This is a genomic window from Azospirillum doebereinerae (genome assembly GCF_003989665.1).
Classification (GTDB): domain Bacteria; phylum Pseudomonadota; class Alphaproteobacteria; order Azospirillales; family Azospirillaceae; genus Azospirillum; species Azospirillum doebereinerae.
In genome coordinates this window covers 337,930-395,600 of sequence record NZ_RZIJ01000002.1, presented here as the reverse complement: position 1 = coordinate 395,600, position 57,671 = coordinate 337,930, and the positions used below count along the sequence as shown (strand labels likewise).

Below are 57,671 nucleotides of genomic sequence, written 5' to 3'. Positions count from 1 at the left end.
CATCGGGGCTTAATTCGCGAACCAGATTGCCCAGACTTGTGCCACCGGTTTTCGGTATATGTGATATGATAAGAGGCGGCAGCATGCAAAATCCTAAGTATTCACGCTCAATAAATAATAACAGTACGATTTGGGGGATGTCAATCACCATAGCCGGCTCTGGGTATTCGTTTCTCCCGTAGCTTGCGTAGATAAGGCCGTTAGGAGGACAAGATAGGGCGGCAGGTCGAAGTTGGCGCTTTCATATATCTGACGTTCGATCGGCTTCAACGTGTTGATCTGCCCCTCCGCCTGCCCACTACTCCAGGGCATGGAGTGTCACTTTGAGCGCCGCCTCGTCCTACCTTACGGTAAGCGTCTGCTGCAGGCACGTCCGATGGCCGGATCACCAATTCCGATTGCCTCCAACTGTACGTTATGCCGCCAGTCGTGGACATAGGAAAGCTGCGGCGTGTTGTACCGAACAGGTCGCGCAGCGTCACCTTGCGTGCCGATAGCGGATTGGAGCCCGGAAAATCCCATTCGGGGCCCGGCTCACCCCATGCCACCTTGCCGGCCCGGAACTCGTAGAAAGGCAACCCTCAGATGACGCTTACCCCTCACCAAATTTGCCCGACTTCCCGCACCTTCCGGATGAGTCAATGCATTGGATTGCATGCCCCCGCAGCAGTGCCGCCAGCCGCCACCGCGTGACCGCGTCGAAAGTTTGCAACAGATCCGAAAACTGTTTAATTATCTGAAGTGAAAGGAGATTACAGATGGCTAACCGATTTGTCATTGTGTCTGCAGCTCGCACCGGAAGTACTGTGTTGCGGCATATGCTCAATAATCATCCGAATATGTGCTGTCACGGAGAGTTGCTAACACGTGACGCAAATGCGGCAATTTCCAGACATGCAGGGTATGGCGGAAAAAAATCAAATATACTTGATTTTTCTGTTGAGCAATTAAAGGCGGATCCTGCCCGATATATTCGGGAATTTGTGCTCAATCCCGGAAATTTTAAGGCTGTAGGCATCAAAATAATATATCAAGATTTGCTTGGCACTCATGCCCGTGGCGTTCTTGATTGGATCCGTGATAATAAAGATATAAAGATCATTCATCTGCGGCGGCAGAACCGCCTGCGGCGCCTAATTTCACACAGGCTTGCGATACAAAGTGGGGTTTTTCTCGTGCATATTGGCGGAAATACTCCAATTTACGATAAAATAAAACTTGGACTCGAGGAGTGCATTGTTGATTTTCAAGAAACAATTCGCCTTGAACTAATGGTTGATGGAATTTTTTCAGAGCATTCCGTCAAATCCGTTACTTACGAACACATTATGAATTCATTCTCTGATGAAATCGACGGTGTTCTTGATTTTATTGAAGTACCAAAAGTTCCATTGACATCAACGCTTGTCAAATTAGGCGCTAAAAACCTTAATGATGTGGTGGATGACTATGCCGAGTTGCGCCGGTCCGCTGCGGGAACTCCATACGAATCCTACTTTGACTAGGAATGAAACCAAAAAATGGGCTGCCGCCCTCTGGGCTAGCCCATTGGGTAAGTGGACCGTGGATGCGACGTGAAAAACTATAGAATAATATGTGTAGTGGATTTCTTAGGATCTCATACTCGACAATTATCCTCCTGGATTGCGTCGCTGCTAAGCTTGGGTATTCCAGCCTCTTGCATGGAGGTATGCTTGGTCGAAGGAGGGACGCCTGAACTGGTGGAAAGGCTTGCCCGGCTGGGCATCGCCACTCGGGCGACCCCCCGCTTGGTGGATGGGAAATACTGCAATAAAATCGGTGCTTTCCAGCCCTCCGTCGCGTCTGGTACCCCGGTCTTGCTGACCGATGTGGATATCGTGTTTGCCGAGCTGCCTGATATCCCCGTCCAGCCTGATGATGGTCGGATTTGGGCTCGGATCGTTGATTGTCCCAATCCGCCCTTGTCCATACTTCGTGACATTTACTATGCGGCGGGCTTGACCAAGCTCCCTCTGGTTACGCGCTGCGGATATCGCGATGCACAGACCTTTGCGATCAATTGCAATGGCGGTTTCTATGCTCTTTCAAATGCGACCTCAGTCGCCATCGGCGCATCATGGCTGGCCTGGGCCGAGTGGCTGTGGAAGCGCAGGAATCTGCTGGAGGGGTATCTGATCCATTTGGATCAGATCGCCTTCGGCTTGGCGGCCCATAGCGATGGGCTGGCGATCCAATTGTTACCGGCAGAAGATAACTTTCCGACCCACCTGGGGCCGGCGGCCGGAAATGCGCTCATCTGTCCCCCGCGGATTATCCACCATCATGATCGGCTGGCTCCCGATCGAACCGTCTTGCCGCTCGGTCATAAAGACGTGGATGCGCAAATCGAAGCTGTCAACCGGCGTATGGCCTCGACCATAGCGGAAGTCCGTGCTATTCTTGAACCTGATCCTATGTAAGCTAGAGATGGTAGGACGATGAGTTGGCAGCATCCGTTCCCGGTCTAGCAGTAGGTACAATTCATTATAAACAATCTCCGGCTGTTCATACTATGCTAAAAAATATTTCCTATGTTTACAAAAATGCCCATGGAGAGAGCTATAGAACGGAAGATGTTAAATTCTCTCCATCTGGGCGCCGCATGGCAGTTATATCTGTTGATAATTGCATATTTATTTACGATGTTAATATAACAGCTCGACCAATTCAAGTAATATTGAAAATTGAAATTCGTTCAGCAAGTTTGATATACCCGCACGGCGTGGATTTTTTGAGCGAGGATGTCATTGTCGTTGCTAATCGTGGTTCGGATATTCAATTTTATGAAATCCCTTTTGTGACGGAAGGAGTGCTCTCGTCTTTCGTCGATCCGATCTATCAGGCGCCATCGCCATGGTTTGGCAAGAAAGGCATAATGAAACAGCTGCCCGAACGGAAAATTTATACCGGGCCAGGCGGCGTTCGTTTTCTCAATGGCATCCTGTTCGTTAGTTGCAACAATATACCCTCAATAACAACACATGTTTGCACGCTGACGCCGGATGGCATGCAGCTTCAAGATGATGCCATCATTACCCAAGACGGTTTCCAAGTTCTTGACGGCGTTGCCGTGAGCCAGGACGGGAGCAGGTTGGCGGTGAGCGATCTTTCTCACAATCGGATCGTCTTGTATGATCGGCTTGGGAGTGGGGCTGGCCACACATCGCCACAGTCCAGTTTCACGCAGACCGTTACCTTGCAGGATGAGGATTTACGCTTCCCGCATGGCCTCTGCTTCGACCCGAGTGGGAAGATTTTGTACGTTACGGATGCCGGCTCTCCCAATGTGTATGTTTTTGCGACCCAAGACGACTGGGCCTCTTCGTTTTTAACTAGCTCTTTTAAATTGAAAGCAGTAAGGGATGCGGCATTTGCCAAGACCAGAACAGGACTTGGTGAACCATTCCGAAGCCTGGAAGGGGGCGCAAAAGGCATCGACATTGACCCAACGGGCACCGTAGTCGTTGTCACGTGCAAGAACCAACCCCTTCGCTTCTTTGAGACACAGCCTGGAATGTTCAGTGGCTCATGATGGGTGCCGGGGGGGAGCGCACATAACCAGAGCGGCGACGAGAGTGCCGAGTAGAGCTTTATCGGGCCAGCGCTTTGAAACAGGCTCTCAGCGCCAATCATTTTCAAACGCTCTCCAAACCACTCCATAGGATCTATGTCTTAGAGCGCCTAACAAAACCTAGCGGGGGGCTGGGACGCTGCCCATATAGTGGGCATGGCGAAACCTCTTGTGAGCGACGAACTGTGGGCGGTGATCGCGCCGTTGCTTCCTGCGCGGCCGACGCGGCCGAAGGGCGGGCGCCCTCCGGTTGAGGACCGGGCGGCGCTGACGGGCATCATCTTCGTGCTGAAGAGCGGCATCCCCTGGGAGATGCTGCCCCGGGAGATGGGCTGCGGCTCGGGCATGACGTGCTGGCGCCGGCTGCGCGACTGGCACAAGGCCGGGGTGTGGCAGGCGATCCACCGGGCCTTGCTGGACCGCTTGGGTCAGGTCAACGCCATCGATTGGAGCCGGGCGGCGCTGGACAGCGCCAGCGTCCCGGCAAAAAGGGGGGTCCGGACACCGGCCCGAACCCGACGGACCGCGGCAAGCCAGGGTCCAAGCGCCATATCGTCATCGACGCCAACGGCATCCCGCTGGCCGTGACCATTTCGGCGGCCAACGTCCATGACAGCCAGAAGCTCGAAGCCACCGTCGACGCCATCCCGGCCATCCGGCAGTGCGCCGGCCGGCCGCGACGCCGACCGGCCAAACTGCACGCCGACAAGGGCTACGATTATCCACGCTGCCGCCGGGCCTTGCGCAAGCGGGCCATCATCCCGCGCATCGCCCGCCGCGGCATCGAGACCAGCGAGCGCCTCGGCCGCCACCGCTGGAAGGTCGAGCGTACCCTGGCATGGTTTGCCCGTTTCCGCCGCATCGTCGTCCGCTACGAGCGCCGCAGCGACATCTTCGCCGCTTTCCATCAACTCGCTGCCGCCCTCATCACCTTCCGCTTCGTCCAGCGATACCGATGCTGTTGAAAACGGTTTTGTTAGGCGCTCTTAATCCCCAACCGTTTTAAATGAAATTCGACGATGATGAGTGGGTTATCATTTAAAAGAAATGTCTATTTATAATATTATCTATAATATCTAAATATTTTGGCAAAATAACTGTTTTGAGATCATAATTACTCAGGACCGTAGCGCGTGCAGCGCTACGCAGAGGATATTGTTCATCACGCCGCTCAAGAGCCTTCACAATTGTCTCGACGAGCGCTTCAATATCGAAAAAATCGAAGAGAAGCCCGTTTTCACCATGCCGTACGACCTCCTGCACCGGCGGCGTCGCGGAGCCGATCACCAGGCACCCGGCCGACATGGCCTCCAGCATCGACCAGGACAGGACGAAGGGGTAGGTCAGATAGACGTGGGCGGCCGATATCTGCAAAACCTTGATGAAGTCGCCGTGCGCGATCTTGCCGAGGAAATGTATGCGACGCAGGTCCAGACGGTCGCCGACCTCTTCCAGCATGATCTGGCGGAAGCTTTTTCCCGGTGGCGGCGGTGCGCCGTAGCCGACCCCGTCGCCGCCGACGATCAGCACCTGTGCGTTGGGACGCAGCCGCAGGACTTCCGGCAGGGCGCGCATGAAGACGGGGAAGCCTCGGTAGGGTTCCAGATTGCGAGCCACAAAAGTGATGACCTCGTCGCCGGGGGTCAGCGTCGGGCCGTCGCTCAGGCGCAGTCGGGCGCCGGCGTCGGGACGGGCGATCGCGGTGTCGATCCCCTCATGGATGACCACCGTCTTCTGCCGCACGAAGTCGGGATAGAGCGACCATTGCCAGCGGGTCGGCGTCTGTCCCCAATCGGCAGCCTCGGCGCCGAGCAGGTTGATCAGATTCTTCGTACGGACCCGTGGTGGGTCGTTCGGGCCGGTCGGGAAGGCGGGATCGAACCCGACATCCACGCCGGTCGCCCGGTAGTAGAACTCGAAATAGGAGAGCAGCGGGACATCCGGCCAGACGTCCTTCAGGTACAGGGTTTCTCCCCAGCCATTGTGGCCGATCATAATGTCGGGAGTCAGCCCATCCCGCTTCAGTCGCAGCGCCGCCTCATAGACCGACTGGCCGGCAATGACCGCGGCTTCGGCCTCGCGCAGGTAGTGATGCGTCTGCGATCCCGCGTTCCGGAACGGTTCGTAGCAGACACGCTCGACTCCGGGGATGCGGTTGTCGTTGTCCCGGGTCAGGAAGACCACCCGGTTGCCCGGCTGCCCGGCCAGATGGCGGACCACGTGCTGATACTGGCTGGGGAAATTCTGATGCAGGAAAAGAACGTTCATGCGACTGCCGCCGTGGCTGCCGCGCCAACGGCCGGCCGGCTGGCGATGGCGAAGAGTTCATGGTTGGCCAGCCGGTACACGACCGGCGCTGCGAAACCGGCCTTCTCCAGAAAGCGCTTCAGCCGGGTGCCGGTGAATCCCGTCCGGTGCGCCATCAGCGTGTTTCCCGCCGCGATCAGCGGAGCGAAACCATAGACGACGTCAAGCGCGCGCACCGGACCGAGCGGCGACTGGTAGAGAATTTCGTCGGCCCGATCCTCGACCAGAATCCGGGCGACGCTCTGCAAATCCGGAACGGCGATCATCGCGACGCCGCCCGGTCGGAGCACCCGCAGGAATTCTTCCAGCGCGATGCGGGCGGCGTCTTCCTCCAGATGCTCCAGGCTGTGCGAAGCCCACACGGCATCGACGCTGGCGTCGGCCACCGGGGAAAGCCGGGGAAGCTGCGCCAGGATGTCGGGCTCCACCTCCGGATCGGCATCCAATCGCACCTCCCGCCAGTCCCGCGGCGGAAAATGCTGATGGAGCCGGGTAATGGAACGCGGCCCGCAGCCCACGTTCAGCACCGTCCGGAAAGGCGCGGATCCCACCGACGCCATCGACCGGTCTCCGGTCATGCGCCCCGCTCCGCCATCGGCTTGGTGAAAAAGCGGATCAACATGCCGTCGAGCGGATCGTCGGTCATATCGGACCGGCACAAGGCGCCGTTCTGCATCGGACCGGCGCGGTATCCGCTGAGGAAGCTTCCTTCATACACGCATTCCAGCCGTTCGGCCGCCGGCCCGCAAAGACGCAACGCAAAGCCGATCAGTGGGAGCGTATTGCCGCGCTGTCCGCAGACCGAACCACCTTCGACCCAGGGCGTTTCCCAACCCTGGGCGGTTATCGCCTTGTATTCGATGTCCTGGGGGCCGAGAGGAGCCAGCGGCATGACCGCGAAGGCTTCGATCCACTGGCGCTGGCCCGGGCGCCCCGCCCAATCGAAATTGCCGGAGCAAAGATCACCGAGATTTTGCACATGGACCATCACCTCCGCCTGTGCAACGCGCGGCGCGGCGGCTTGCGGATGCGCATCCTGGCGATGTTGGGCCGCGGGCGCCAGCCGCTGTACCTCGATCGCCAGATTGCGGTCCGTCCGGCCCCCCGGCTTGTAGGACGTCAGAATCATCCGGGCCGGCGCACCCTCGATCTTCAGGACCAGCGTGTCGCCGTCCCGGGACAGGCAGCGGTCCGCGGCGTTACCCATGACCTCGACCCTGGTCTGGGGCGGGTTGCCCGGCGCTTCGGTGACCTGCACGAAGGGGTAGGCCAGCGGATCCTGCGCCGGCGGGAGCCCGCCACCTTTTACCGCCACGGCGTAAAGGCCCGGCGGCAGAAGCATCGTCTGTGCCATTGCGTGGATATCCGGAAACTGGAACATGTCGGCGGGCGGTGGTGTGGAATTCATTGCGGGTCCTGCAAGGCGCTGTGGAAAATCGAGGCAACCGGGTTCGGACTGACGGGGATAGGCGTCGGTGCGGATTCCAGGCAATCCAGGAGCGCATCGTTGATCGCCGCTACGCCGAGAGTGGGAGGCAGCAGATGGCCGCGTCCGCGTTCCCGGATCCGTTCGGCGATGGTGCCGAGATCGAAGGCCACGGCTTCCAGGCCAGCGCGCCAGACATCGGACAGGGCGTAGCACCAGGTCTCGGGCCAGACCGACGGCAGGAAGACGAGATCGATGGCGTTCTCACGAAGCAGTCCCTCCGCTTCACCTTCGGCGAAGCGCCCGGTGACGAACACCCGGCCGGTGGCGAACAGGGGAGCGTCGTCCTGGCTGTAGCCGACGACCACGAACTCGAGCGGTAGATCGCGCGACGCAGCGTCGGCCGCGCAGCCGAGCAGAATGTCGTAGCCCTTGTGCCGGCCGATCGCGCCGACGAGTCCGACCCGCCACCGTCCGGCCGCGCGGCGGTACAGGGGCGGATCGGGAATGGGCAGCGGCGGCTCCCACGGTTCGATCGTCAGCGATGCCGCCGGGACATGGCGTGCGATCCGGGCGGCGGCGTCGCGGCTGGCGACCACCACTCGCCGCGCACTGCCGAGCAGCCCCGCCGCGCGCTGGCGGAACTTCTCGACCGGAACCGCCTGCCGGTAGCGGGAACCGTTCTCCTCGACGCAGGAATCGCAGACCGCGGCGTCCGGTTCCCCGCAATAGCGTCCGCTGCCGTCGATGAGGGTGATGCGCGGGCAGATCCAGCTGTAGTCATGGACGACGACCTCATGCGGCACCCCCAGCCTGTCCGGCAGCGTGAGCAGAATGGGATCGTGGTTCAGGAGATGGTGGAACTCCACGGCCTCGACACCCGCCAGCCGCAGGACCGCGACCAGCCGGTCCAGTTCCGCAGCGGTGGAAAAAACGAGATCCTGCAGATCCTCGTGCTGCGGATCGACGATCCGGCAGCGCTCCGGCGTTCCGTCGGCTGCGGCGACCGGTTCGAGCAGCAAAGCCCGTCGCCCGGCCGCCCGCAGCGTGGCGCAACGTCCGCGGACATGGCGCTCGACCCCGCCGCCGAGATCGAGCGTGACGAGGAGCGTTGCTGGCCCGTATCCCTGTGAGTCCTCCCGTGGCCAGCGGGCAAGGTCGAGCCGCCGCCGGGCTTCGATCAGCGGGTCCCGCTTCAGGAAATCCCGGATCAGGGTGTCGTAGCCGGGATGCAGCTGGTTGAGAATCCTCAGGTTGCGGGCCAGGAGCAGAGCCTTGCGGGACCCGAAGGAGCGCCCCCCGACATGGGCCACCAGCGTGTCGGTTGCCGCGAGATGGCGCCATCCCAGTCGCCGCGCCCGCATGCAGAAGTCGTTCTCCTCACCGTAGCCGGTCGAGAAGCGGTCCTCGGAAAAGCCCCCGGCCTCGTCCAGGCAATCGCGCCGGACATACATGCAGAAGCCGACGGCGGTCGGGATCTCGATCCACAACCCGGTGTTGGTCTCCGAAGCCAGGCAGTCCAGGGCCGCGGCCTGATCGGCGGTCAACGGTGGCGGCTCATCATTCCCGGTCCGGGCGCCGGCCGGGACCGAGGACGGATAACTGAGGATCGTGGCGTTGTTGGACAGCGGAGTCACGGTCCCGACGTCGTGCGCAGCGTAGGCGGCGCGGCGAAGCCGCCCGGCCCAGTCGCCGCTGACCACCGTGTCGGCGTTCAGAACGATGACGTCGCGGTCCGGATGCAGATCGAATCCCCGGTTGACGGTCGCCGGAAAGCCGAGGTTCCGTTCGTTCCTCAGCAGCGTGATCCGGCCGGCCGCCGCCAGCGCCCGGAGGTCGCGGACCAAGGCAGGTTCGGGGCTGGCGTCGTCGATCACGACGAGTTCGCAGCCTGCCGGCACGGCGCCGCTCGCCAGAACGCTGTCCAGGCAGGCCAGGGTCTCGGCGTGGCCCTTGTAGACGGGAATGACGATGTCGGTCCGCCGGTCGGTCCGGAACGGACGCGGCGGCATCACCGGACGGGTCGGCTGAACCGGCGACGGTGCGCGCTCGAGCGCCGCTACGACCGCTTCGACGGTCGCGGCATCGAGTTGGCAGGGGATATCCGGCCGGCGGACCGATCGCGACAGCCGGGTGAGGCCGCGCAAGGCTGCGCGGGTGTCGATCCAACGCAGGCGGCTGCCGGCGAGCGGCGTGCGGTCCGGTCCGGCGCCGACTTCGAGCCAGCCCGGCGCGAGCCCGGTCGTTTCCAGGTCGATGGAGAAATCAGGGGGGGAGCCGTCGTCCGGGATCTCCGCCGATCCCGACGTCCGATCGGCCGGGATTGTGAAGGCGCGGCCGGCCTCGTCGCGGACGACGACCGCGACCGGCCGCTCCGGATGCTGGACGAGGCGCGCCCATCCCCGAAGCTGCGCGCCCTCGATGTCGACCACCCCTTCGACCTCGGCGGGGCGGGGGCGCAGACGGGTGGGCGCCCCGAGGAAAGGGCTCTCGCCGCGCAACAGCGCGATGTCCGCACCATGCAGACCCGCTTCGAAGGATAACGCGAAACCGGCCAAGGCGCCGTTCGGAGTGCCGTCCGCTGGTATATGTCCGAACCGGTCCACGAAGGCGCTGGCTTCCATCCGCAGAAGTTCCCGACCATCGGCCAGAAGCCGGATGGGATCGTCCGGCGCGAACCACGACAGGGGCAGGGTCCCTTCCAGGCGGTCGCCGGCCTCGCAGGACACCCAGCCCGGAGCGGCGCCGTCAAGGATCATACGGTCGGCGACCTGCCGGAGAAGCGGCGTCCGCGAGACCGGGAAGCGGTCGAGCAGAATGGACAGATGTCGCACCGCGTCGGGATTCAGACCGCTCGCCGTCAGCGCCTGGGTAAGTGCTGCGCCGGTTTCTGCGGACTGCCCCTTGCGGAACGCTTCGGCCAAGACCGGGACGGCGCGGGACGGCTGGCCGTCGGCGATCAGCAGCGCTCCGTAGAACGTCCCCACGCTGCTGTCTGCCGGAGAGCCACGGTGCGCCCGTCCGGCCCAGCGCAGGGCTTCGCCGAACCGTGATTGCCCGGCGGCGCATCGCGCCAGGAGAATGACGGCCTTCATATGACAGGCAGGATCGCCGAGCAGCGCGCGGGCCGGTTCGATGCATTCGTCGAAACGTCCAGCCGCCGCCATCCGTTCGAGCGCCGTCAGCTTTGCCCAAGGCTTATGCTTCTGCACCATCACCCCAATGCCCGTGCGCCCGCTCTGGAAAGCGGACACCGCCGATCAACGGATTAGCCGAGTCGCACGGCCATGGCGCGTGATCTTTCCGGGGGACGTCAAACGGCGAAGTGGCTGCTGTTGAGTCCGGTGAAGCCGACCAGGGTGATCTGGGTGCCGTCCGGCAAGGTCAAGGACGTGTTGCCGCCGGAGACGGTCGCGCGCTGGGCGAGATCGGCCGCGCTCAGCCCATAGCCTTGGACGGCGATGCGGTTGCCGGCCGACGCACCGAAATCACCGACGACGGCACGGCCGCCGCCGAACACGGTGCTGAACACGAAGATGTTGGAGCCGCCGCCCCCGTACATGGTGCTTTGGCCGGTACCGCCGATCAGGGTGTCGGCCGCGGCGGCGCCGGACATCGTCGACTTTCCCGAACCGCCGACGAACAGGGACGCAGTGTCGTTCTGCGCGAACATGTTGGTGGAGCCCGAACCGCCGAACATCGTGGAGTGGCCGGTGCCGCTGAAGATCGCCGTGTCGCCCGAACCGCCGATCAGCGTGTTGGAACCCGTCCCGCCGATCACGGTCGAATTGCCGGCCCCGACGCCGATGATGTTGTCGCCCTGTCCACCCCAGACCGTACCGCTGTTGACGTTGACGTAATAATCGTTGTTCGCCCCCCGCAGATCGGCAAACGCACTTCCGCTTCCCCCCGCGATCGTGGTCCTTGCGGTGGCGGAGGGGTCTTGGGTGCCGGCTCCGATCACGGTGCTGTTGCCGCTGCCCAGCACGACGTTGAGGTTCTTGCCGTCCGGCGCGGCCGACCCTGAGGATACGGAGGAACGGTCATTGATGACCACGGTGCCGTTGCCGTCGCCGCCGACCACGGTGCCGCTGCCGGCCCCGGTCACCACCAGCGAGCCGTTCGCGCCGTTGCCGATGAGAAGCTGGTTCGACCCGGTTCCGCCGACCAGGGTCACCGGCCGGGAATTGTCGGTGATGATCGTGGCGGTTCCGTCCTGGTTCCCGGCTTGGACGGTGCTTTCGCCGGTCGCGGTGACGATCTGCGTGATTCCCGTCGCGTTGACCACGGAGGGGTTCGTCAGCACCGACGTGGCGGTCGATGTGGGGACGGAAGGATTCGTCGGAGAGGTGGAGGAGGTAAGCACCTGCTGGATGGTCGTGCCGGGCGAAGTGCCGCCGGCGATCGTCTCAATTGCCATTCCCCAACCTCATTCTCAGACGCGCCGGGCGTCGCGATATCAAAGACACTGAGAAAGGTCCTAACCTCAAAATCATGAAGCAGGCAAGCAGCTAATTGAATCTATCGTCCAGATTGTGCCAAATGCCGCCTTTCGTAACGCCATTCGATGGTTAACCAAAAATTGAGGCCGGCCGGAGAAGAGCGGAGGGCCCCGAGCCACACGGTATTTCGATTGCAAGCTTATGAAAGATAGGTAAATTTTTCCGAGACAATCCGTTTCGCAACTTCAATCTTCATGGTTTCCAGACGTTCGATTTCCGGTGGGAAAAAGAATAAGGAATCAGCCTCAGGGCGAAACGGCCTTGCTGTAAAGATAGCTGTAAATCTTTCGCTGCCGCATATATCGTGCTCCCTTCGTCTGTGGTGAAGAGACTGATTTCCTGATGGTTGCCATGCTGGTCGATTGGGCGCCAGGCCCCGGTCTGTCAAGAGTTTGCCCGATTTGCCGTATGCAAGGCGACAAGCCGCGGCGGTTGGTGGTGCGGGACCGGCCGGACGGCGGAACGCCCTACCATCTGTATGGCTGCCCGTCCTGCGGCGGCGCCTTCTTCGATCCGCCGCACGAGGCGCGTTACGAGGAACCGGCGAACGCCGACGGCGCGGTCAAGTTCTATGTCGAGCAGGGTGCGGGAATCGACGTCATGCTGGCGCCGACGGCGGTCCTCGACCACAGGCCGGTCCGGCGCTACCTGGAGATCGGCTGCGGATTCGGCTTCTCCCTGGACTACGCGCAACGTGCCCGCGGCTGGATCGGCCGCGGCTACGACCCCGGCCTGCTCGCACAGACCGGGCGCGAAGCGCTGGGCCTCGACATTCGCCCGGCCTATTTCACCGCGGACACGCCGCTCGACGAGGGGGCCTGGGACGCGGTGTTCTGTTCCGAGGTGATCGAGCATGTCCCGGAGCCTTCCGCCTTCCTGGCGACGGCGCGGCGCGCCCTGGCTTCCGATGGAATCCTGGTGCTGACGACGCCGAACGCGGCCGGCATCGTGCCGGAAACCGATCTCGGAGCCTTGCTGCCGCTGCTCAGCGCCGGCTTCCACACGATGCTCTTCTCAGCCGAAGCCCTGCGGAAGGCGTTGCTGGAGTCCGGCTTCGTCCATGTCCGTGTCGAGGAGTCGCCGCACCAGCTTCAGGCCATGGCCTCCGACCGCCCGCTGGGCGACGGGCCGCCTTTCGACCGGCTGGCCTATCGCGATTATCTGACGGGGCGGGTCGGTCTGCACGAGGCTGATTCTCCGCTCGGCGCCGGCTTCCGCTGCCGTCTGCTCAAGGAGTTCGTCAACGCCGGGGAGTATGAGGCGGCGAAGACTCCGCTGGCCGAGCTGCGGCAGGCCTGGGTCGGACTCTACGGCATCGATCTCGACGATCCGGCGGCGATCCGGTTTTCCCAGCCCGGCACCCTCGATTTCGACACGCTGGCCGCGCGCTTTCCGTTCAACTTGTGCAGCGTGCTCTACATGCAGGGCATGCTGCGGATCAACGCGGCCGGCGATCCGGCCGGCGCGGCTCTCTCCTTCGGCGCGGCGGCCGCCTTCGCCGCCCTTCTGCGTTCGGCGCTCCAGGGGATCGGCACCGACGACGGCGAGACCGCCGATCTCGGGGCGCAGGCTCCGTGCGAACAGATCCTCGCCCTTGCCCGGTTCGATCCGGCCGCCGCGGCGGCCCGCTACGCCGGCTTGACGGCTCTGCCGGCTGCGCTGCGGGAACGGACCCGCCGCCGGCTGATCGTGGCCCTGGTCAATGCCGGCGCCTATGCGTCGGCGGAAAGCCTGGTCGAAGCGGGGGATGAGGGGCTTGCGGAGCCCGGCACGGACGTCGCCGACCGCCTCTCGCTCGCCTTCGTCGTCGGCATGCTGAAGCTCAATCACCGTGCCGACCAGCAGGGCGCGGCCGAGACCTTCCATGCCGTTTACTTCGCCTGCCGGCGCCGGCTGGACGACCCGACGGGACGGACGCTCCTTTGGCCGGCCCGGTATCATGAGGCGCTGGCTCTCAGCCATGCTGGCCGGATGAGCGCCGCGCAGAACGCGGCGACCGACTTGCTGGCCCCAGCCCCCACCGGTGCGCCCGAGGTGCCCTCGCCCTATCGGGCCTGGGCGCAGCAGATACTGGGAGTGCGCTGACCATGCCGGCAGGCGGTTTCCTGGGCCGGATCACCGGCCTCGCCCTGGCGTCATGGTGGCGGCTGCACGTCGTCGCCCTGCGGCTGTTCGCCTATATCGCCTTCGCGGCCAGCGTCCTGCGCCGGCGCGGCGACTATGTCGAGGAACGCTGGAACGGGGAGCGGCGCCTGGAGGGAGCCGCCAGGATCGCGGTGTTCGTCCATTACGACCGCGCCGGCATTGTCCATGATTATGTGCTCTATTATCTCCGCCAACTGCGCATCGCCGGCTTCGAGCTGGTCTTCGTCAGCAACGCTCCGTCGCTGACCGCCGATTCGCTGGCCGAGCTGCAGACGCTCTGCGCGCTGATGGTCCGGCGGCGAAACGTCGGCTACGATTTCGGCGCCTTCCGGGACGGCCTGGCTCTGCTCGGCCCGCTGGAGGAGCGGGAGGGGTTGGAGGAGCTTCTGCTGGCCAACGACAGCGTCTATGGGCCGTTCCACGATCTGGCCACTCTCCTGCGGCGGGCCGACGCCGGCCGGGCGTCGGTATGGGGCATCACTGACAGCTGGCAATTCGGCTATCATCTTCAAAGCTACTTCCTGCTGTTCAAGCGGCAGGCGCTGCTTAGCCCGGCCTTCGCGCAGTTTTGGCGGCAGGTCCGCTACGTCCAGTCCAAGACTTGGGTGGTGCTGCGTTACGAGGTCGGCCTGTCGCGCGCGCTGATCCGCGGCGGGCTTCGCTGCGCCGCGCTGTTTCCCTACCGGCAGGCCGCCACGGGGGTCAGCGAGGCGGTGCGGCACGGCGGAGCGCTGGCGGCGCCGGGGCTGGGGCGGCGCCATCACGCCTATCTTTCCATGCTCTTCGACGCGGTGGACCGCGGCGAGCCATTGAACGGCAGTCATTATTTTTGGGACTATCTGATCGCCGAGATGGGTTGTCCGTTCCTGAAACGGGAATTGCTGCACAAGAATCCGGCCCGGGTTCCCTTCGTCCATTGCTGGGATTCCGTGATCGAGGCTTCCAGCTCTTACGACTCAGACCTCATCCTCCGGCATCTCGAAGCATCGATGAAGAATCATTGCGCATGACCGGATGCCCGACTGCGGAGCTGGTGATCGAAGCCGCTGGGCTGGGCAAGGCCTATCCTGTCTTCAAGCGCCCTCAAGACCGGCTGAAGCAGATGCTGATGCGTGGCCGGCGCAAATATTACGACGAATACTGGGCGTTGAAGGATATCGCGCTGACTGTGCGCCGGGGCGAGACAGTCGGGCTGATCGGCCGCAACGGCGCCGGAAAATCGACCTTCCTGCAACTGCTCTGCGGCACGCTGGCCCCGACCACCGGCCGCATCGCCGTCCATGGCCGGGTCGCGGCGCTGCTGGAGCTGGGGGCCGGCTTCAATCCCGAATTCACCGGGCGCGAGAACGTCCATCTCGCCGCCTCGGTGCTGGGCCTGTCGGACGAAGAGATCAACGCGCGCTACGACTCCATCGCCGCCTTCGCCGGCATCGGCGATTTCATCGAGCAGCCGGTGAAGTTCTACTCCAGCGGCATGTACGCCCGGCTCGCCTTCGCGGTGGTGGCGCATGTCGACGCCGACATCCTGATCGTCGACGAGATCCTGGCGGTCGGCGACGCTGCCTTCACCCAGAAATGCATGCGCTTCATCCACCGCTTCAAGGAACGCGGCACCCTGTTCTTCGTGTCGCACGACATCAACCAGGTCAGCGCCCTGTGCGACACCGCGATCTGGCTGGACAGCGGGACGGTGCGCGCCGTCGGGCCGGCCAAGGATGTCTGCCACGACTATCTGGCCGACATGTACCGGGAGCAGGACAAGAACGACCGCTTCCGGATCGGCGGTCATCGCACGCCTCCGCCGCCGGCCGTGCGCAGCCGGCCGGATGTCCGGGACGAGCGGCTGCGCATGTCGGAGCGGCGCAACGCCATCGAGATCTTCGACTTCAATCCGGACGCGCCCTGGTTCGGCACCCGCGGCGCCACGGTCGCGAACGTGCGCATCACGACGCCGGAGGGAGCGGCGCTTTCCCTCTTCCATGGAGGGGAGGAAGTGGTGGTCCGCATCGCCTGCGACAGCCACGTCGCCCTGACCCGGCCGATCGTCGGCTTCCTGATCAAGGACCGGCTCGGACAGCCGCTGTTCGGCGACAACACATTCCTGACCTTCCAGGAGGCGCCGCCGGCGATACCGGCCGGACGATCCTTCGAAGCCTCCTTCCAGTTCCAGCTCCCCTACCTGCCGGTGGGCGACTACGCGATGACGGTGGCGGTCGCCGAGGGTACCCAGAGCGACTGCGTGCAGCATCATTGGGTCGATGAGGCGCTTTTCCTGAAGGTCGTGTCGAGCCATGTCGCGCGTGGTCTTGTCGGAGTCCCGATGCACGCGATCCGCCTGGACATGTCTTGATCAAAAAAATCAAAGAAGGCCGCGCAGCAGGTACGGCCAGATCTTGCGCTCAGAGACCATCTCCGTCGATCCGTGGCCGACATAAATGCCGTCGACCTTGATGTGATCGAGGTCCCAGCCGTCCATGCCCCACTCGCCCCGCTGCGGGCCGAAGGTGACGCTCTGGGAGTCCAGGATCCTGGCCGGCGGCTTGGGTACGTGATCGTAACCCAAAACAGCGGACAGATCGTCTCCTACTCCGCGTCCGTCAGATCACTGGGATAGCGCCAACCATCATCCTTGTATTTTTTGCGCTGTTCGTCTGTCCGCATCGTCCGATCCTCCTGCCGTTACAAACAGGTGGCAAACAATTTCGGGAAAACAAACTTTCATAATCTTTCATGATGAAAGTGGGCGCATGTTGACACAACATTATCCTGGAAAACACCTCACATTCCAGGCAGTTTGCCTCTATTCTAACGTCGCCGCCACATACGGCCTTGAAAGCATCTCAAAAGCTTTGCCGATGTGGATGCGAAAGATCGTTGCTACGGTTCGGATGCTTTGTTCATGGATGTTCTTCCGGATTTGGAAAGGTTCGCCACACCGAACGTAACCGGAGGAAGTGCCGCGCTGCATGCGCTGGCGATGGTCGCGCGGGAGCGGGGTGTCCATCTGGCGCCGGAACGGCTGTCCCGCGAGCATGGCTTGCCGACAGGCGAACCCTCGCTGAAGCAGCTTGCGCGGATCGCCGACGTCAGCGGGCTGACCACGCGCCGCGCACGGCTGCGCTGGAGCCAACTCGGACGGCTTGGCAACGCCTTGCCGGTGATCCTGCGGATGCGCGACGGGCAGTCGCTCGTCCTCATCGGCGTCCAGCAGGAGGACAATCGGACGGTCGCCGTCCTGCGTGACCCGCTGAGCCCGGACGGGGCGGTGCTTCTCGTCGACGAGATCCGGCTTTCGGCCGTCTGGGCCGGCGAGGCGATGTTCGTCAAGCGCCGCCATGGCCTTCGCGCCGAAGAGAGGCCATTCAGCTTCGGCTGGATCGTCGGGCAGCTTCTCCAGGAGCGGACGATCTTCCGCGACGTCGGCGTGTCCGCGCTGATGATGAGCCTGTTCGCGCTGGTGCCCCCGCTCATCTACATGACGGTCGTGGACAAGGTGCTGGTGCATCACCGCCTCTCCACCGTCTCGGTCCTGACCGTGGCGGTTGCCTTCTTCATCGTCTTCGATACGGGATTCAGCTTCCTGAGGCGCTACCTGATCGCCCGCGGCACCGCCAGGGTCGATGCCCGCCTCAGCGTGTACATCTTCCAGAAGCTGCTCGCCCTGCCGACCGAGTTCTTCGAACAGAACCCGGCCGGCTCGATCCTGTACCGGCTGGGCGAGGTCTGGCGGATCCGCAACTTCCTGACCGGGCGGCTGTTCAGCACGCTGCTCGACACCATGACGCTCGTGGTGCTGATCCCGGCGATGTTCGTCCTGAACACCCCGCTCGCCCTCTGGGTCCTGGGTGCCGCCATCCTGATGTTCGTGGTGGTCGCCCTCTACGTTCCGGTCCTGTCGCGCGTCCATACGCGGGTCATCCAGGCGGAGCAGCGCAAGAATTCGCTGATGGTCGAGGCCATCCACGGAATGCGGACCATCAAGTCCCTGGCGATCGAAGGCGGCAAGCTGCGCGACTGGGACGATCGGGTGGCCGAGGCGGTGCACGCCACCACCCGGATGCAGATGCTGTCCAACCAGCCGCAGAGCATCCTCCACATGCTGGAGCGCGCGATTTACGCCGGCACCCTTCTGCTCGGCAGCTATCTGGCCATCGCGTCGGACACCACGCTCTACGCCGGAACGCTGGTCGCCTTCAGCATGGTTGCGAGCCGGGCGGTCAGCCCCTTCGTCCAGATCGCCGCCCTCCTGGAGGAAGTCCAGGAAATCCGCGGCGCCGTCCTCCAGATCGCGTCGGTGGTCAACGTGGCGCCCGAGGCGGGGCGCGACCGCCGTGGCATGCGGCCGCGGATCGAGGGGGCGATCGAGTTCGACGGGGTCCGCTTCCGCTACCCGGGTGCGCCGACCCAGGCCCTGTCCGACATCACCCTCTCGATCCCCAAGGGCAGCATCGTCGGCGTCATGGGGCGCAGCGGGTCGGGCAAGACGACGATCGCCCGCCTGCTCCAAGGCCTCTACCGGAACTACGAGGGGCTGATCAAGATCGACAGCACCGACCTGCGCGAGATCGACATCGACCATCTGCGCACGAACCTCGGCGTCGTCCTCCAGGATAATTTTCTATTCCGCGGCACGGTGCGCGAGAACATCGCCATGGCGCGGCCCAACGCCACCTTCGAGGAGATCGTCCAGGCTGCCCGGCTGGCCGGTGCGGAGGAGTTCATCGAGCGGCTGCCGCGCGGCTACGACACGATGATCGAGGAAGGGTCGGCCAACCTGTCGGGCGGCCAGCGCCAGCGCATCGCCATCGCCCGCGCGCTGTTGCCCGACCCGCCGGTGCTGATCTTCGACGAGGCGACAAGCGCGCTGGATCCGGAAAGCGAAGCCATCGTCAACAGCAACCTGATGCGGATCGCCCAGGACCGTACGGTGATCGTGATCTCGCACCGGCTGGCGTCGCTGATCGACTGCGACCAGATCCTGGTGCTGGACCGCGGCAAGCTCTACGACGCGGCCCCGCACGACACGCTGCTCGAGCGTTGCGACATCTACCGGCAGCTCTGGTTCCAACAGAACCGTCATCTTACTCCCGGAGGCCGGCATGACCGCGCAGCCCGCGTTCCCGCCTGCCAGGGCTGAGCGGATCGGCCGGTCGGACCGGCGGTCCGCCGAGCAGGCGATCAACGATTTCCAGTCCGAGACGGCCGAGATTACCGGTTCGGCCGACCCGTTCGCCGCGCGTGCCGCGGTGCTGATGCTCAGCGCCATGGTTCTGCTGGGGCTGGGGCTGGCCTCGGTCATGAAGCTCGACCGCATCGTCGAGGCTCCGGGCCGCATGGTCGTCAAATCCTCCACGATCGTCGTCCAGCCGCTGGAAACCTCGATCATTCGCAGCATCGAGGTGCGCGAGGGGCAGGTCGTCCGGCGCGGAGAGGTGCTGGCGACGCTCGACCCCACCATCCTGAAGGCCGACGAGGCGCAGTTGGAGCGCCAGTTCGTCAGCCTGACCGCCGAGGTGTCCCGGCTGCAGGCGGAGCTGGACGGCAAGCCGTACCGGCCGGAGGAGAAGGACGCCTACTACCGCCTTCAGGAATCGATCTGGCGCCATCGTCAGGCCGAGCTCCAGTCCAAGCTCGCCAATTTCGACCAGCGGATCGAAACGGCCAAGGCGACGCTCGCCGGCAACCAGGAGAACATCCAGCATTACCGGTCGCGCCTCGGTCTGCTGACCGAGGTCGAATCGATGCGCCTCGCGCTCGAGAAGAGTCAGACCGGCAGCCGGATCAACGCGCTGATGGCCAGCGACACGCGCGTCGAGGTGCTGCGCAACATGAAGGCCAGCGAAGGCGCCGCACTGGCGGCGACGCACGAGCTGGAAGCCCTGCGGGCCGACCGCGAGAGCTATTTCCAGCAATGGCAGAGCGCCGCGGTCCAGGATCTGGTGAACCGCAGCGTCGATCTGTCGCGCGTCCGCGAGGATCTGGGCAAGGCCGCCAAGCGGCGCGAACTGGTGGAGATGCGCGCGGTCGAGGACGCCGTCGTGCTGGAGGTCGGGCGCTATTCGGTCGGCTCGGTGCTGCAATCCGGCGAGAAGCTTTTCATCCTGGTGCCGGCCGGCGCGCCGCTGGAGATCGAGGCGGATATCACCGCCGCCGATCAGGGATTCGTGAAGGTCGGCGATAAGGTCGAGGTCAAGCTCGACGCCTACCGGTACATGGAACACGGCACCGCCAAGGGCACGGTCCGCTCGGTGAGCGAGGATTCCTTCGCCACCGACCGGGCGGCGCCGGGGGCGGCCCGCTTCTACAAGGCCCGGATCTCGCTGGACGAAGTCGCCCTGCGCGATGTGCCGTCCGATTTCCGTCTGGTGCCGGGCATGACCCTGGTGTCGGACATCGTCGTCGGATCGCGCACACTCATCTGGTATTTCCTCGACCGCGTTCTCACGAACGCCTCGGAAGGGATGCGCGAGCCATGACGTCCGTCCTCGTCTCCGATCGGCACAGGGGGGCCGGGTGTTCCGGACGGTGATCGAAGCCCTGCGGCAGCGCCGGCCCGGCCGTGCTCTCGCGCGCGGCCGGCGCAGGCATCGGCGCGGCGACTTCGTCGGCGCGGTCCAATGCTGGCTCGCCGCCGCGCGGGCCGGCGACGCCGAGGCCCAGTACCGGCTCGGCCTCGCCTACCAGCAGGGCGAGGGCGTGCTGTGCAACGCCGTCGAGGCGGCCGGCTGGTACGGCCGGGCCGCCGGGCAGGGCCATGGCGAGGCGCAGGCGAGGATGGCGCAGCTCTGCTTCCACGGCTGCGCCGCCCCGGACGGCACCCGGCCCTCCGCAGCCGCGCTGGCCCTCCTGTTCCCCGAAGGCATCCAGGTCGAACGCGATGCCGAGCAGGCGCGCCGCTGGGCCGAAGCCGCCGCCGCGCAAGGCGTCGCCTCGTCGCAGGCGCTGCTCGGTTGCATCCATGCGAACGGCCTCGGCGTGGAGGTCGATTACGCGCAGGCTGAGGCCTGGTATCGCCTGGCGGCGGCGCAGGGCGACGCGCAGGCCATGCTCGGGTTGGGAACCCTGCTGGCGGGCGGCTATGCCGGGCAGGCCGATCCGGCCACAGCCTTGGTATGGTTCCGCGCGGCCGCGGCGGCGGGGGAGCCGACGGCCTGGTATTTCATCGGTCTGCATCAGGTGCAGGGTCTGGGTCTGGATCCCGATTTCCACGAGGCGGCGGCCAGTTTCCGCCGCGCGGCCGAAGCCGGGGTGCCCGCCGCCCAGCGCGCGCTGGGGACGCTTCATCTCAAGGAACCCGCGATCGGCGGCGGCGCGCAGGCCGGCGAGTCCTGGCTGCGGAAGGCGGCGTTGCAGGGCGATACCGAGGCGATGGCGTTGCTGGGTGACTGGCACAGCCATGGGAACGGTCTGCCTCCCAATCATGCCGAAGCGGCGGGCTGGTACCGGATGGCGGCCGAGTTGGGGCATGCCGGCGCCCAGCGCCTGCTCGCCCAACTCCACCGAACCGGAACCGGGGTGGCGCCCGACGAACGCGAGGCGGTGAAATGGCTGGAGCGCGCGGCGGCGCAAGGCGATGTCGCTGCCCAGCTTGGCCTGGGTGCCTTCTACGCGGAGCGCGACCGGGATGCGGAGGATCGGACCTGCGCCATGGACTGGTTCTCCCGGGCGGCGGAGCGCGACGACCCGGACGCGCTCTACAACCTCGGGCTTCTGCACGCACTCGGCCGTGGCGTCACGCCCGACCGGGCGGGGGCGGTGGGCTGGTATCGCCGGGCTGCGGAACAGGGCAGCGCGCCGGCGATGTTCCGGCTTGGCGTCGCCTATGCGGAAGGCGACGGGGTCGGGCAGGATTACGCCGCCGCCCGGCTGTGGTCGCTCCGCGCCGCCGAACGCGGCCATCCGGGCGCACAGGTCAATCTCGGCCGTTTCTGCCTGCACGGCCTCGGTGGCGCCCCCGATCCCCAGGCCGCCGAGGGCTGGCTGGCCCGCGCCGCGGCGCAGGGCGATGCCCGCGCGATGACGGCGCTGGGGGAGTTGTACGGTCAATGGCCGGAGAATGGCTCGCCGGATCGCGGCGCCGAATGGCTGTCGAGGGCGGCCGAACTGGGAGAGCCGAGGGCGAAGGCCCTGTTGGGAAGCTTTGGCGCCGTCGAAAGAACTGTGGAATGAACGCCGAAGACGAAAAGCACAAATGGGTGACACGGATGATCGTCGATCATTACATCCCGACCACCCACGACCCGAAAACGGCGCAGCAGGTGTTTTCGTTCTTTGACGGCGCGGCCTTTTCCGACCAGAGGGTCCGCTATCTGAAGACATGGGATCTGATCGCTCGGAACCTCGACCTTTCAGGCAAGACGGTTGCCGAAACGGGGCATCTGTCCGGCCTCAGCGAATATTACCGATCCGTCGGGCAGCCGGTCGCCGCCATCGACGGCGACTTCCGCTACAGGATGGACGCCGAGGATGCGTCGGCGGACATCCTGTTCAGCTTCGAGGTCTTCGAGCATATCAAGGACCAGGACCACAAACATTTCGACGATCTCGTGCTGTTCAACTTCACCGGCGTCCGGGCCTTCGCGGCGGAGATGCACAGGGTGCTGCGTCCGGGCGGACAGCTTGTGCTCACCACCCCGAACGCCTGCTCCCTCATCAATGCGTTCAAGCTCTGTAACAACGAGCCGCCCTGGCTGTACTGGCCGCATGTCCGCGAATATTCATCCAAGGAGGTGATCGAGATCTGCGGGAACGCCGGTTTCGTTCTTGAATTTTTCGACACGATGTATGCGTTCCATTATCTGGCGCCGGATTTCGAGCATGACCTTCACAAATACATAGGCTCCACCGGGGCGTCGATCGACCATCGCGGCGACGACATGTTCTTCGTTTTCCGCAAGCCGACGGAGGCGGGGCCGCAATGATCGTTCTCGCGCACCGGGGATGGTGGACACGTGCCGAGGAGCGCAACAGCTTGGCCGCGTTCGAACGCGCGCTTGCGGCCGGGTTCGGCCTGGAACTCGACGTGCGGGACCAGGACGGACGGCTGGTGGTCAGCCATGACCCGCCGGTCGGCGAGGTGCCGGATCTCGCCGCGCTGCTGGAGCTGTTCGACCGCCACGGCCGTCCCGGCCCGCTGGCGATCAACGTCAAGAGCGACGGCCTCCAGGCCGGGCTGGCACGGATGCTGGCGCCGTTGGCGCCAAAAGATTTCTTCGTGTTCGACATGTCGATCCCCGACACGCTGGGCTATCTCCGGGCCGGGCTGCCGGCCTTCACCCGGCAGAGCGAGCATGAGCCGGTTCCGGCCCTGCTCGACCGGGCCGCGGGCGTGTGGATGGACCTGTTCGAGAGCGACTGGATCGACGCTGCCGCCATCCGCCGCCATAGGGACGCCGGGCGTGCCGTCGCGCTGGTGTCCCCCGAGCTGCACGGGCGGCCCCACCGCGACGCGTGGCGGGCTTGGCGGGCCTCCGACGGCCCCGGCGTGATGCTGTGCACCGATTTCCCGGACGAGGCCAGGGAGTTCTTCCATGGCGATTGAAGCCATCCTCTTCGACATGGACGGCGTCCTGGTCGACGCCCGCGACTGGCATTACGAAGCGCTGAACAAGGCGCTGCGGCTGTTCGGGATGGAGATCGGCGTCGACGACCATCTGGCCAGCTTCGACGGTCTGCCGACCCGCCGCAAGCTGGAGATCCTGTCCCGGTCCCGCGGCCTGCCGGAGGCGCTGCACGGCTTCCTAAACGAGCTGAAGCAGCGCCACACCGAGGAGATTATTGCGGTGCGCTGCCGGCCGGTCTTCCACATCCAGTATGCGGTGAGCCGCCTGCGCCGGGATGGCTACCGCCTCGCCGTCTGCTCGAACTCGGTCCGCAACAGCGTCCTGCGGATGATGGAGCTGTCCGGGCTGATGCCCCATCTCGACTTCTGCCTGTCCAACGAGGACATCGCACGCAGCAAGCCCCATCCAGAGATCTACGAGACGGCGATCGGCCGCCTGGGCCTCTCGCCCGGCCGCTGCCTGATCGTCGAGGACAACGAGCATGGGATAACCGCCGCCCGGGCCGCTGGCGGGCATCTGATGGAGGTCGGCGGGATCGAGGACGTGACCTACGCGCGGATCCGCGCGGCCATCGCGAACGCCGACCGGAAGGGGGGCCAATGAACATCCTGATCCCGATCGCCGCCGAGGACACCTTCTTCCCGGTGGAGGAGTTCCGCTTTCCCAAGCCGCTGATCGAGGTGGCTGGCAAGCCGATGATCGAGCGGGTGGTGGAGAATGTCCGGGCCATCGGCGGGCGGATGATCTTCGTCGTCCGTGCGCAGGACGTCCGCCAGCACAGCCTCGACAGCGTGCTGCGGCTGATCGGCGGGCCGGAGGTGGTGACCGTCCCGCTGCGCTATCCAACCCAGGGGGCCGCGTGCTCGTGCCTGATGGCGATCGACTGGATCGACAACGACGAGCCGCTGATCATCTGCAACGGCGATCAGGTGATCGACGGCGACCTGAACGCGATCGTCGCGTCGATGCGGGGCGACGCGGTGGACGCGGGCGTCGTCACCTTTCCCTCCGTCCACCCGCGTTGGTCCTACGTCAATAGCGACGAACAAGGCCGCGTCTTCGAAGCGGCGGAAAAGCGGGTGATCAGCCGCCGCGCCGTGGCTGGCTTCTATTATTTCGCGCGCGGCCGCGATTTCGTCCGCGCCGCCCTCGCGATGATCCGGCAGGGTGCGAGCGTAAATGACGCCTACTACATCGCGCCCAGCCTCAACCAGTTGGTCCTAGAAGGCATGAGGATCGGCGAATACGGCATCGCCGCCGACCGCTACCACAGCTTCTACTCGCCCCAGAAGATACGGGAGCACGAGCGCGCCGGGCTGCTGCCGGTACCGACGGCCGACGACCGCGCCCTGACCGTGGTGATCCCGATGGCCGGCGCCGGCAGCCGCTTCGCCGCGGCGGGATACGGCACGCCCAAGCCCTTCATCGACATCGCCGGCAAGACGATGATCGAGCGTGTGCTCGACAATCTTTCCCTGCCGGGCGTCCGGTTTGTGCTGATGGCGCGGCGCGAGCATCTGGAGGCGGAGGCCGCGACCGTCGAACGTCTGAAGCAGCGCTATCCGGTGAGCTTCATCCCGGTCGAGGGGCTGAGCGAAGGGGCCGCCTGCACCGTTCTCCAGGCGGGGACGGCCATCCCCGACGACGGGCCGCTGATGATCGCCAACTGCGACCAGCTCGTCGATTTCGACGTCGCGGCCTTCGTCGATGACTGTCTGCAGCGCGGGCTGGGCGGCTCCATCCTCTGTTTCCGGGATGCCGCGCGCGACCCGAAATGGTCCTTCGCCCGCACCGGCCCCGACGGGCTGGTGGCGGAGGTCCGGGAGAAGGTCGCGGTCTCCGATCTCGCCACGGTCGGCATCTACCTGTTCCGGCGCGGCCGGGACTTCGTCACTTGGGCCGTGGACATGATCGCGCGCAACGACCGCACCAACAACGAGTTCTACGTCTGCCCGGTCTACAATCACGCCGTCACCCGCCGCGCGCCCATCGGGGTGTACGAGATTCCCGCCGAGGCCATGCAGGGGCTCGGCACGCCCGAGGATCTGCGGATCTACCTGCGGCGGCGCGGAGAAGCGGGGACCCGGCCATGATGTGCATCGTTCCGCTGGCCGGACCCGACCTTCTCCATCCCACGCTCGGGCTCAAGCCGCTGATGGCGGTGGACGGGCGGCCTTTGGTCGAGACTGCGTTGACCGGCCGGCCCTGGTGGCGGCAGGGACGACTGCGGCCGGACGGGCTGGTGTTCGTGCTGCGCCGTGACCTTCCCGCCGGCGAGACGCTGGAGGCGGTGCTGCGGCAGCGCTTTCCGGGAGCTGCCTTCGTCTGGTTGGGCGAACTGAGCGGCGGTGCGCTGCTTTCAGCGTTGGCCGGAACGGCGTTGCTGCGCAGGCCCGAGGAGCCGCTGTGCATCGATCTGGTGGATCTCCTCTATGAAAGCGTCGATCCGATCGAGGAACGCTTCGCGGCCGACCCGGCGCTGGCGGCGGTGGTTCCCTGGTTCGAATCGAACGAGGACTGCTACAGCTATCTGCGGATGGACGCGGCAGGCCGGGTGACGGAGGCCGTGGAGAAGCGGGTCATCTCGTCCTGCGCGTCGGCCGGCAGCTACCTGTTCCGTGACGCGGCGACTTGGCTGGAGGCCGCCGCCCATTCCATCCGCCACCGCGACCGCCTGGGTTGCCGGGGGGCGCTGTTCGTTTGTCCCGCCATGACGGGCCTCATCGAGGCCGGGCGCAGCGTCGTCGGCATGCCTGTCGATCATGTCCGGCCCATCACCAAGCTGTTCCATCCCGACGGCTGAAACGATGGGGACGGGGGAAGGACGGGATTCTTTGAGAAGCGGGGTTGGTCGATCGAAAATGCGCGTGATGATCCTTGGTTCCTCCGGCTTCACCGGACGGCATGTCCGAACCCTGTGCGAGCGGGACGAGACCCTCGAGTTCGTCGATTCCCGGTCCCTTGGGCTGGATCTGATGTCCGCGGACAGCATCCTGTCCGCCCTCTCGGCGTGCCGGCCGGACGTGGTGATCAACCTCGCGGCGATCAGTTCCCCCGCTGAGAAGGACTACCGGAGCCTGTACGAGATCAACGCCTTCGGCGTGCAGCGTTTGGTGGACGCCCTGAAGGCCACCGGCTTCGCCGGACGTCTGATCCAGGCCAGCACGGCCAATGTCTACGGCAGCCGGACCGAATGGGTGAGCCGGGAATCGGACCCGGTCGATCCGGTGAACCATTACGCCTGTAGCAAATGGCTGGCGGAGCGGGTGTGCGGGATGGCGGAGGGTGGCTTCTCCATCGTCCTGACCCGGCCCTTCAGTTGCATCGGGCTGGGGCAGGCGGAGCATTTCCTGCTCCCCAAGATCGTCCGCCATTTCCGGGAACGGGCGCCGCGCCTGGAATTGGGCGCGCTCGACATCCGGCGCGACTTCGTCGACATCCGCGACGCGGCGGCGGTGTACCACGCGTTGATCACCAGATCCGCGGTGCCCGATCTGGTCCATATCTGTCGCAATCAGACCGCGAGCATCCAGGAGATCCTCGACACGCTCGCGGAGATCGCCGGGTTCCGTCCGGAGATCGCCATCAACCCGGCCTTCAGCCGGCCGAACGACCTGCGCTTCCAGCAGGGGGACGACACCCGCCTGCGGCGCTTCGGAATGTCCTGCACACGCACCCTGCACAACACGCTGGCCTGGATGTACGCCGGCGACCGTTCGGAATGAGGATGACGCCGACCATGGCCCACGCTTCCCCCCCGCGAGTCTTCATCACCGGCCTGACCGGCATGGTGGGTTCCCATCTCGCCGATCATCTGCTCGCGCACACTGATTGGGAGGTGCACGGCCTGCTGCGCTGGCGCAGCCCGCTCGACAACATCGAGCACCTGATCCCCCGGGTGAACCAACGCGACCGCGTCTTCCTGCATTACGGCGACCTGCGCGACGAGATGTCGATCGACACGGCGGTCCGGTCGGCCATGCCCGACTACGTGTTCCATCTGGCGGCCCAGAGCAACCCGAAGACCAGCTTCAGTGCGCCCATCGACACGCTGGACACCAACATCCAGGGAACGACCCGCGTGCTGGAGGCCGTGCACCGGCATCGTCCCGACGCGGTCGTGCATGTCTGCGCCTCGTCCGAGGTGTTCGGCCGCGTCCCCCGGGAAAAGCTTCCGATCGACGAGGAGTGCAACTTCCACCCCGCATCGCCCTACGCGATCTCCAAGGTCGGCACCGACTTGGTCGGGCGCTTCTACGCCGAAGCCTATGGGATGACGGCGATGGTGACGCGCATGTTCACCCATACGGGCCCGCGCCGGGGCGACGTGTTCGCGGAAAGCTCCTTCGCCAAGCAGATCGCGATGGTCGAACACGGCCTGCTGCCGCCGGTGATCAAGGTCGGCAACCTCGACAGCCTGCGCACCTATCTGGACGTGCGGGACGCGGTGCAGGCCTATCACATGCTTGTCACCGTCAACCCGCAGGGCGGCGCCTACTACAACATCGGCGGCACCCACATCTGCAAGGTCGGCGACATGCTGGACAACTTGATCGGGCTGTCGACGGTCTCCGGCATCCGTGTCGAGGTCGATCCCGACCGGTTGCGCCCGATCGACGCCGACCTCCAGCTTCCCGACACCCGCAAGTTCACCGAGCACACCGGCTGGTCGCCGACCATCCCCTTCGAACGGACGATGGCCGACTTGCTGGATTATTGGCGCGGGAGGATCGCCGTGAATCCGAACGTCCTGTCGCGCTGAACGGGAACCGCCGCCTTTCTCCTCCGGCGGCCCGGACGCTTCGCAGCCTATTTTCGGAACAGGGACGATACAGGATGAACCGGACATTCGAGGCGCCCGATTCGGGCCGGATCTTCAGCGCCATCGACGGGCTGCACGGCACCACGCTCCACGGTTGGATCGCCCGCTCGGGTTCGAACCCAGCCCCGAACCAGGGTCCGGTCCCGGCGGCTCTTTACGAGGGTGCCGTCAGGATCGCCGATCTCGACGCCTCGAACTTCCGTTCCGAGATCCGCGAGGCGGCGCTCGGCGATGGCTTCTGCGGCTTCGCCACCCCTCTGCCCCTCTCGCTGTTCGACGGAAAGATCCATGCCTTCCAGGTGAGGGTCGGCGCGCAGGTCGTCGCGAGCGCCGAACTGCTCCTGCCGCCGCAACGCGGTGCCGAGGGCAATTTCGACCGGATCGAGGGGTTGCTGGCGCTCGGCTGGGCGCAGGATCCGGAGGCGCCGGGCGAACGGCTTCCGGTCGAGCTGCTGGTCGGGGACCGGATGGTCGCGACCGGCCTCGCCAAGCATTTCCGGAAGGATCTGGAGGAGGCCGGGTTGGCCGACCCTTGGTGCGCCTACCGGATCCGTATTCCCGACGCCTATCTGAACGGCATGGCGCACCCGTTCATGGTCCGGGAGGGCCGGACGGGCCGGGTGTTTCCGTTGAGCGCCCCCGTCCCTTTGGCGGTGAGCTGGAGGACGGTCCGGCTGACCGGGCTGCGCGACGCGCTGCTGACGATCGAAGCGGACAAGCGGCCGGCCCAGGACGCGCGCCTTGCCATCGACCTGTGGATCGACGATACCCGGGTCGATCGCTTCACCATCGGGGAGGACGGGGTGCCGGCCGTCACCGTCGAGCGTGGCATCCCGGCCCGCTATCTGGACGGTTCCGAGCATCGCTTCACTCTGACCCTCGCGGAATCCGGCTTCCTTCTCGACAGCCTGACCTTCCGGACGGATGCCGTGGCCTTCACTCCCGACCTCCTGCTCCTCGACGGGGCGGTTCCGGACGAGGAGTTGGCGAACGACCGTTTCGCCATCCCGATGGTGGCGGGGCTGATCGACCGCATCCTGCGCAGCCGGCTGTTCGACTCCGAAGTTTTCGCGGCGGCGACCGGCCTTCGCTTCCCGTCGAAGCGCGACGCGGTCCACCATTACCTGGGCAACCGGAACGCCTGGCTCCTTCCCACCTCGGTATGGCTGGATCCGCGCTTCGTCGCCGACCTCTCCGGCGGTCTCGTGCCGGACCGGGTCAGTCCGCTGGAATGGTATCTCCGCCAAGGCCGGGGGGCGGACGCCGGACCGAACCCGCTCTTCTCGAACGCCGATTTCCGCCTGCTGTCCGGACGTTCGGACGGGATGGCGGACAGCATGGATGAGAGCGTGTCCTGCTTCGACGACTGGCTGGACCGGGCCAGCGCCGAGGGGGAAGCCGATTCGTCCTTGTCCATGCCGTCGTTCTTCGTCGATGTGGAGCATATCCGTGCTGGCATGCGCTCGGCGGACTCCCCGTCCGATGGCGGCCGTTCCTCGGTCGTCGGGTTCCTGGCCGACTGGCTGGCGACGCCGCCCGACCGGCGCCGGCTGGATGTCCTCCATCCCTATTTCGACGAGGATTGGCTGGCCCAGCGGTCGCTGCTTGGAGGCAAGCGGACGGAAGGGTGCCGGCTTGCCGCCTTCCGCCTCGGCCGCTTTCCTGGCGGCGCCCCGCATCCGCTGATGCAGGACGAGGGGGAGGACAGGAACTATTACGACGCCATCCGCCGCTACGAGATCCTGCATCGCCTGACCGGCGAGGACGCGGTGGAACTCGTCTCCGGCCTGATCGATCCCGGGGCGTTCCTGGCCGTCTTTCCCGCGACGGCGGAACCGTCCAGCGCGCTCTACCGCTGCGTCACGGCTGACGCGGGAATTGTCCGCCGCAGCTTTCTGACCACCGTCGACGACGGTTTCATCGCCGCCGAATATCCCGGATTGATCGACTTCGCCGCCCGGGAGACCGGGGTCGCGGACATCAACCGTATCTGGGCGCGCTGGCTGCGGACGATCCGGTGCCCAGCCACCTACGCCGACGCGCTGGCGGGTGAGAAGGGTTTCCCCTCCATCACCGAGATGCGGACGCTGCGCAACGTCCGGGCCTGCCCGGCGGAGGAGGCGGAGGCGAGCTTCATCATCCCCAGCTACGGCCGCGACGATCTGGTTCTGCGCTGCGTCCTCAGCGCGATCCTGCATCCCGGGGCCGACCGGCTGGAGTTCGTCGTCGCCGAGGACGCCGCCCACATCGACGGCGGCGGAATCCTCGGCTATTTCCTGCCCTTCGCCCGGTTCATCCGCAATCCGGCGAATCTGGGCTTCCTGGCGAACTGCAACAACGCCGCGGCGCAGACGGCGGCGGCCGTCCTGATCTTCGTAAACAACGACATCATCGTCCACAAGGACGCGATACCGGCGCTTCTCTCGACCTTCCGCGACCGTCCGCGCGCCGGCGTGGTCGGCGGCCTGATTCTGAACCCGGACGGCACCATCCAGGAGAACGGCGGCCTGCTGTGGGCCGACGGATCGGCGTGGAACTATCATCGCGGCAGGACGCTGGGCGAGGAGTCGGTGCGCAACCTGCGCGAGACCGATTATGTCAGCGGGTGCTGGATGGGAATCCGGCGCACCGTCTGGGAGGAGATCGGCGGCTTCGACACGCGCTTCGCCCCCGCCTATTGCGAGGATTCCGACTTCTGCCTGGCCAGCCGGGATCGGGGCCATGCGGTGCTGGTCAATCCGCACTCCGTCGTCACCCATCTGGAGGGCGCCACGATGGGGACCGACGAGAACTCCTCGTCGCTCAAATCCCATCAGCGGACGAACAGCCGGACGCTTGCCCGGAAATGGGCGCTGACATTGGGAACACAGCACCAGGTCAACGGTGACGCCACCCCCTTCCACACCGGGCGGCGCTTCCCAAGGAAATCCATCGCCCTGGTGTTCGAGAACAACATTCCCGAATTCGACCAGGACGCCGGCAGCCGGACCCTGTACGCGGTCTGCCGGACGCTGGCGGCGATGGAGAACACCTACGTCGTCTTCGTCCCGCAGAACAACCACCGCAGCCGCTATGCCCAGTCCCTGGAGCGGCTGGGGATCGAGGTCATCTCCGGAAGCGGCTCGAAGCGGTTCGAGCAACTCGTCGAGCGGCATTCCGCCGATTTCTCCTACGCCTTCGTCTCCCGCATCCCGGTGGCCCGCCATTTCAAACGGCATCTCGAACGGCTCCGCTGCGTCAAATCCCTTTATCCGGTCGATGTGGAGGCCCTGCGGGCCTTTCCCCACGACACGGGCCATCCGGGATTCGCACCGGCGGTGGACGCGGCGATGGAACGCTATGCCGACCAGAACCGCGACGTCGTGTCCCTGTTCGACAACATCGTCTCCTGCTCCGAGGACGAGACCCGGTTGCTGCGCCAATGGTTCACGACGCCGGTCGTCGACATGTTCCCCTACGATTTCCCGACCGCCAGTCCGCCGACGGCTGAGTCGGCGCGGCGGGACATCCTGTTCGTCGGTTCCTACAACCATCATCCCAACCGCGAGGGCATCGCCTATTTCGTGTCCCGTATCTGGCCGCAGGTGACCGCCGCTCTGCCCGAGGCGACGCTGCACATCTGCGGTTCCGGATTCGACCACGTTGATTTCAGCGCCGTTCCGAACGCCATCCGGCATGGGCTGGTCAGCGACGGCACCCTGAACTACCTCTATTCGATCTGCCGGGTATCGATCGCGCCGCTTCTGACCGGCGCCGGGATCAAGGGCAAGGTGATCGAGGCGAGCGCCAACGGCGTCCCCTGCGTTGGCACCGAAGCGGCATGGCAGGGGTTGGCGGTTCCCCTCGCCTACGGCGACCTGACCGGTCCGATCGAGACGTTCGGCGAGCGCCTGATCCGCACCTACCGCGCCTATGGGCCGGACATGGTGGCGAGCCTGCTGGCCTTCCACATGGACAGCGGCCGGGAGACCGCCATTGCCGAGGTCATCCCCCGGCTCGCCGGCATGAAGAGCCGCCGCCGGCCCTCCGTGTAGATCGGATCGCTTCCGTCTTGGGACTCAGCCGTCTTGTCGCTCGGCCGGCGGTTCGGTTTCGAGCGCCATGAGGCAGGTCCGCAGGGAGGTGGCCAAGCTGCGTGCGGCGGCAAGTTCCGCCATCAGGGCGGATCGGACGGTTTCGGCGCGGTCCCGCTCGGCGATCAGGCCGGCGACCAGCTTTTCGAGTGCCAAACGTCCGTCGCGCCCGGGCTCCGCCATCTCCGGGGTCGGCCGCGCGTCGGCGTGCCGGCGATCCTGGGGGACCGGCAGCGTCCGCGCCGCTGCCAGTTCCGCCGCCAGATCGGCCATTTCGATATCACGCCTGGACAGCGTTTCGGCCATTGCCCGCGCGTCGGCCTCGACCTCCGGCAGCCGCTCCGCCCGCGTCAGGGCGCTCTTGAAGGTTTGGGCGAAGGCGTGGAAATCCCGCGCGCTGACGCGCAGGTCGGGTGGACAGGCAACGGGCGCCGGTGCTCCGCTGTCGGCGAGAGCGGCCAGACGTTCGTACAGGGAATGGGCCGGGGATGGGGCCGTCCGCGGCGCGGTTCTGGAATCCGTCCATTCGGCATGGATGAATTCGTCGACCGCCGCGATGGAGCCGTCATAAAGACCGTCGGATATCCCGTAATGGCCGATCAGGCGGTGGATTTGGGTGCGCGGATCCTCCAGCCAGTCCCGATGGTCGATGCGAAGCCAGGGCAACTCGCCGACGCTGCGGATGAACTCCATATGATGGACCATCCACAGGGCCAGGGCGTCGTCCCGATCCATGGCGTTCCGCCGCGCGAGAGAGCGGGCGACGGCGTCGGGATCGCGGGTCACCAGCAGGATACGCGGCTCCAGGTCCAGATCGACGCAGACATCGAGCCAGAGCGGCAGCAGCCGCATCAGCCGCGGATCCTTGATCCCCCACAACCGCCGTCCGCCATCCGGCAGCGCATGCCTCAGCCGGGCCTTGATCTCCCGCCGCGCCACCATCGCCGGCGGGCCGCGCCACCAGCCGGCGGGGAGCGGCGTCAGGGAATCCCAGCGGCTTCCCAAATCGGCCAGAAGACGGTCGTGGATGGCCAGGAAATCCATCCGTTCGTAATGCCCGCCGCGGTTGGTTTCGTGCTCGCCGACCGCGTCGTCCACCATGTCCATGCCAAGCCTGTGCAGGCAGCCGGCGGTCATCGAGGTGCCGCTCCGGTGCATGCCGACGACGAGCGGCAAGACACGCCGGCTTCCGCCGGAGGCTGTGCCGACCAGCGTGCCGTCCGGCCACGGCACCATCGGATTGTCGGGGAGATTGGACATCCGGCGCGTCTCAGGAGGCGCCGCCCGCGCCGTCCGTCTTCCGCATCGCCGCGATCAGTCCGGCCATGGCAGCGACCTCCTCGGAAAGCTCGTCGACCCGTCGGCGAAGCATGGTGTTCTGCTGCTCCAGCATCGACTGCCCCATATGGCTCGCGCTGAACGACACGCGCTCGCGCGGGCCGCGGATCCTGTAGCGCAACGCGCCGGCCTCCCCGATCTCGTCGAGGCGCGCGGTCCGGATGTGCAGTTTTTCCCGTAGCGCGGATACGAAATCCAGCACGTCGGGTGCTGGCCGCAGAGGATTCAAGGTCTGGTCCTTCTGGAAATCGAAGTCGGACGCTTGGTCGAGCCGGTCGTAGAAACGTCTGGTCAAGGGGCTGTCCTGGAGGCGGCGGGCGAAAAGCGCGTTCAGCCAACCCTCCCCCAGGAATGTCAGGCTCTGGGCATCCGCATGCATGTGGAGCCCTGGAGGAAACGAACCTCCCTGGAACAGCGCTTCCATTGGGAAGCCGCCGGACGCATCGTCGTCGCGCTGGTCGCTCCGTTCGGAATCGGCAAACAAGCCGATGCGGACGTAGCGATGCAGACAGAGAAGGTAGGTCGCCCAGGCCGACAGGAAATAATCGCTACCCGCGAAGACGTCGCGCTGCACCTGTCCTGCTGCCGCATCGCCGAACCGGCAACCGGCGTGAACCTGCATGTAACCATCAAGAATCGGCACTTGCTGCAAAAGGGCCGTCGTATAGAAGAACTGTTCCGGGGAACAGTCCGTATAGATATATTCCGGGTGCACCGTGAAGTTTACCAAGCGGAGAACATCGTCTCTTTCGCCATAATATATGATGTCGTTTATGTATCCGGGAAAATGCAGGAACCCGCCATGGATGATGATCTTCGCGTTGAAAAGGCGGGGCCAGTTGCCGTGATCGCGGATGGTGAGGTCGGGGGGGGCGCTTAGCATGCGCTGCAAGGATGGCGTCAGCTCACCGAGATCGGGGCGGAGCCGTAGAATATGGGCATTCTCCGGGCAGGCCAGCAGGCCATAATGGAGAGCCTTCATCTGGTGCAGGACATGGCCCGCCAGATTGATCAGGGGCTCCTCGGTCTCGACCAGGACGATGCCCTGTTCCTGGATGATCCTCAGCGTTTCGGGGTAGCGATCCATTTCGCCGATCCAGGTCGACATCACGATTCCGTCGACGATCCCGTCTTGGCGCCACTGCAAAAGGGTGCGGAGCTTCCGGTCGAACCGGTCGCCATCGCGCACGAGGCCGGTCACGACGACCCAGTTGGAACGGCCTTCCGCCATGCTTCCTCTCCCATCGGGAACCCTCCGCACGGTCCCCATCGCGTTCTCAACCCGCTGCAGGCTACCCCGGCGAAACCTTGCCTCACAATCGCTTAAATCGGCGCCATGGTCGGCCGTCCGTCCCGATCCAGGATGTCGAAGGCTGCGGTAGGCTGGGCGCACCCCATGGCGGCTTTCCACCGCCCGTATCATGGCCTCGCCGCTCGTGGCGAAATTCCGCTTGGCGCACGCACGCGAGACCGGATCTGCTTCTCCAGCAGATCGCGGATAAGGTCGCCCTGGCTGAGCAGATAGGCCGTGGCGTGCAGCTTGCTTCCGCCGCCCAGCATCACGACGATCTTCCAGAACTCCAGGGGGATTTTCGCGTTGCCCCGCGGCAGTTCGGGATCCCTGTCGCGGGGGCTCGGGAGAGAAGCCAGAATTCGTCCCTTTCGCCACACCGTTTCGAACACGGAGCCTACGCTGCACATGCTCGCCATGCGCGAAAAATCTGCTGGTCAGCGCCGAGGGTGCCAGGGGCTCTACCACGCACGAGCTGGTGTCGGCGTCCGGCTGTCCGAAGCTCCGCTGCCTGTTTTGGTGACCTATCGTGGGCGCAGCAGGGAATGTTTATTCCCTGTTCCATCCGGCTCACGGACGCCCCTTGGCTGGTCCGGAAGCTAGGAAAACTGCCTTGGAAGCAAGGAACTGCCGCTGCTCGGAATGGTTAGGATCAAGAAATTTCCCTGTAAATTCCCTGTTTCGCAGGGAAACCGGTGGCTCAGGACAGCGAACCTCGCTCCACCAGCGCCAAGGCAGAGGAGGGTGTTCCGCCAGTGACTGCGCCCTCCGCCACTGAGATAAAGGGTTTCCAACCCATTGAAAAGGCTCGGCAAATCGCCGGGCCTTTTTGCTTTTCCCCTCACATCTCCCCCCGCCTGCGGAAGAAGCCGCCGCTGGTAGCATTGTTTGTATAGGCAATATCGATGCGTTTCCGTCCATCGTGAATTTCCACTTCTTTCTCTGGATGGATCAGGCATTTCGCTTGAATGGGCCGAAATGCAGAATTCATCTCGGCCCATTCCATCACAGCCCCGCGACCAAGGGTGCCGCCGTGTGTCGGGGGGCTTTGAATAGGGCACTCACTGACTTACCCCAGCGACGGCATCCCGCCTGAACACCACCCCATAGGGGGCTTCCAGGGGGCCGGGCGGGATAGCGCGTCGCACGCCAACACCACCCCCCTGAAAAACGGAACGGCTCTATGGCCGTAGAATTCTCAACACATCCGCCAGCGCGTCCAACGACTCGTGCAGCTTGTCCAGCTTACGGGTGCCGCCGGCCCATTCCTCCATGCCGCACACGGACAGAACGATGGTACCGCCGGGCGTGAGCCACACAGGAGCGCGGGCGCCCGCCGAGTTGCGCGCGATTCCCGGCAGGTTTAGGGTTGCCCCCTCTCGAACCGGCGACGCTAACCCGGCCTGCTCCAACAAGCGGAACAAGCCATGTGCGCCCGTCACAGCCGGGGAAGAATCGACGCCGCCCCCGCTCCCCCGCTCTTCCCAGCGGGCCGTCATGCGCCGGGGAGTGACCGCACGCTGCCACGCGCGGGCCGACAGCGGCCTCCGCTTCGTGCTGGTGCCATGTCAGCTTTCCCCGGCGCAGGTAGGCGGCCAGCGGGCCGGTGTCTTCTATCTTCACCCCGTAGGACAGCGGGGTACCCGTGCCCAACCGGTCACGCACCTCTACCGCATGGGCTGTATGGCGCAGGCGTTCCGGGGGACCGTCAGCAAGGCGTGGGCTAGGTTGGTGGGAATGTCCCCCAGCGTGAACGGCACTCCATAGCCGGCCTTACGCTTCCGCTTCGCCATATCGATCCCCTCTCTTAATCGTGGACGCTATCGACGCTTTGGCATCCGGCTTGTGCCATGGGAACGCGCCCGGATTGGCCGCTGCCGGGGTTGCCGCCGCAAGGCAGCGGTCAGGGCAGCCACAGCCGCCTTGTTGGTCGGGCTCTTCGCCACCTGCGTCACGGCGGAGTGAAATTGGCCGTCAGGTGCAGCGGCCAGCGCGACCGTGAACCCCGGCGGCGTCCTGAAGTGTTGCCCCTGCGGGTGCAGAGATGTTGGAGCTGCCTGCCTGACCAAGTTGAAACCACCGCTCTCCGCGCCCAACAGCAAACTTTGCAACGGAACCCAGGGTGGGGCCCCCGCCGCTCCACGGGAGACAGCGCCGACCATGTGGCCTTCCCCGGATACGAACGCTATGACGCCATCGGCTCCCCGGCGCGGTCGGCGAACTGCATCAACTCGTCCAGCGCCCGCCGGTCGAAGCTCTTCAGGTTGAAGTAGTTCCTGTAGAACAGGACGATGTTCTCTTCGGGCCAGTAGCGCTCCATGATCCGGCAGGCGTTGCGGATGCGCTGCGGGTCGAACACCACCTCCCGGACCCACCGGCCCCGGATCTCGTCGATGTCGACGCTCTTCAACGGCATTCGTTCGTCGTCGAAGACGTCGCCGTAGAAGTTCGTCGGCTCTCCCTGTCTGGGTTGCAGCGTCGTCCTGGTCTGCCGTTGCAGCAGCCCGGCCTGTTCGGGCGTCGGTTCCAGCAGGTCCCAGAGCGGCGTCTTGGGATAGACGCGCACGACGCTGAGCGAGGGCTGGCAGAGGTGGGACAAGCCGCGGGCGAAGTCCAGCGTCGCCAGGGCCTCGTCCCTGGTTTCGGTGGGAAAGCCGACCATGAAGAAGCCGCTGACGATGAAGCGCCGGGAGGCGCTCTCGATCATGGCGCGGGCGCGGTCCAGCTTCAGGTGCTTGCCGATCAGCTTCTGAAGCCGGGGCGAGGCGGTCTCGACGGCGAGCGCCATGTGGATGGTGCCGACCTCCTCCAGCAGGTCGAGGAACTCCTCGTCCAGTTGGTCGGCGCGCAGCCCGTTGGGGAAGTTGACGCGGGTGCCGGGCAGCCGCTGGGCGATCCGCCGCAAGACCTCCTTGCCGGACGCCGCCGGCACGTTGAAGATGTCGTCGACGAACACGAAGTCGCGCACCCCCTTCTCGTCGACGATCCTTTCCATCTCGGCGACGATGTTGTCGGGCGAGCGGTTGCGGACGCTCTTCTGCCGGGCGATGTGGCAGTAGACGCAGCGATAGGGACAGCCGCGCGAGCTTTCGATGAAGGCGCTGGTCTCGGCGCTCTGGAAGGAATGGTTGGAGATGCCGCGGTACCGCGACAGATCGATCAGGTCGTAGGCCGGCCATGGGTTGGCGTCGATGTCGGCGATCAGCGGGCGGGCGGGGTTCCGCCGGATCCTGCCGCCGTCGCGCAGAATCGTTCCGGGCAGGGTGTCGGGCAGGGCGCCGGTCGCCATCAGGTGGCCGACCAGTTCGGTGAAGGTCTCCTCGCCTTCGCCGTGGACGACGAGGTCGACCTCGTCCCGCTCCAGGATGTCCTCGAAGGAGGCGGAGGCGTGCGGCCCCCCGGCGATGATCCGGGAATCGGGCCGCGTGCGCCGCACCAGCCGGCAGATCTCGGAAAAGGCGTCGGCGAAGATGGACAGCGCCCGCACCCCGACCAGCCCCGGCCGGAAGGCGTCGAGCAGCCGCACCAGTTCCCGTTGCGGGTCGGCGGCCGTCACGGTGTGGAAGATGCGGATGTCCAACTGGGGAAAGCGCCGCCGCGCCGCCGCCGCGATGTGCATCAGCCCCAGGGGGTGGTGGCTCCAGCGGCTGGTCAGCTGCGCGCCGTCGCAGGCCTCGGCGTCGATCAGAAGAATGCGCATGTCACGCGGGCTCCTGCGTTGGTGGGCTGGCGACCAGGGGAAGGCGCGGGTCGAGGAGGCGGCGCAGCAACGGCGCGTTGGTCCCGAGATTGTCCTGACCGATCACGTCGTCGTGATGGCCGGCGGCCTGCGCGCTGGTCACCCCGCCCCGGCACACGGACCGCCAGGCGTCGGAGGGATCCGCCCGCATGGAGCGGGACAGCACCAGCGCGAACGGTGCCGAGACCGGACTGTCGTCGCGGTCGCGGCGGTGGGCCTGCGTGTAGGCTTCGAGCCGCGCCACCGCTTCGGCGGTCTGCCCCTGTGGTCCGAGCAGCGACAGACTCCTCCTGGCGAAGGCCAGCGCCTCCGCCTCCGAAGGCCCGTCCTTGCCCAGCCGGGGCTCGGAATCGATGAGCACGATGCGGTCGACGCCGATTTCGCGGCGCTCAAGCTCCACCGCCACCCGGTGGGCGAGGTTGCCGCCAGCCGAATAGCCGCACAGGACCACCGGGCCGCCGGCCGCCGCGTCGGCGACCGCGTCGGCATAGCGGGCGATCCGGTCGGGACGGGCGACGAAGTCGAAGGCGAACAGCCGCAGCCCGTCCAGCCGCTCGGCGAGCGCGGCGAAGACCCAGCCGAGCCCGATGATCGGCGGAAAGCAGAAGACGGGCGGGCCTTCGTCCCGCGTCAGGAACCGGCCGATCTCCTCCCCCGCCGCCGCATCTGGCCGGGTGGCGATCAGGCGGGCATGGCCGCGCACCGTGCAGTCGCGGTGAAGGTCGGCCAGTGGCGGAGCGTGGCCGAACTCGCGCACCAGGGCGTTTTGCAGCATGACCACGGCCAGGCTGTGGCCGCCGACGCGGAAGAAATCGTCGTCGGGAGCCAGCGGCCGGTCGCCCAGCACATGGGACCATGCCCGCATCACGCGGCGTTCCACCGTCCCGGCGGCGGGGGCGTCCACCGGCGAGGGAGCCGGCGGGGGCCGGAGCGCCGCCAGCGCCGCGCGGTCCAGCTTGCCGTGGGCGTTGCGGGGCAGGGCGGCCAGACGCACGAAGCGGCCGGGAACCATGGCCGCCGGCAGGCGGTCGGCCAGCAAGGCCGCCAGCCTGTCCTCGTCCGGAACGCCGCCTCCGGCGCCGTCCGCCGCCAGGAACGCCACGAGGCGCGGCTCCCCATCCTCCCCGGCGCGGCAGAGGGCGGCGGCATCCTCCACTCCGGGCAGGGTCCGCAGATGGGCCTCGATCTCGCCCAGGGTCATGCGGTGGCCGCGAATCTTCACCTCGTCGTCCTGACGGCCTGTCAGCACGATCTGTCCGTCCTCCCGCCGCCAAGCGAGGTCGCCAGTGCGGTACATGCGGCCGTCCGGCCGGAAGGGATCGGGCTGGAAGCGTTCCGCCGTCAGCGCCTCGTCGCCAGGATAGCCGGTGCCGACGCCGGCTCCGCCGATGCACAGCTCGCCCACGGCCCCGTCCGGCAACGCGCGCCCGCCGGAGTCGAGGATGTAGCAGCGGGCGTTGCGGATCGGCCGTCCGATCGGCAGGGTCTTCCGGTCGGCCAGCTCGTCCGGCCGCCAGGACCCGGCGGCGGTGATGTCGGCGCATTCGGTGGGGCCGTAGATGTTGGCGAGTTTCTCCAGCCGGCAGGTCGGGGAACGCAGCCAGTCGCGCAGCCTGCCGGGATCCGGCGCCTCGCCCCCCAGCGCCAGCACGCGCAGACTGGCGAGCGCCCGGTATCCGTCGGCGGCCGCCAAGTCGATCATCGGGTGGATCTGGCTGGGCACGCCCGGATTGAGGACGCCGACCCGCTCCCGTTGCAGGATGTCCAGCATCCGCGCCGGGTCGTAGGGACCCTCCGGCAGCAGGACCGCCGTGGCACCCGCGGCGAAGGTCGCCAGGTAGTTCTTGATCGAGGCGTCGAAGCTGCACGCGATGACCTGATAGACCCGCTCGCCCGGCCCGAGGTCGCAGAACTCGGCGAACCACAGACAGAGATTCAGCAGCGCCTGTCCGGTGTTGGCGGCCGGCTTGGGCGTGCCGGAACTGCCGGAGGTGAAGATGAGGTAGGCCGTGTCCTCCGGCCGGCCGGCATGCAGCGGGGGGGCGTCGGCGAAGGGGGCCAGCGCCCCGCGCCCCAGCCTGAGCCGGGTGGCGGGTGGGAGCCCGTCCGCCGCCCGCTTCGCGCCGGACCGGATCCGCAGGACGCAGTCGAAGCCGAAATCCGTCAACTCGTTGCGGGCGCGCGCCGTCATCGGCGTGATCTCGACGGCGGCGATGGCCGGAAACTCGCGCGGAAGCTGGCGCAGGAAATCCGGCGACACGAACAGGGCGTCCAGGCTTTCGGGGCTGGCGCCGGCGTCGGCATAGGCGTCGCGCTTGCCGGCATCCCACAGATGGCCCAGGAAGATCACCGCCTCGTCGGCGCACAGCTCCAACACGGTGGCGAGCACGCGGCGCAGATAGCCGTAGCCGCTGAAGCTCTGCACCACGCTGTTGAGGACGACGACGTCGAAGCCGGTTCCGGCCTCCGCCTTCAGGGCGCCCAGGTCGTGGGCGGCGAGCCGGCGGAAGCTCAGCCGGTCGCTGTCCAGCCCGCGCGCGCGCGCGTGCGCCCCGGCGGTCCCGATCATCGTCCCCGACAGGTCGGTCGCAAGGTAGGATCCGGCCCGACCGGCCAGCGCCGCCATCGTCAGGCCGGATCCGCAGCCGACCTCCAGCACCGAGGAGGCCGGGGTCAGGTGGCGGGCCAGTTTCACCCGGACATTGTCGGCGTAGTCGCGCATCACCCAGTCGGGGAAGCGCTCGCCGGTGATGGCGCTGCGCCAGCCGCCGCCGCTGACGGCGTCGCTGGCGGTGGCCGCGACATGGTCCCACAGCCCTTCCACCATGCGGGGCTTTTCCGGTTCCGCCGCACCGTCGGGGTCGTCGTGGTCGAGGCACAGGGCCATCGCGAGATCCGGGCATTCCCACAGATGGGTCTGGGCGGCGTGGGCATGGCCGTTGCCGTACAGCAGAACCGTGGCGGCGGTCCGGCGCAGCATGGCCTGCTGCCGCCGCAGCGGGAAGGCCGGATTGACCGGGGCGTAGACCGCGCCGGCGCGCAGGATGCCCAGCAGCGCTGCGGCGAGCGCGAAGGAGCGCTCCGCCAGAACCGCCACCGGGGCGTTGGCGATCCGGCGGTCCAGCAGGAAGGCGGCGATCCGGTTCGACTCCGCGTCGAGCTCCCGGTAGCTGTAGCGCCGGCCCGGCTCGATCACCGCCACGGCGTCGGGGGCGCTGCGGGCGCGCCCGGCGATCAGACGGTCGATGGTGGTGTCGGGAATCGGAACGTCGGCGTGGCCGGCATCGGCTTCCTGCGGGGGGGCGTCGAACAGCGTCAGGTCGGACAGCTTCATTCCGTCTTCTCCTTATCGGGCATGGCCGGCCATGGCGGCGGGGGCCAGCCGGTCCGTCAGGTCGACGAGCGCCGACAGCCAACGTTCCGCATGGGACGGGGCGACCGCGGCGGTGTCGTATTCCAACACCAGTTCCAGCGCGTCGCCGTTGGGATAGGCGTAGAGGGACAGGTCGAACTTCGCCCGGCCGAAGGAATGGTCGAAACGTTCCAGCTCGCCGCCGACCGACACCGGCACCGGCGACCGCCGCCCCTCGGCGACCTTCTCGTAGCTTTGCCAAGCGAAGAGCACGTTGAAGGGCGGTCCGCCGCCCGGAACGAAGCGGGCGGCCATGACGTCCAGCGGCAGCGACTGGTGTGACAGCGCCTCGCGCATTTGCCGGCCGACCTGGTCGTAGAGGTCGGTCGGCGTGGCCTCCGGGGCCAGCCGGACGCGGACGGGCACGACGTTGACGAAGCAGCCGACGCAGCGGTCGAAGCTTCCGTAGGGCCGGTTCGCCACCCCCATGCCGACGCACAGGTCGGTCTGCGTGGTCAGACGGTTCAGCAGGATCGCGTAGTGCGACAGCAGCACCGCCGCCGGGGTGACGGCTTGGCGCAGCGCCAACTCCTCGACCCGCCGGCGCAGCTCCGGGGCGACCGTGCGCCGCGCCAGGGCTCCCCGGCCCGCCTCGCCGACGCCGGCCGAGGGCAGGGCGATCCGGGGTGGCGGCGGCGACAGCGCCGCCCGCCAGAACTCCAGGTCGGCGTTGGCGTCGCGGGTCTGTTCCCAATGGGCGAAGTCCGCGTAGGCGCGCGGGTCCGGAAGCGGGGCGTCCGGATCGCCGTAGAGGATGTTGAAATCCTCCAGCAGGACGGAGATCGCCCAGCCGTCCACCTGGCAGTGGTGGAGCACCAGCAGGAACCGCCAGCGGTCCGCCGCCATCCGCAGCAGGCGCAGGCGGAACAGAGGCGCATGCGCCAAGTCGAAGGGGTGGCGGGATTCGGCCGCCGCGATGGCCGCCGCCGCCGCCTCCGGATCGGCGTGGGCGGACAGGTCGTCGACGGCGAAGGGAAAGGGGGGATCCTCCGCCGTCACCTGCCGCAACACGCCGTCGCGCGCCACCAGGGCGGTGCGCAGAGCGGCGTGGCGCGCCATCAGCCGGCGCAGGGTGTCGCGGACCCGGTCGGGATCGAGCGGCCCGGTTTCCCGGAAGACCGGCACGTTGTAGAGCGGCCCGCCGCCGGGAAGCTGGCTCAGGTACCACAGGCGCTGCTGCGCCGACGACGTGGCGTGGTCGTTTCCGGATGGCGCCGGGGCGAGTCCGGCATGGCCCTCGCCCTGTTCCACCAGCCTTTCCAGCGCGTCGAGCGTGATGTTGGCGAGCACCGCCTCCAGCGGAACGTCCGAGCGGAAGCGGCTGCGGATGCCGGCGACCAGCCGGATGGCGGCGATGCTGTCGCCGCCCAGCGCCAGGAAGCCGGCCGCCGGATTGGGATCGGCCCGTCCCAGCACCTCCGCCCACAGCGCCGCGACCGTCCGGGGACCGGCATCGGGGTTGCCGGCACCGCCGGGCTCGGCCTCCGGCGGCAGGGCGGCGGCCAGAGCCTCGCGGTCGACCTTGCCGTTGTGGGTCAGCGGCAGGGCGGGACCGGCGTGGATGAAGGCACCGGGAACCATGTAGGCCGGCAGCAGGCGGGCGGCGGCGGTCCGCAGGCGCGACGAGTCGGGCGGTTCGGCGGCGGCGACGACGGCGATCAGGCGGCCGCCATGGGCGCGGCGGCGGTAGAGCACGGCGGCGTCGCGCACGCCGTCGATGCCCTTCAGCCGCTCCTCGATCTCCTCGATCTCCACGCGCTGGCCGGCGATCTTGATCTGGTTGTCCAGCCGTCCACGGAACTCCAGCAACCCGTCCTCCCCGAGGCGTCCCAAGTCGCCGGTGCGGTAGAGCCGGCATCCGCCATCCGGCGTTCCGGACGGCGGGAGGTGCCGGAAGGCTCGGGCGGTAACGTCGGGGCGGTTCAGGTAACCGCGCGCCAGCGCGTCGCCGGTGAGAGCGATCTCCCCGGTGGTTCCGGGGGGCAGCGGGTTTCCCCCTTCGTCGAGGATCAGGATCCGGGTGCCGGGCAGGGCGCGGCCGATCGGAACGCGGTCCAGGGTTCGAGCCAGTTCGGCCGTGATGACGAAGCTGGTGGAATCCACGCAGTTCTCGGCCGGTCCGTACATGTTGACCAGCTCCAGCCGGTCCAGCGCCGGATCGGCGAAGAGGCGCCGGACCAGCGGCAGCGGCAGCGCCTCCCCGCCGGTGACGATGCGGCGCAGCCAGGGAGCGGCGCGGTCCAAGCCGCTTTCCAGCAGGAGCGCCAGATGGCTGACCACCACGTTGATCTGGGCGATGCGGTGCCGGGCGGCATAGGCCAGCAGGGCCTCGGGATCGTGGCGGAACCGGTCGGGCAGGATGTGCAGGCTGCAATCCCCGCTCAGCGCCGAGAAGATCTGCTGCACCACCACGTCGAAGACGAAGGGGGCGGTCAGCGTCTCGCCGTAGGCGGCGCCGCCGTCGCGGTAGAGGACGCCGCGCACCGCCGCCACCAGGGTGGCGAGCGGGCCATGTTCCATCAGCACGCCCTTCGGGCGCCCGGTGGAGCCGGAGGTGTAGATCACGTAGGCCAGCGTCTGCGGCCCCGGTCGCGCCGGACCGCGCCACGGCCGGCCGGCCGCGCCGTCGGCGTCGTCGTTCCCTTCGCCGCCATCGGCGCCGATGTCCAGGCGCGGCCCTTTCCAGTCCGGTTCCGGCATGCCGCGCGCGGTGACCAGCGCCCGGCATCCGGCGTCGGCGAGGATGAAGGCCAGACGGTCGGCCGGCCAGGATGGGTCGAGCGGCAGGAAGGCACCGCCCGCCAGCAGGCTGCCCAGCATGGCGACCGGCATCGACCGGTCGCGCGGCAGCAGCAGGGCGATCCGGTCCTCGGGCGCGAAGCCCGGCAGGCGGGCGAGACGGGCGGCGAGCGCCGTCGCGGCCTCCCACAGCCGGCCCAGCTCCAGCGTGCCGTGCGCGTCGACGATCGCCGGATGGTGGGGGGTGCGGATCCGCAGTTCGCCGATGCGGTCCACCACCGTGTCCGGGCGCGTCCCGGCGGCCGAAAGGGCGGCGCGCATGGTCATCCGCGCCGGCGGTAGAAACGGTCGCCGACGACGAAGCCGTCCATGCCGGTGGAGGCGCAGTAGGCGGCCAGATCGCTCATGCGGTTGATGAAGCCGCGGCCGTTGAAGTTGAGCGAGGTGTTGCACAGCACCCCGCTGCCGGTCCGCCGGGCGAAAGCGCCGAGCAGGCGGCCGATTTCGGGGTTGCCGGCCGGCGTGACGGTCTGCACCCGGCAGCTTCCGTCCACATGGGTGATGGCGGCAAGCCGTGGATCGCGGACCTTGTGGAAATACAGCATGTACGGGCTTGGGCGCGGGCAGTCGAAGTGCCGGTCGGCCTCCTCCTCCAGGCAGATGCAGGCGATGGGGCGGTAGCCCTCGCGCTTCTTGATGGCGTTCAACCGGTCGCGCGTGCGTTCGGAAAAGGGCTCCGCCAGGATGGAGCGGTTGCCCAGCGCGCGCGGTCCCATCTCGTAGCGGCCCTGGACCCAGGCGACGATTCCGCCGTCGGCGATGAAACCGGCCAGGGCCTCGCTGTCCAGCGGCTCCTCGCTGAAGTCGTCGGACGGGCAGGGGATGTCCTCGACGAAAGCCTCGCCGGCGTAGACGCTCCAGCTTTCCAGCTTGGCGTGTCCGGTCACGTGGGCCTGGGCCTCGATCGCGGTGCCGAGCGCCGAACCGGTGTCGTTGGTGCAGGGCGGGACGAAGACGTCGGCGAACAGGCCGCTGTCGAGCCAGCGGCTGTTCCATTCGCAGTTCAGGCCGCAGCCGCCGCCGATCACCAGGGGCAGGCGCTTGGTCAGCGTGCGGCGCGCGAAATCGTGGAAGCGGTCGAAGATCGCGTCGGAGAAATGACCGGCCAACTCCATGAAGGCCGGATCGGTCACGCCGATGTCGTGGTAGCGGGACCAGGAGAATTCGTCCTTGGCCATGTTCCTGACCAGCCCGTCCGCCTGGAGCAGCGTGTCGATCAGCCGCCGCCCGTCCTCGTCCAGCGGCCCGCGCCGCGAGAAGGCGGCGAGCGCCATCAGCTTGCCGGCGTTGGAGAAGCGGAAATGGCCCTTCAGCGACGGGAAGGTCGGGTCGGCGATGGCGAAGAGCTGGGCGTATTTGTTGCCGGGATCGACCAGCGGCCAGCCGAGCCGCGTGATCGTCAGGTCGGCGCCGATCTCGTAGAAGCAGCCGAGGTTTCCCTCCCAGACCAAGGCGTAGCAGGGTTCCCCCTGCGGGAAGGGCGACAGGCCGTAGCTGCAGAAGAGGTGCGAGCGCTCGTGGGTGGAGGTGAAGAGCCGGCTGTCGCGGCCCATGAAGCGGTAGGGCGACAGGCCGGCGCAGTCGTCCTTCCAGCCGAAATAGCCGCCGTTCACCGGCGGCTCGACCGAATGCCAGCCCTTCACCCAGCCGCTGACGGCGAAGACGTCGGGAACCCGGTCCAGATGCCCGCCGGCGCGGAGCAGGAGGTCGGCGGTGATCGTCTCGTAGCGGGGGAAGGAGTCTTTCTCCGCTTCGATCTGCCAGACGAGCGCACGGTCCTCGACCAGGACGAAGTTGCCGTCGTGGCCGGGCTTCATTGCCAGAATCTGCATGGCGGTGTCCTACCGGCCGAGGGAAGGGCGTTGCGAGTTGGAGACGATGCACTGCTTGAGCAGCGCCGAGGAGAAGTCCTCACGCCCCCGATAAGTGCCTTCGGCCTCCGACAGCCCTTCCGAGGTCAGGCCGTAATAGATGCGGACGCCGTCCCGCTGCTTGGCGCTGGCGAGCGCCATGACCTCGGACAGCCGGGGCGGCAGATAGCTGGGGGTGGACAGCGCGGCCTTGGCCCAGGGCGTGCCGCGCGACAGGTACATCGGATTGAGGCGGATGATCAGCGGGATGCCGCGCCGGCCGCACTGGTCGGTCAGGAAATCGATCGACGCCTCCGCCTCGTCCCGCGCCTCCTCGTCGGTCATGGCGGGGCTGGGCTTGAAGAGGACGTAGGCGGTCAGCTCGGCGCCGCCGCCGGCGATCTCGTCCAGGCCGGAGAGGAAGAGATCCAGCGGCTCGCGCTTGCCCAGCACCTCGTCCCGGATGGTGGCGTCCAGAGTCTCGAACCCGGTCAGCACGTCGATCCGCTTGCCGCCTTCCGCCGTCAAGCGCCGGAGCGTGCCGGAGCGGACGAACTCCAGCCGGCTTTCGATCACCAGCTTGCGGATGTTGGGCACGGCGCGCACGGACCGGACGATCTGTTCCAGCGCGTCCTGGGGAAAGGTGGTGTCGTCGAACACCGAGCCCTCGTTGGCGATGGTCAGCCGTTCGAAGGCGCCGATGGCGTGGCGGACCTCCTGCACGACGTTCCTGAACTGCTGGAGGACCCGGTCGGCGCCGATCCACTCCTTGGTCGCCTTGAAGGGGAGGGCGCAGAACTTGCACTGATAGCGGCAGCGGCGGGTGTTGAAGAGGATGGCCAGATCCTGCTCGCCCAGGAAGTTCCGGTGCAGGAAGAAATGCGGCCAGTCGCGGTCCTCGACCGTGCCGTTCATCGGCTTGGGCGGTCCGAACCGGCGGTAGGTGTCGGAAAGAAAGGCGTCCAGGGTCATCTTGCTGCAATCCTTGCGAAAAACGTCATTCCCGGCGCAGGACGCGTTGGTTCAGCGTTTCGAGGTTGATCCGGAAGATGTCGGCGGCGGCGGCGGCCAGCGCGGCCGAGCAGGCGGCGCGGCCGAAACGTTGAGGCGGCGTGCGCGACGCCGCCAGATCGCGGTAGCCGGCGGGAAGGGCGTCGAAACGGCGGATCATGCCGCATTCGTCGTCGTCCGCCGCGTAGAGGACACGGCCGATGCCGACGTTGATCAGGCGCGTCGTGCACATCGGGCAGCACTCCAGCGAACTGTAGAGCGTGCATTCGACGGCCGGCAGGCCGGGATGGTCGCGTTCCAGGGCGTTCAGCGCGTCCATCTCGGCGTGCAGGTCGCTGCGCACCCGTGGATGGAAGGCGCGGTTGCGCCCCATCGCCACGACGCGGCCGTCATGCACCACCACCGCCCCCACGCCGTGATTGCCCTCCGCCGCCGCCGTCAGGGCCTGCATGCAGGAGAGACGGACGAAGGTGTCGTCGGGTTCGCCGTCCCGCGAGTCGTCCTTCAGGCGCCGGCGCACCTCCTCCAAACCCGGAGGCAACGGCGGAAGATCGTCAAGCCGCGGCCATCCGGAGGAAAGGGAGGCGATCGGCTTACCCATAGGTTGTCTCCATATTTATTTACACCAACAATTTGGACGTTGAAATCTTGTTGTGTCAACAAATAGTGAGTGATTGTGTTATGGTGATTACCATTGCGTGCCGTAGTGCGCTTCAGCCTGCGAGCAGAGCGGCGCGATCCCGCGCCTGGGCCAGGATGTAGGAGCCGCAGGCCATGGACGCGCGGGTTCCGGCCGCCTCGCCGTCCGGCGCGGTGGGCCATGCCAGTTCGGCATCGAAGTCGGGGTTGTAGAACACCGGGATCGAGACGCGCGCCCGGCCGGGGACGCCGACCACGCGGTGGCGCAGGGCCTTGAAACGGCCGCCGCTCCACCAGGCCATCAGGTCGCCCAGAAACACCAGGAGGCTGCCGTCGATCGGATCCAGCGCGTGCCATGCGCCGTCGGCCCCCTCATGCTCCAGCCCGCCGGTGGCATCCTGAAGCAGGAAGGTGTAGGCGCCGAAATCGGTGTGCGGGGCCATCGCAAACTCGCCGGGCGCCGGGGTGCCGTCCGGGTTGGGGTAATGCAGCAGCCGCATGGTCGACAGCGGTGTGCGGTACAGGGGACGAAACCGGTCTTCCGGCAGGCCGAGGCCGAGGGCCAGGGAATCCTGAAGCGCGGCGCCGAAATCCCGCACCGCCTGGAAATACCCCTCCACCGCGTGACGGAAGGTCGGGTCGTCGGGCCAATGGTTGGGCGCGTGCAGCGGTTTGCCCGCCAGCACGCGCGGGTCGTCGGCGGGGATGTCGAGGCCAAGGTCGAAGGCCTCGCGCACGTCGGGCGCGTAGCCGGGCTTGCGGTTGGTCCGCAGGGCCAGGAAGCCGCGCCCCCACCGGTTCGTCCCCAGCGCCTCCAACCGGTCGGGCGGCTGCGCGAAGAACCGGCGGGCCGCCGCGAAGGCGCCATCGGCCAGCGTCGGGGCGATGCCGTGGTTGATCACCCGCATCCCGCCGCTCTCCTCGAAGGCTGCGACGATCCGCCGCCCCAGGGCGGTGCGGGCGGTCCGGTCCCCGGTCCGCAGGGCGGCGGCGTCGACCAGCGGTACCCCGCTGGACGGACCTGCGCGACCCGGCCGGCGGCCGGGTTTCCGCACGGCATCCGGCTGGCTTGCGGCAAGGGCGGGCGTTGCGTCTGCGGTCATGGAACCCTGTCTCCCGGCTGGCTTGAGAGGCGGCCTGTTGCGCTGGCATAGGGGGAGGTGGCGGGAACGGCTTGCAATCACCAGGGCAGCGGCCTTGACACACGATAATTAGCGCCGATAAATTCTTCAATAAGTTGTTTATTGTTATCATGAACCCTTTATGAGGGTGAAAATGCCTGAATTGTGTCCATTTGGTGGTGTGGCCGAGGCGCCTTCCTTCAGCCTCGAGGACCCTTCCTTCAGCGTCGAGGACGCGGAGGTAAATTTTCCGTCGATCCGGAACTTCGAGCCGATCAAGGCGAAGACGCACTGCATCTATTCGGCGGGATCGCGGATCTGGGGCAGCCCGCCGCTGGACAGGACGCTCTCGTTTCGGGAGAACATGCGCCGGGTCGCCGGGCACATGGCCCATTTCATCAACCTTTCGCGCGCGATGAAGATCGATGGCTACGTCATCGACCTGCCCGACCGCGAATACGGCGATAGCGTCGAGGCGCTGGCGCGATCGACCCACGCCGTCCTGCGCTGCCTCAGCGATTTCGATCCGATGGGCGAAGGCTGCATGGACAAGGCGATCGAGGACCCGGCCTGGTGCTTTACCTTCGGCGGGGAACGGATCTTCGTGAACACCTTCGCCCCCTGCTATCCGGAGAGCCACGCCCGCTACGGCTTCGGTTCGCAATCCACCATCATCGCCATGCAGCCGCGCCACACCTTCGCGCCGATGGTGCGGCCGGGGGATTCATCGCTGGGCCCGGCCATCCGCCAGCGGATCCGGACGATCTTCAACGAGCACGGCCGGAGCTACGCCGGCAACCTCAGCATGGTGCCCTACGAGGCTTACCGGTGCATCCGTCCGATGCAGCCGGACGGCCCGGTGGTGCGCTGGTGGGAAACGCCGCTCGACGGCATCTGAACCCGGCTCTGGCCTTCGCGCATCCAGGACTCCGCCATGACCGCAAGCATCCTCGGCAAGCCTCCCCTTTCCGCTCCTCCGCCGGAGGCGGGGCCGGCGGTCCGTCTCGGCATCGACGCCTCGGCCGAGGCGGACGTCCTGAGGCTGGACCGGCTGGCCGTGTCCGCCGCCGGCATCGACGGCTGGGTCCGCCCGAACATCCGCCTGACGGTGGCGGAGCTGCTGTCCTACCGGTCGGCCTGGGGGCGCTACGGCCTGTCGCTCGACCCCATCGGCGGCGTCGCCTTCGCGCCCGGCAAGCCGCGCCCCTGGGTGATGGTGCAGGGCTTCGCCGGTTTCCCCGCCACGGAGTTCACCATCGAAGCGGTGCTGTGCCCGTACCGCGAGCATTCCCGCCTCAGCATCTTGTCCTATGCGGCGGCCTCGGCGGACGGCCCCCAGGGTCTTCTGCTCCAGGAGCGCGCCGAAGGGCTGGTGCTGGCGATCAACGGGCATGAGATCGCCACCGGCCTGCATCTCGACTATCACCAGTGGCAGCATATCGCGCTGACGTGGCGGTCGTCCGACGGGCGCTTCGAGTTCTACAAGGAGGATGGCGTCGCGGCCGTCGTCGCGATGGTCGAGGGGCGGTCGGTCGATTTCGGCCCACCCGCCTTCACCGGCACGCTCGCCGTCGGCGAGCGGCTGCCCGACGGCGGTTGCCTTGTGGTCGGCCAGGAGCAGGGGCGCCCCGGCATGCCGGCCGCCTTCGTGCCGGGGACCGGCTTTGTCGGTGGGCTCCGCACCGTGCGGCTGTGGGATCGGGTGCTGGACCGGAGCGCGCTGAACCGCTTCAAGGCGGCTTGGCTGGATGGCGACGAACCCGGCCTCGCCGGTTGCTGGTGCTTCACCCGGCGCGGGCTTGAGATCGGCGAATGCCTGAACGCCTGCTCGGCCACCGTCAACGTCGGGCTGATCGGCGGGCTGACGCCGGCCTCGCTGCGCGACGTGAACCTCTACCGGCCGCTGGTGATCGGTGTCGACCGAACGATGGCCGGGCGACGCCCGCTGGCGGCGTCCGTCTGGCAGTATGTGGCGGTGAGTTGCCGGGGCCGAATGGACGGTGTCCCGGCGGAGCCCGCCCTGGCGGTCGACGGCCGCCCGGTGCCGCTGCGGCCGGTCGCGGCGGAGGACGCGCCGCCGCCGTTGCCGCCGCATTTCCGCATCGGGCCGATGTCGGGCAGCCTGCTGGCCGACCTGCGGCTGCGCAACCTCGAGGACGGCGCGCTGCTCGCCCATTACGTCGGCGACCGGACCGGGGATGGACGGCTGCACGACCGTTCCGAGCGGGGCATGCACCTGTCGGTCGCCGGGGACATCCGTCAGGAAGCGCTGGCTTGAGGCGGAGGGCCGGCGCATGAGAGACGAACACCGCGACATCCGGCCGCTCGGCCGCTTCTTCGACCAGACCTCCGACGGCCGCGTGATCAATCCGGCGTCCCGTGACCGGCTGGTTCCTCCCTGGAACGGAGTGCTCGACGAACTCTGCGCCGTCTACGAGCGGGAATTGGGGCCGAGGCTCCACAGCGTCTACCTGCGCGGCTCGGTCGCCTTCGGCACGGCGATTCCCGGCTTTTCCGACCTCGACAGCTTCTGCCTGGTCCACCCGGAGCCCGGCGAGCGTGTCGTGTGGCGGGCGCTGCCCTGGTCGGGCGACACGGTCCGCCGGCGGCTGGGTTTTCCCTGCGAGGTGGAATTCGCCATGGTCACGCTCCATGACGACATGGCACGGGCCAACCCGGTGCTGTCCATGATGATCAAGACCCAGTCGCTGTGCCTGCGTGGTCCGGACATCTCCCCCGCCCTTCCGGATTGCCGGCCCGGACCCGGCATGCTGATGGACGCCGAACTCCTCGACCGGGATCTCGCCGCTTTCCTGGCCGATGTCCGGATTGGAGCGGCCTTGCCGCCGGGAAGGATCCAGTCGCTGATGAAGAGGATTCTGCGATCCGGCTTCGAACTGGTGATGGAGCGGGAGGGGCGCTACACGACAAGCCTCTACCTCCAGTACCGGTGCTTTTCCCAGCGTTATCCCGACCGGGACGGCGACATGCGCCAAGTGCTGGACGGCTTCCTGAACCCGGAGGCCGTGCGGCCGGCCTTACCGGCATTGCTTGGCGATTTCGGCCTCTGGCTGCGCCAGGAGGTGACCGCCGTCCTGTCCGGCCAGTGGCCACTGCGGCGTTGACGGAACCCGACCGCTCCATCGAACCGGACAGCGATCCGGTAAAACTTGGCCACGCCGTCAATATGCGCGGTGGCAAGGATACCGCCTGATTTCAGAAATGGATTTTTCCGTGGTGAACAGATCCAAAACGCAGCGCCGCTCCCGCCACGGGTGGGGAAGCGGCACCAAGGCGCCTCCTCCACGCCGCTTGCATCCAAGATAGCGTCCGTCAAGCCATTGCCGGAATGTCGTCGCGGATGCAGGAGACATGGTGTCCCGGCGCCACCTCGCGCAGCGTCCGGGCGGAAGGCTCGGCGCAGGCGGGCAGGGCGAAGGGGCAGCGGGTGCGGAAGACGCAGCCCGACGGCGGGTTCATCGGGCTCGGCACGTCGCCTTCCAACAGGATGCGCTGGCGTGGGGCGTCGGGATCGGGCGTCGGGGCCGCCGACAGCAGCGCCAGCGTGTAGGGGTGGCGCGGCCGTTCGTAGAGAGCCTCGCTCGGCGCCAACTCCATCATGCGACCGAGGTACATCACCGCCACGCGGTCGCTGATGTAGCGGACCACCGCCAGGTCGTGGGCGATGAACAGCACCGCCAGCCCCAGCTCCTGCTGGAGGTCGCGCAGCAGGTTGACCACCTGGGCCTGCACCGAGACGTCGAGCGCCGACACCGGCTCGTCGGCGACGATGAAGTCGGGCTCCACCGCCAGCGCGCGGGCGATGCCGATGCGCTGGCGCTGGCCGCCGGAGAACTCGTGCGGGAAGCGGTCCATCGCGTCGGCGGTCAGGCCGACCTTCTCCAGCAGCGTCGCGATGCGGTCGCGGCGGTCGGCCGGCGTGCCGATGCCGTGGATGATCAGCGCCTCGCCGATCACGTCGCGGACGCGCTGGCGCGGGTCGAGGCTGGCGTAGGGATCCTGGAAGACGATCTGCATGCGGCGGCGCTGCGCCCGCATCTCGCCGGTGGACAGGCCGGTGATCTCTTGGCCGTCGAAGCGGATCGAGCCGGCGCTCGGCTCCAGCAGGCGCAGGATGCTGCGGCCGGCGGTGGTCTTGCCGGAGCCGGATTCGCCGACCAGCCCGACCACCTCGCCCCGGTGGATGTCGAGCGACAGGTCGTCCACCGCGTTGACCCAGCCCTTCGGCCGGCGCAGCAGCCCGCCCAGAATGGGGAAGCGCTTTTGCAGGCCACGGATTTGCAGAAGGGGTTCGCCGGTGCGGGGGGCGGTTCGTGTGTCGGCAATGGTCATCAGATGTCCCTCCAGCGGCGGCAGCGCACGGCGTGGCCGGGGGCCACCTCCTCCAGCGCGGGTTCGGCGGCGGTGCAGGCCGGCTGCGCGTGGGCGCAGCGCGGCGCGAAGGTGCAGCCGGGGGGCCGCGCCACCGGGCTCGGCACGTTGCCGGGGATGGCCTCCAGCCGGGCGGCCTCGCCGCGTCCCTGGCCCAGATGCGGCATGCAGGCGAGCAGGCCGCGCGTGTAGGGATGCTTGGGGGTCTTGAAGAGGGAACGGACGTCGCCCTCCTCGACCACCCGGCCGGCGTACATCACGGCGACGCGGTGGGCGAGTTCGGCGACCACGCCCAGATTGTGGGTGACGAACAGGATCGCCGTCCCGGTCTCGGCCTGGAGCCGGCGCATCAGGTCGAGGATCTGCGCCTGGATGGTGACGTCGAGCGCGGTGGTCGGCTCGTCGGCGATCAGCAGGGTCGGCCGGCAGGCCAGAGCCATGGCGATCATCACGCGCTGGCGCATGCCGCCCGACATCTGGTGCGGGTATTCGTCGATGCGGCGCTCGGCGGCGGGGATGCCGACCGTCTTCAGCATGGCCAGCGCCTCGGCCTTCGCCGCCTTGCGGTCGAGTCCCTGGTGCAGGCGCAGCGCCTCGCCGATCTGGTCGCCCACCGTGTAGACCGGGTTCAGCGAGGTCATCGGCTCTTGGAAGATCATGCCGATCTCGTTGCCGCGGATCGAGCGCATGGTCTTTTCCGAGGCCTTGGCGAGATCGACCACCTCGCCGCCTCGGCGGCGGAACAGGATCTCGCCGCCGGCGATGCGGCCGGGCGGCGACTGGATCAGCCGCATCGCCGACAGGCTGGTGACCGACTTGCCGCTGCCGGATTCGCCGACCACGGCCAGCGTCTCGTTGCGGCGGACCTTGAAGGAGACGCCGTCCACCGCCTTCGCCACACCCCGGTCGGTCGCGAAATGGGTGGACAGGCTGCGGATGTCGAGCGTGGTGTCGGCGTCCATGGCGGGCGTCCTTTGTGGATTATGTCAGCGGGTGCAGCCGCGCGCGGCGACCGGCCAGTCGCCGACCAGTTCGCCGCCGCGCGCCACCGCCATGCGGTCGTGCAGGTTGCTGACGACGCAGACATGGTTGGGCAGGATGCGGACCCGCTCGCCGATGGCCGGCTTCACGGCGCAGCGCGACAGGTCGACGACGGCGTGCTCCTCGTTCAGGCGCACGATCACCGCGTCGGGGTAGTCGAGGATCAGCCCGTAGCCCTCGCCGGCGGAGGGCGGCACGCGGTCGCTCGACAGGGTCTTGGAGCCGCTGTCCAGCACGGCGCGGTCCTCGGTCGGGCGGCTGACCACGGTGGCGCGGACATGCACGGCGCACTCGTCGAGCGTCGCCACCCCGGCGGCGACGGTGGCGCGGTCGTGGTAGATGTAGGTGCCGACGCGCAGTTCGGTCACGCCGGGCAGCTCGTGGGTGTCCCAGCAGCCGGGGGTGCCGCCGACCGACACCGTCTCGATGGGGATGGCGGCGCCGTCGAACAGGGCGCGGGCGGCGGCGACGAAGGGCACCGTCCGGGGGCCGCGCGGGTAGGTCATCAGGCCGCGGAAGGCCAGCGGGCCGTTGCCGTGGGCGCGGCGGGCGAGCGCCAGCGCCTCGTCCGGCGTCTGCACGCCGCAGCGACCGTCGCCGCTGTCGAACTCGACGAGGATGCCGATCTCGACCCCGGCCTCGTGCGCGGCGGCGGCCACGGTGTCGAGCGTCACCGCGTTGTCGAGCGACACGGTCAGCCGGGTCTTGCGCGCCAGCTCGGCCAGCGGCGCGATCTTGGAGGCGCCGACGATGGGATAGGTGATCAGGATGTCGGCGCAGCCGGCCTCGGCCATGACCAGCGCCTCGGAAATCTTCTGGCAGGTGATGCCGACGGCGCCCAGCTCGATCTGGCGGCGGGCGAACTGCGGCAGCTTGTGCGTCTTGATGTGGGGGCGCAGCGCCAGCCCGTGCCGGTCGCAGTAGGCCTGCATCTTGGCGAGGTTGTGCTCCACCCGGTCGAGGTCGATGACGGGAACGGGGGTGTCGAGATCGTCGACGCGCATGGAACGGCTCCGTGGGCTGGAAAGGCCCCCTCCCGCCGGGGCGGGAAGGGGTGAGGCTGCGCAACCGCTTGGGAAGGACCGGGCTCATCGTCCGAGCGCCCCGTCATCCCCGCCAAGGGGCATGGGCTGATTGAAGCCCTTCTCCCCCTTGCGGGAGAAGGGAGGAGGGCTTTGTCAGCACCCATGCGCCTTGGCGGGGATGACGGGTGGCCGCTGTTGCTGCGGCCCCGGCTCCGCGCGGTTCGATGGATGGGCTCAGGCGGTCGGCAGCACGGCGATGCAGTCGATCTCGACCTGGATGTTGTTGAGCTGGCAGCCGACCGTGGTGCGGGCCGGGGGCGCGTCCGGGAAGAACTCGGTGTAGAGCGTGTTGTACTCCTGGAAGCGGGCGAGGTCGGACAGGTAGCTGTTGACCTTCACCACATGGGCCAGATCGGTGCCGGCGGCCTTCAGGATGATCTCCAGGTTGCGCAGGGTCTGGCGCACCTCGCCGGCGAAGTCGGCGGGAAGCTCGCCGGTCTCCGGGTGGTGCGGGCCCTGGCCCGAGACGTAGACGAAGCCGTTGGCGACGATGGCGTGGCTGTACTGGCCGGCGGGCTTGGCGCCCTTCTCGGCGAAGATCGTCTTGCGGTTGGTCATGGTGGTCTTCTTTCCTTGAAGGCTGATGCTGATGTCAGGCGCGGGTAAGCGTTTTGCCGGGCCGTGCGCCGGTGTGTCCGCCGTCGCGCAGCACGAAGGCTCCGGCGACGAGGACGTCGGTGATGCCGTGCGGCGGCTGCGTCGGGTCCTGGAAGGTCGCGCGGTCGCACACGTCGGCGGTGAAGAGGGTGAGGTCGGCGGCAAGGCCGGGGCGCACCAGACCATGGTCGCCGAGGCCGAAGCGCTGGGCCGGGACGGCGGTCATGTGGCGGACCGCCTCCTCCAGCCGCAGCCCCCCCTCGCCGCGGATCGCGCGGGCGAGGTAGCGGGGGAAGCTGCCGAAGGCGCGCGGGTGCGGCTTGCCGGTCTCGCGCGGCAGCCCGTCGGAGCCCAGCATGTGCAGCGGGTGGCTCAGCGCGGTCTCAAGGTCGCGTTCGTCGAGCTGGAACATGACGATGTTGGTGCGCCCCCGGTCGGCGGCGATCAGGCGGGCCAGCGTCGCGAAGGGCGTCTCGCCCCGCGCCTCGGCGATCTCGGTCAGCGACAGCCCCTCGATGGCGCGCAGGGAGTCGTCGCCGACCCCGCCGATGCGGACGTTCTCCCAGCCGATCAGGCGGATCTTGGACTCCCAGCCGGCGTCGCCGGGGGCGGTGCCGTCCTCCACCGCGCGGCGCAGGGCGTCATAGCCCTCCGCGTCGGCCAGCCGCGCCAGCAGCGTCTCGACCCCGCCGGACAGCGCCGAGGGCGGCAGCAGTTGCAGGATGGTGCTCGACCCGGCCGGATAGGGGTACATGTCGAAGCTGACGTCGACGCCGCCGCGCCGCGCGGTCTCCAGCCGGTCGACGGCGCGCGGCAGGCTGCCCCAATAGGGCCGCCCGGCCGCCTGGAGGTGGGAGAGCAGGCCGCTCGCCCCGCCCGATGTCAGCAGGTCGAGGAACTCGTCCACCGAGGCGATCAGCCCGCCC

The 57,671-nt window shown here is 67.0% G+C and carries 42 protein-coding genes and 1 pseudogene (2 of these 43 only partly in view); 21 read left to right on the top strand and 22 right to left on the bottom strand.

All coding sequences use genetic code 11. The features are described from left to right. A protein-coding gene (locus tag EJ913_RS05065) for a sulfotransferase family protein (protein WP_126995391.1) crosses the window boundary here: on the bottom strand, positions 1 to 151 show its start. Its footprint begins 614 nt before the window's first position; only the first 151 of its 765 coding nucleotides appear in the window; it begins with the start codon at positions 149 to 151; the stop codon falls past the left edge of the window. A gap of 607 nt (positions 152 to 758) precedes the next feature. Between EJ913_RS05065 and EJ913_RS05060 the strand changes: the two genes are divergently transcribed. The 4 genes and pseudogenes from EJ913_RS05060 to EJ913_RS05045 all read left to right on the top strand — a co-directional run bounded on the left by EJ913_RS05060 (position 759) and on the right by EJ913_RS05045 (position 4,557). After that, the gene (locus EJ913_RS05060; RefSeq protein WP_126995389.1) at positions 759 to 1,505 is read left to right on the top strand and encodes a sulfotransferase; all 747 of its coding nucleotides are present in this window, start codon (positions 759 to 761) and stop codon (positions 1,503 to 1,505) included. A 216-nt stretch (positions 1,506 to 1,721) separates the two neighbouring features. After that, positions 1,722 to 2,441: a hypothetical protein gene (locus EJ913_RS05055; RefSeq protein ID WP_126995387.1), complete on the top strand. Its 720-nt coding sequence runs from the start codon at positions 1,722 to 1,724 to the stop codon at positions 2,439 to 2,441. A gap of 23 nt (positions 2,442 to 2,464) precedes the next feature. Next, a complete protein-coding gene (locus EJ913_RS05050) occupies positions 2,465 to 3,553 on the top strand; it encodes a hypothetical protein (protein ID WP_126995385.1) in 1,089 nt (362 codons plus the stop codon). Between the two features lie 195 nt (positions 3,554 to 3,748). Further along, a pseudogene (locus EJ913_RS05045) lies at positions 3,749 to 4,557 on the top strand (IS5 family transposase). A 73-nt stretch (positions 4,558 to 4,630) separates the two neighbouring features. Here the strand turns inward: EJ913_RS05045 and EJ913_RS05040 are convergent. The 5 genes from EJ913_RS05040 to EJ913_RS05020 form a co-directional block, all read right to left on the bottom strand. Continuing rightward, entirely contained in the window at positions 4,631 to 5,860 is a 1,230-nt protein-coding gene (locus EJ913_RS05040; protein WP_126995381.1) for a glycosyltransferase family 4 protein, read from the bottom strand. After that, positions 5,857 to 6,477, bottom strand: a complete 621-nt coding sequence (locus tag EJ913_RS05035; RefSeq protein ID WP_126995379.1) for a class I SAM-dependent methyltransferase — start codon at positions 6,475 to 6,477, stop codon at positions 5,857 to 5,859. Before EJ913_RS05035 ends, EJ913_RS05040 begins: the two co-directional genes overlap by 4 nt. Further along, positions 6,474 to 7,307 carry a hypothetical protein gene (locus EJ913_RS05030; protein ID WP_126995377.1) on the bottom strand — a complete coding sequence of 278 codons (834 nt, stop codon included), beginning with the start codon at positions 7,305 to 7,307 and terminating at the stop codon, positions 6,474 to 6,476. The genes EJ913_RS05035 and EJ913_RS05030 overlap by 4 nt, the downstream gene beginning before the upstream one ends. After that, positions 7,304 to 10,540 (bottom strand): glycosyltransferase, encoded by a 3,237-nt coding sequence (locus tag EJ913_RS05025; protein ID WP_126995375.1) that lies wholly within the window; start codon positions 10,538 to 10,540, stop codon positions 7,304 to 7,306. The genes EJ913_RS05030 and EJ913_RS05025 overlap by 4 nt, the downstream gene beginning before the upstream one ends. A 98-nt stretch (positions 10,541 to 10,638) precedes the next feature. After that, positions 10,639 to 11,745, bottom strand: coding sequence for a calcium-binding protein (locus tag EJ913_RS05020; protein ID WP_126995373.1), 1,107 nt, complete (start codon positions 11,743 to 11,745; stop codon positions 10,639 to 10,641). Positions 11,746 to 12,235: 490 nt separating this feature from the next. On the opposite strand from EJ913_RS05020, the gene EJ913_RS05015 reads away from it, so the two are divergent. The 14 genes from EJ913_RS05015 to EJ913_RS04950 all read left to right on the top strand — a co-directional run bounded on the left by EJ913_RS05015 (position 12,236) and on the right by EJ913_RS04950 (position 32,391). Then, complete coding sequence (locus EJ913_RS05015; protein ID WP_185909688.1) at positions 12,236 to 13,912, top strand: class I SAM-dependent methyltransferase; 1,677 nt, start codon at positions 12,236 to 12,238, stop codon at positions 13,910 to 13,912. 2 nt (positions 13,913 to 13,914) lie between these two features. Next, positions 13,915 to 14,982 (top strand): rhamnan synthesis F family protein, encoded by a 1,068-nt coding sequence (locus tag EJ913_RS05010; protein ID WP_126995369.1) that lies wholly within the window; start codon positions 13,915 to 13,917, stop codon positions 14,980 to 14,982. Beyond that, a complete protein-coding gene (locus EJ913_RS05005) occupies positions 14,979 to 16,322 on the top strand; it encodes an ABC transporter ATP-binding protein (protein WP_126995367.1) in 1,344 nt (447 codons plus the stop codon). Before EJ913_RS05010 ends, EJ913_RS05005 begins: the two co-directional genes overlap by 4 nt. A 549-nt stretch (positions 16,323 to 16,871) precedes the next feature. Then, entirely contained in the window at positions 16,872 to 19,109 is a 2,238-nt protein-coding gene (locus EJ913_RS05000) for a peptidase domain-containing ABC transporter (RefSeq protein WP_126995365.1), read from the top strand. Then, entirely contained in the window at positions 19,072 to 20,448 is a 1,377-nt protein-coding gene (locus EJ913_RS04995; RefSeq protein ID WP_126995363.1) for an HlyD family type I secretion periplasmic adaptor subunit, read from the top strand. Before EJ913_RS05000 ends, EJ913_RS04995 begins: the two co-directional genes overlap by 38 nt. A 49-nt stretch (positions 20,449 to 20,497) precedes the next feature. After that, the gene (locus EJ913_RS04990; RefSeq protein ID WP_126995361.1) at positions 20,498 to 22,141 is read left to right on the top strand and encodes an SEL1-like repeat protein; all 1,644 of its coding nucleotides are present in this window, start codon (positions 20,498 to 20,500) and stop codon (positions 22,139 to 22,141) included. Continuing rightward, positions 22,138 to 22,893 carry a class I SAM-dependent methyltransferase gene (locus EJ913_RS04985; RefSeq protein ID WP_211098876.1) on the top strand — a complete coding sequence of 252 codons (756 nt, stop codon included), beginning with the start codon at positions 22,138 to 22,140 and terminating at the stop codon, positions 22,891 to 22,893. Before EJ913_RS04990 ends, EJ913_RS04985 begins: the two co-directional genes overlap by 4 nt. Beyond that, on the top strand, positions 22,890 to 23,513 hold the full coding sequence (locus EJ913_RS04980; RefSeq protein WP_126995359.1) for a glycerophosphodiester phosphodiesterase family protein: 624 nt from the start codon (positions 22,890 to 22,892) through the stop codon (positions 23,511 to 23,513). Before EJ913_RS04985 ends, EJ913_RS04980 begins: the two co-directional genes overlap by 4 nt. Next, entirely contained in the window at positions 23,503 to 24,138 is a 636-nt protein-coding gene (locus EJ913_RS04975; protein ID WP_126995357.1) for an HAD family hydrolase, read from the top strand. The genes EJ913_RS04980 and EJ913_RS04975 overlap by 11 nt, the downstream gene beginning before the upstream one ends. Then, positions 24,135 to 25,628 carry a glycosyltransferase family 2 protein gene (locus EJ913_RS04970; RefSeq protein ID WP_126995355.1) on the top strand — a complete coding sequence of 498 codons (1,494 nt, stop codon included), beginning with the start codon at positions 24,135 to 24,137 and terminating at the stop codon, positions 25,626 to 25,628. Before EJ913_RS04975 ends, EJ913_RS04970 begins: the two co-directional genes overlap by 4 nt. Continuing rightward, entirely contained in the window at positions 25,625 to 26,338 is a 714-nt protein-coding gene (locus EJ913_RS04965) for a glycosyltransferase family protein (protein ID WP_126995353.1), read from the top strand. Before EJ913_RS04970 ends, EJ913_RS04965 begins: the two co-directional genes overlap by 4 nt. Then, positions 26,298 to 27,260: an NAD-dependent epimerase/dehydratase family protein gene (locus EJ913_RS04960; RefSeq protein ID WP_126995351.1), complete on the top strand. Its 963-nt coding sequence runs from the start codon at positions 26,298 to 26,300 to the stop codon at positions 27,258 to 27,260. Before EJ913_RS04965 ends, EJ913_RS04960 begins: the two co-directional genes overlap by 41 nt. Positions 27,261 to 27,274: 14 nt before the next feature. Then, a complete protein-coding gene (locus tag EJ913_RS04955; RefSeq protein ID WP_126995349.1) occupies positions 27,275 to 28,297 on the top strand; it encodes a GDP-mannose 4,6-dehydratase in 1,023 nt (340 codons plus the stop codon). Positions 28,298 to 28,371: 74 nt separating this feature from the next. After that, the gene (locus tag EJ913_RS04950) at positions 28,372 to 32,391 is read left to right on the top strand and encodes a glycosyltransferase (protein ID WP_126995347.1); all 4,020 of its coding nucleotides are present in this window, start codon (positions 28,372 to 28,374) and stop codon (positions 32,389 to 32,391) included. A gap of 24 nt (positions 32,392 to 32,415) precedes the next feature. Here the strand turns inward: EJ913_RS04950 and EJ913_RS04945 are convergent, their stop codons facing one another. The 11 genes from EJ913_RS04945 to EJ913_RS04900 all read right to left on the bottom strand — a co-directional run bounded on the left by EJ913_RS04945 (position 32,416) and on the right by EJ913_RS04900 (position 49,612). Beyond that, entirely contained in the window at positions 32,416 to 33,690 is a 1,275-nt protein-coding gene (locus tag EJ913_RS04945; protein ID WP_126995345.1) for a sulfotransferase family protein, read from the bottom strand. Between the two features lie 10 nt (positions 33,691 to 33,700). Beyond that, positions 33,701 to 34,999 carry a hypothetical protein gene (locus EJ913_RS04940; protein WP_126995343.1) on the bottom strand — a complete coding sequence of 433 codons (1,299 nt, stop codon included), beginning with the start codon at positions 34,997 to 34,999 and terminating at the stop codon, positions 33,701 to 33,703. 188 nt (positions 35,000 to 35,187) lie between these two features. Next, positions 35,188 to 35,478, bottom strand: coding sequence for a hypothetical protein (locus EJ913_RS32085; RefSeq protein WP_211098874.1), 291 nt, complete (start codon positions 35,476 to 35,478; stop codon positions 35,188 to 35,190). A gap of 422 nt (positions 35,479 to 35,900) precedes the next feature. Then, positions 35,901 to 36,050, bottom strand: a complete 150-nt coding sequence (locus tag EJ913_RS31530) for a hypothetical protein (protein WP_211098873.1) — start codon at positions 36,048 to 36,050, stop codon at positions 35,901 to 35,903. Between the two features lie 1,194 nt (positions 36,051 to 37,244). Then, positions 37,245 to 38,759 (bottom strand): B12-binding domain-containing radical SAM protein, encoded by a 1,515-nt coding sequence (locus EJ913_RS04930; protein ID WP_126995341.1) that lies wholly within the window; start codon positions 38,757 to 38,759, stop codon positions 37,245 to 37,247. A gap of 1 nt (position 38,760) precedes the next feature. After that, a complete protein-coding gene (locus EJ913_RS04925; RefSeq protein WP_126995339.1) occupies positions 38,761 to 42,132 on the bottom strand; it encodes an AMP-binding protein in 3,372 nt (1,123 codons plus the stop codon). Positions 42,133 to 42,144: 12 nt separating this feature from the next. Next, the gene (locus EJ913_RS04920) at positions 42,145 to 45,270 is read right to left on the bottom strand and encodes a non-ribosomal peptide synthetase (RefSeq protein WP_185909685.1); all 3,126 of its coding nucleotides are present in this window, start codon (positions 45,268 to 45,270) and stop codon (positions 42,145 to 42,147) included. Between the two features lie 2 nt (positions 45,271 to 45,272). Further along, entirely contained in the window at positions 45,273 to 46,841 is a 1,569-nt protein-coding gene (locus tag EJ913_RS04915; protein WP_126995335.1) for a carbamoyltransferase C-terminal domain-containing protein, read from the bottom strand. Between the two features lie 9 nt (positions 46,842 to 46,850). Continuing rightward, positions 46,851 to 47,831, bottom strand: a complete 981-nt coding sequence (locus tag EJ913_RS04910; protein WP_126995333.1) for a radical SAM protein — start codon at positions 47,829 to 47,831, stop codon at positions 46,851 to 46,853. 25 nt (positions 47,832 to 47,856) lie between these two features. Continuing rightward, the gene (locus EJ913_RS04905) at positions 47,857 to 48,411 is read right to left on the bottom strand and encodes a nucleoside deaminase (RefSeq protein WP_185909684.1); all 555 of its coding nucleotides are present in this window, start codon (positions 48,409 to 48,411) and stop codon (positions 47,857 to 47,859) included. Positions 48,412 to 48,583: 172 nt separating this feature from the next. Further along, a complete protein-coding gene (locus EJ913_RS04900; RefSeq protein WP_126995329.1) occupies positions 48,584 to 49,612 on the bottom strand; it encodes an isopenicillin N synthase family dioxygenase in 1,029 nt (342 codons plus the stop codon). A 382-nt stretch (positions 49,613 to 49,994) separates the two neighbouring features. On the opposite strand from EJ913_RS04900, the gene EJ913_RS04895 reads away from it, so the two are divergent. From EJ913_RS04895 to EJ913_RS04885, 3 genes are read left to right on the top strand one after another with little or no spacing between them, the layout of a single operon-like run. Then, positions 49,995 to 50,528 (top strand): YqcI/YcgG family protein, encoded by a 534-nt coding sequence (locus tag EJ913_RS04895; RefSeq protein ID WP_185909683.1) that lies wholly within the window; start codon positions 49,995 to 49,997, stop codon positions 50,526 to 50,528. 36 nt (positions 50,529 to 50,564) lie between these two features. Beyond that, positions 50,565 to 51,908 (top strand): LamG domain-containing protein, encoded by a 1,344-nt coding sequence (locus EJ913_RS04890; protein WP_126995325.1) that lies wholly within the window; start codon positions 50,565 to 50,567, stop codon positions 51,906 to 51,908. A gap of 16 nt (positions 51,909 to 51,924) precedes the next feature. Then, positions 51,925 to 52,755, top strand: a complete 831-nt coding sequence (locus tag EJ913_RS04885) for a hypothetical protein (protein WP_126995323.1) — start codon at positions 51,925 to 51,927, stop codon at positions 52,753 to 52,755. Between the two features lie 208 nt (positions 52,756 to 52,963). On the opposite strand, the gene EJ913_RS04880 is transcribed toward EJ913_RS04885, so the two are convergent. The 5 genes from EJ913_RS04880 to EJ913_RS04860 all read right to left on the bottom strand — a co-directional run. After that, positions 52,964 to 53,983 (bottom strand): ABC transporter ATP-binding protein, encoded by a 1,020-nt coding sequence (locus EJ913_RS04880; RefSeq protein WP_126995321.1) that lies wholly within the window; start codon positions 53,981 to 53,983, stop codon positions 52,964 to 52,966. Continuing rightward, positions 53,983 to 54,984, bottom strand: a complete 1,002-nt coding sequence (locus EJ913_RS04875) for an ABC transporter ATP-binding protein (protein WP_126995319.1) — start codon at positions 54,982 to 54,984, stop codon at positions 53,983 to 53,985. Before EJ913_RS04875 ends, EJ913_RS04880 begins: the two co-directional genes overlap by 1 nt. 24 nt (positions 54,985 to 55,008) lie before the next feature. Further along, entirely contained in the window at positions 55,009 to 56,067 is a 1,059-nt protein-coding gene (locus tag EJ913_RS04870; RefSeq protein WP_126995317.1) for a D-TA family PLP-dependent enzyme, read from the bottom strand. A gap of 255 nt (positions 56,068 to 56,322) precedes the next feature. Continuing rightward, entirely contained in the window at positions 56,323 to 56,706 is a 384-nt protein-coding gene (locus tag EJ913_RS04865; RefSeq protein WP_126995315.1) for a RidA family protein, read from the bottom strand. Positions 56,707 to 56,740: 34 nt separating this feature from the next. Continuing rightward, positions 56,741 to 57,671: the 3' portion of an N-acyl-D-amino-acid deacylase family protein gene (locus EJ913_RS04860; RefSeq protein ID WP_244939245.1), read on the bottom strand. The gene runs 692 nt beyond the window's last position; the window shows 931 of its 1,623 coding nt (coding positions 693-1,623); its start codon lies off the right edge, out of view — the gene reads right to left on this strand; it ends in the stop codon at positions 56,741 to 56,743.

What these genes read in the sequence shown, in the direction of transcription:
- EJ913_RS05060 (WP_126995389.1), top strand. Translation starts at nt 759, where the DNA reads ATGGCTAACCGATTTGTCATTGTGTCTGCAGCTCGCACCGGAAGTACT.
- EJ913_RS05040 (WP_126995381.1), bottom strand. Translation starts at nt 5,860, where the DNA reads ATGAACGTTCTTTTCCTGCATCAGAATTTCCCCAGCCAGTATCAGCAC.
- EJ913_RS05035 (WP_126995379.1), bottom strand. Translation starts at nt 6,477, where the DNA reads ATGACCGGAGACCGGTCGATGGCGTCGGTGGGATCCGCGCCTTTCCGG.
- EJ913_RS05030 (WP_126995377.1), bottom strand. Translation starts at nt 7,307, where the DNA reads ATGAATTCCACACCACCGCCCGCCGACATGTTCCAGTTTCCGGATATC.
- EJ913_RS05025 (WP_126995375.1), bottom strand. Translation starts at nt 10,540, where the DNA reads ATGGTGCAGAAGCATAAGCCTTGGGCAAAGCTGACGGCGCTCGAACGG.
- EJ913_RS05020 (WP_126995373.1), bottom strand. Translation starts at nt 11,745, where the DNA reads ATGGCAATTGAGACGATCGCCGGCGGCACTTCGCCCGGCACGACCATC.
- EJ913_RS05015 (WP_185909688.1), top strand. Translation starts at nt 12,236, where the DNA reads ATGCAAGGCGACAAGCCGCGGCGGTTGGTGGTGCGGGACCGGCCGGAC.
- EJ913_RS05010 (WP_126995369.1), top strand. Translation starts at nt 13,915, where the DNA reads ATGCCGGCAGGCGGTTTCCTGGGCCGGATCACCGGCCTCGCCCTGGCG.
- EJ913_RS05005 (WP_126995367.1), top strand. Translation starts at nt 14,979, where the DNA reads ATGACCGGATGCCCGACTGCGGAGCTGGTGATCGAAGCCGCTGGGCTG.
- EJ913_RS05000 (WP_126995365.1), top strand. Translation starts at nt 16,872, where the DNA reads ATGGATGTTCTTCCGGATTTGGAAAGGTTCGCCACACCGAACGTAACC.
- EJ913_RS04995 (WP_126995363.1), top strand. Translation starts at nt 19,072, where the DNA reads ATGACCGCGCAGCCCGCGTTCCCGCCTGCCAGGGCTGAGCGGATCGGC.
- EJ913_RS04985 (WP_211098876.1), top strand. Translation starts at nt 22,138, where the DNA reads ATGAACGCCGAAGACGAAAAGCACAAATGGGTGACACGGATGATCGTC.
- EJ913_RS04980 (WP_126995359.1), top strand. Translation starts at nt 22,890, where the DNA reads ATGATCGTTCTCGCGCACCGGGGATGGTGGACACGTGCCGAGGAGCGC.
- EJ913_RS04975 (WP_126995357.1), top strand. Translation starts at nt 23,503, where the DNA reads ATGGCGATTGAAGCCATCCTCTTCGACATGGACGGCGTCCTGGTCGAC.
- EJ913_RS04970 (WP_126995355.1), top strand. Translation starts at nt 24,135, where the DNA reads ATGAACATCCTGATCCCGATCGCCGCCGAGGACACCTTCTTCCCGGTG.
- EJ913_RS04965 (WP_126995353.1), top strand. Translation starts at nt 25,625, where the DNA reads ATGATGTGCATCGTTCCGCTGGCCGGACCCGACCTTCTCCATCCCACG.
- EJ913_RS04960 (WP_126995351.1), top strand. Translation starts at nt 26,298, where the DNA reads ATGTCCGGCCCATCACCAAGCTGTTCCATCCCGACGGCTGAAACGATG.
- EJ913_RS04955 (WP_126995349.1), top strand. Translation starts at nt 27,275, where the DNA reads ATGGCCCACGCTTCCCCCCCGCGAGTCTTCATCACCGGCCTGACCGGC.
- EJ913_RS04950 (WP_126995347.1), top strand. Translation starts at nt 28,372, where the DNA reads ATGAACCGGACATTCGAGGCGCCCGATTCGGGCCGGATCTTCAGCGCC.
- EJ913_RS04945 (WP_126995345.1), bottom strand. Translation starts at nt 33,690, where the DNA reads ATGTCCAATCTCCCCGACAATCCGATGGTGCCGTGGCCGGACGGCACG.
- EJ913_RS04940 (WP_126995343.1), bottom strand. Translation starts at nt 34,999, where the DNA reads ATGGCGGAAGGCCGTTCCAACTGGGTCGTCGTGACCGGCCTCGTGCGC.
- EJ913_RS32085 (WP_211098874.1), bottom strand. Translation starts at nt 35,478, where the DNA reads ATGGCGAGCATGTGCAGCGTAGGCTCCGTGTTCGAAACGGTGTGGCGA.
- EJ913_RS31530 (WP_211098873.1), bottom strand. Translation starts at nt 36,050, where the DNA reads ATGAATTCTGCATTTCGGCCCATTCAAGCGAAATGCCTGATCCATCCA.
- EJ913_RS04930 (WP_126995341.1), bottom strand. Translation starts at nt 38,759, where the DNA reads ATGCGCATTCTTCTGATCGACGCCGAGGCCTGCGACGGCGCGCAGCTG.
- EJ913_RS04925 (WP_126995339.1), bottom strand. Translation starts at nt 42,132, where the DNA reads ATGAAGCTGTCCGACCTGACGCTGTTCGACGCCCCCCCGCAGGAAGCC.
- EJ913_RS04920 (WP_185909685.1), bottom strand. Translation starts at nt 45,270, where the DNA reads ATGCGCGCCGCCCTTTCGGCCGCCGGGACGCGCCCGGACACGGTGGTG.
- EJ913_RS04915 (WP_126995335.1), bottom strand. Translation starts at nt 46,841, where the DNA reads ATGCAGATTCTGGCAATGAAGCCCGGCCACGACGGCAACTTCGTCCTG.
- EJ913_RS04910 (WP_126995333.1), bottom strand. Translation starts at nt 47,831, where the DNA reads ATGACCCTGGACGCCTTTCTTTCCGACACCTACCGCCGGTTCGGACCG.
- EJ913_RS04900 (WP_126995329.1), bottom strand. Translation starts at nt 49,612, where the DNA reads ATGACCGCAGACGCAACGCCCGCCCTTGCCGCAAGCCAGCCGGATGCC.
- EJ913_RS04895 (WP_185909683.1), top strand. Translation starts at nt 49,995, where the DNA reads ATGCGCCGGGTCGCCGGGCACATGGCCCATTTCATCAACCTTTCGCGC.
- EJ913_RS04890 (WP_126995325.1), top strand. Translation starts at nt 50,565, where the DNA reads ATGACCGCAAGCATCCTCGGCAAGCCTCCCCTTTCCGCTCCTCCGCCG.
- EJ913_RS04885 (WP_126995323.1), top strand. Translation starts at nt 51,925, where the DNA reads ATGAGAGACGAACACCGCGACATCCGGCCGCTCGGCCGCTTCTTCGAC.
- EJ913_RS04880 (WP_126995321.1), bottom strand. Translation starts at nt 53,983, where the DNA reads ATGACCATTGCCGACACACGAACCGCCCCCCGCACCGGCGAACCCCTT.
- EJ913_RS04875 (WP_126995319.1), bottom strand. Translation starts at nt 54,984, where the DNA reads ATGGACGCCGACACCACGCTCGACATCCGCAGCCTGTCCACCCATTTC.
- EJ913_RS04870 (WP_126995317.1), bottom strand. Translation starts at nt 56,067, where the DNA reads ATGCGCGTCGACGATCTCGACACCCCCGTTCCCGTCATCGACCTCGAC.
- EJ913_RS04865 (WP_126995315.1), bottom strand. Translation starts at nt 56,706, where the DNA reads ATGACCAACCGCAAGACGATCTTCGCCGAGAAGGGCGCCAAGCCCGCC.